General features: G+C 71.5%; 47 protein-coding genes and 2 pseudogenes (1 of these 49 running past the window's edge). 23 read left to right on the plus strand and 26 right to left on the minus strand.

Annotated features, from left to right (window positions below; genetic code table 11):
• Positions 1–92: 92 nt before the first annotated feature.
• The 3 genes from ACQPZG_RS07060 to ACQPZG_RS07070 form a co-directional block, all read right to left on the minus strand.
• Positions 93–596 carry a methylated-DNA--[protein]-cysteine S-methyltransferase gene (locus ACQPZG_RS07060; RefSeq protein WP_433544966.1) on the minus strand — a complete coding sequence of 168 codons (504 nt, stop codon included), beginning with the start codon at positions 594–596 and terminating at the stop codon, positions 93–95.
• Positions 597–609: 13 nt separating this feature from the next.
• On the minus strand, positions 610–2,079 hold the full coding sequence (locus ACQPZG_RS07065; RefSeq protein WP_433549292.1) for an AlkA N-terminal domain-containing protein: 1,470 nt from the start codon (positions 2,077–2,079) through the stop codon (positions 610–612).
• Positions 2,080–2,502: 423 nt separating this feature from the next.
• Positions 2,503–3,579, minus strand: coding sequence for a lipoate--protein ligase family protein (locus ACQPZG_RS07070; RefSeq protein ID WP_433544967.1), 1,077 nt, complete (start codon positions 3,577–3,579; stop codon positions 2,503–2,505).
• 146 nt (positions 3,580–3,725) lie between these two features.
• Between ACQPZG_RS07070 and ACQPZG_RS07075 the strand changes: the two genes are divergently transcribed.
• On the plus strand, positions 3,726–4,544 hold the full coding sequence (locus ACQPZG_RS07075; RefSeq protein WP_433544968.1) for an inositol monophosphatase family protein: 819 nt from the start codon (positions 3,726–3,728) through the stop codon (positions 4,542–4,544).
• A gap of 200 nt (positions 4,545–4,744) precedes the next feature.
• Here ACQPZG_RS07075 and ACQPZG_RS07080 read toward each other — a convergent pair.
• A pseudogene (locus ACQPZG_RS07080) lies at positions 4,745–4,858 on the minus strand (nucleotidyltransferase domain-containing protein); the annotation flags it as partial.
• Positions 4,859–4,972: 114 nt separating this feature from the next.
• On the opposite strand from ACQPZG_RS07080, the gene ACQPZG_RS07085 reads away from it, so the two are divergent.
• The gene (locus ACQPZG_RS07085; RefSeq protein ID WP_433544969.1) at positions 4,973–6,388 is read left to right on the plus strand and encodes a phytoene desaturase family protein; all 1,416 of its coding nucleotides are present in this window, start codon (positions 4,973–4,975) and stop codon (positions 6,386–6,388) included.
• Positions 6,389–6,490: 102 nt separating this feature from the next.
• Positions 6,491–6,988 carry an SRPBCC family protein gene (locus ACQPZG_RS07090; protein ID WP_433544970.1) on the plus strand — a complete coding sequence of 166 codons (498 nt, stop codon included), beginning with the start codon at positions 6,491–6,493 and terminating at the stop codon, positions 6,986–6,988.
• 28 nt (positions 6,989–7,016) lie between these two features.
• On the opposite strand, the gene ACQPZG_RS07095 is transcribed toward ACQPZG_RS07090, so the two are convergent.
• The 6 genes from ACQPZG_RS07095 to ACQPZG_RS07120 form a co-directional block, all read right to left on the minus strand.
• Entirely contained in the window at positions 7,017–8,018 is a 1,002-nt protein-coding gene (locus ACQPZG_RS07095) for a TIGR03842 family LLM class F420-dependent oxidoreductase (protein WP_433549293.1), read from the minus strand.
• Positions 8,019–8,155: 137 nt separating this feature from the next.
• Positions 8,156–9,547: a dihydropyrimidinase gene (hydA, locus tag ACQPZG_RS07100; RefSeq protein WP_433544971.1), complete on the minus strand. Its 1,392-nt coding sequence runs from the start codon at positions 9,545–9,547 to the stop codon at positions 8,156–8,158.
• 71 nt (positions 9,548–9,618) lie between these two features.
• A complete protein-coding gene (locus ACQPZG_RS07105) occupies positions 9,619–10,902 on the minus strand; it encodes an aspartate aminotransferase family protein (protein WP_433544972.1) in 1,284 nt (427 codons plus the stop codon).
• Positions 10,899–11,741 carry a nitrilase-related carbon-nitrogen hydrolase gene (locus tag ACQPZG_RS07110; protein WP_433544973.1) on the minus strand — a complete coding sequence of 281 codons (843 nt, stop codon included), beginning with the start codon at positions 11,739–11,741 and terminating at the stop codon, positions 10,899–10,901. Before ACQPZG_RS07110 ends, ACQPZG_RS07105 begins: the two co-directional genes overlap by 4 nt.
• Before the next feature lie 251 nt (positions 11,742–11,992).
• The gene (locus ACQPZG_RS07115) at positions 11,993–12,388 is read right to left on the minus strand and encodes a PPOX class F420-dependent oxidoreductase (RefSeq protein WP_433544974.1); all 396 of its coding nucleotides are present in this window, start codon (positions 12,386–12,388) and stop codon (positions 11,993–11,995) included.
• A 10-nt stretch (positions 12,389–12,398) separates the two neighbouring features.
• Positions 12,399–12,668 (minus strand): helix-turn-helix domain-containing protein, encoded by a 270-nt coding sequence (locus ACQPZG_RS07120; RefSeq protein ID WP_433544975.1) that lies wholly within the window; start codon positions 12,666–12,668, stop codon positions 12,399–12,401.
• Positions 12,669–12,709: 41 nt separating this feature from the next.
• Here ACQPZG_RS07120 and map point away from each other — a divergent pair, with 41 nt between their 5' ends.
• Positions 12,710–13,483: a type I methionyl aminopeptidase gene (gene map, locus ACQPZG_RS07125; protein WP_433544976.1), complete on the plus strand. Its 774-nt coding sequence runs from the start codon at positions 12,710–12,712 to the stop codon at positions 13,481–13,483.
• A gap of 323 nt (positions 13,484–13,806) precedes the next feature.
• On the opposite strand, the gene ggt is transcribed toward map, so the two are convergent.
• The 3 genes from ggt to ACQPZG_RS07140 form a co-directional block, all read right to left on the minus strand.
• Entirely contained in the window at positions 13,807–15,645 is a 1,839-nt protein-coding gene (gene ggt, locus ACQPZG_RS07130; protein WP_433544977.1) for a gamma-glutamyltransferase, read from the minus strand.
• 403 nt (positions 15,646–16,048) lie between these two features.
• Complete coding sequence (locus tag ACQPZG_RS07135) at positions 16,049–17,380, minus strand: cytochrome P450 (protein WP_433544978.1); 1,332 nt, start codon at positions 17,378–17,380, stop codon at positions 16,049–16,051.
• Complete coding sequence (locus ACQPZG_RS07140) at positions 17,380–18,156, minus strand: alpha/beta fold hydrolase (protein WP_433544979.1); 777 nt, start codon at positions 18,154–18,156, stop codon at positions 17,380–17,382. The genes ACQPZG_RS07135 and ACQPZG_RS07140 overlap by 1 nt, the downstream gene beginning before the upstream one ends.
• A gap of 389 nt (positions 18,157–18,545) precedes the next feature.
• On the opposite strand from ACQPZG_RS07140, the gene ACQPZG_RS07145 reads away from it, so the two are divergent.
• From ACQPZG_RS07145 to ACQPZG_RS07155, 3 genes are all read left to right on the plus strand, one after another.
• On the plus strand, positions 18,546–20,210 hold the full coding sequence (locus ACQPZG_RS07145; RefSeq protein WP_433544980.1) for a hypothetical protein: 1,665 nt from the start codon (positions 18,546–18,548) through the stop codon (positions 20,208–20,210).
• Between the two features lie 236 nt (positions 20,211–20,446).
• Positions 20,447–21,649 carry an Ig-like domain-containing protein gene (locus ACQPZG_RS07150; RefSeq protein ID WP_433544981.1) on the plus strand — a complete coding sequence of 401 codons (1,203 nt, stop codon included), beginning with the start codon at positions 20,447–20,449 and terminating at the stop codon, positions 21,647–21,649.
• A gap of 151 nt (positions 21,650–21,800) precedes the next feature.
• Entirely contained in the window at positions 21,801–23,423 is a 1,623-nt protein-coding gene (locus tag ACQPZG_RS07155) for a CocE/NonD family hydrolase (protein ID WP_433544982.1), read from the plus strand.
• Positions 23,424–24,261: 838 nt separating this feature from the next.
• On the opposite strand, the gene ACQPZG_RS07160 is transcribed toward ACQPZG_RS07155, so the two are convergent.
• The 6 genes from ACQPZG_RS07160 to ACQPZG_RS07185 all read right to left on the minus strand — a co-directional run bounded on the left by ACQPZG_RS07160 (position 24,262) and on the right by ACQPZG_RS07185 (position 29,806).
• Positions 24,262–24,696 (minus strand): DUF6278 family protein, encoded by a 435-nt coding sequence (locus ACQPZG_RS07160; protein ID WP_433544983.1) that lies wholly within the window; start codon positions 24,694–24,696, stop codon positions 24,262–24,264.
• Positions 24,697–24,797: 101 nt separating this feature from the next.
• Complete coding sequence (locus ACQPZG_RS07165; protein WP_433544984.1) at positions 24,798–25,577, minus strand: exodeoxyribonuclease III; 780 nt, start codon at positions 25,575–25,577, stop codon at positions 24,798–24,800.
• 68 nt (positions 25,578–25,645) lie between these two features.
• Complete coding sequence (locus ACQPZG_RS07170) at positions 25,646–26,302, minus strand: MBL fold metallo-hydrolase (RefSeq protein ID WP_433544985.1); 657 nt, start codon at positions 26,300–26,302, stop codon at positions 25,646–25,648.
• A gap of 13 nt (positions 26,303–26,315) precedes the next feature.
• Entirely contained in the window at positions 26,316–27,599 is a 1,284-nt protein-coding gene (locus ACQPZG_RS07175; RefSeq protein ID WP_433544986.1) for an alpha/beta fold hydrolase, read from the minus strand.
• Between the two features lie 363 nt (positions 27,600–27,962).
• On the minus strand, positions 27,963–28,619 hold the full coding sequence (locus ACQPZG_RS07180) for a response regulator (protein WP_433544987.1): 657 nt from the start codon (positions 28,617–28,619) through the stop codon (positions 27,963–27,965).
• Positions 28,616–29,806, minus strand: a complete 1,191-nt coding sequence (locus ACQPZG_RS07185; RefSeq protein WP_433544988.1) for a sensor histidine kinase — start codon at positions 29,804–29,806, stop codon at positions 28,616–28,618. Before ACQPZG_RS07185 ends, ACQPZG_RS07180 begins: the two co-directional genes overlap by 4 nt.
• Before the next feature lie 113 nt (positions 29,807–29,919).
• Between ACQPZG_RS07185 and ACQPZG_RS07190 the strand changes: the two genes are divergently transcribed.
• From ACQPZG_RS07190 to ACQPZG_RS07205, 4 genes and pseudogenes are all read left to right on the plus strand, one after another.
• Complete coding sequence (locus ACQPZG_RS07190) at positions 29,920–30,669, plus strand: ABC transporter ATP-binding protein (RefSeq protein ID WP_433544989.1); 750 nt, start codon at positions 29,920–29,922, stop codon at positions 30,667–30,669.
• Positions 30,666–31,454, plus strand: a complete 789-nt coding sequence (locus ACQPZG_RS07195; protein ID WP_433544990.1) for an ABC transporter permease — start codon at positions 30,666–30,668, stop codon at positions 31,452–31,454. The genes ACQPZG_RS07190 and ACQPZG_RS07195 overlap by 4 nt, the downstream gene beginning before the upstream one ends.
• Before the next feature lie 96 nt (positions 31,455–31,550).
• Positions 31,551–31,884 (plus strand): annotated as a pseudogene (locus ACQPZG_RS07200) (transposase); the annotation flags it as partial.
• Between the two features lie 172 nt (positions 31,885–32,056).
• Complete coding sequence (locus ACQPZG_RS07205) at positions 32,057–32,656, plus strand: flavodoxin family protein (protein WP_433544991.1); 600 nt, start codon at positions 32,057–32,059, stop codon at positions 32,654–32,656.
• Positions 32,657–32,907: 251 nt separating this feature from the next.
• On the opposite strand, the gene ACQPZG_RS07210 is transcribed toward ACQPZG_RS07205, so the two are convergent.
• Positions 32,908–33,357 (minus strand): SRPBCC family protein, encoded by a 450-nt coding sequence (locus ACQPZG_RS07210; protein WP_433549294.1) that lies wholly within the window; start codon positions 33,355–33,357, stop codon positions 32,908–32,910.
• Positions 33,358–33,681: 324 nt separating this feature from the next.
• Between ACQPZG_RS07210 and ACQPZG_RS07215 the strand changes: the two genes are divergently transcribed.
• The 3 genes from ACQPZG_RS07215 (at position 33,682) to ACQPZG_RS07225 (ending at position 35,488) form a co-directional block, all read left to right on the plus strand.
• On the plus strand, positions 33,682–34,386 hold the full coding sequence (locus tag ACQPZG_RS07215) for a HemK2/MTQ2 family protein methyltransferase (RefSeq protein WP_433549295.1): 705 nt from the start codon (positions 33,682–33,684) through the stop codon (positions 34,384–34,386).
• Positions 34,387–34,590: 204 nt separating this feature from the next.
• Positions 34,591–34,830, plus strand: a complete 240-nt coding sequence (locus ACQPZG_RS07220) for a DUF5133 domain-containing protein (RefSeq protein ID WP_433544992.1) — start codon at positions 34,591–34,593, stop codon at positions 34,828–34,830.
• Between the two features lie 94 nt (positions 34,831–34,924).
• On the plus strand, positions 34,925–35,488 hold the full coding sequence (locus tag ACQPZG_RS07225; RefSeq protein ID WP_433549296.1) for a DUF1360 domain-containing protein: 564 nt from the start codon (positions 34,925–34,927) through the stop codon (positions 35,486–35,488).
• A 58-nt stretch (positions 35,489–35,546) separates the two neighbouring features.
• Here ACQPZG_RS07225 and ACQPZG_RS07230 read toward each other — a convergent pair whose 3' ends face one another.
• The gene (locus ACQPZG_RS07230; RefSeq protein WP_433544993.1) at positions 35,547–36,254 is read right to left on the minus strand and encodes a phosphodiesterase; all 708 of its coding nucleotides are present in this window, start codon (positions 36,252–36,254) and stop codon (positions 35,547–35,549) included.
• Between the two features lie 340 nt (positions 36,255–36,594).
• On the opposite strand from ACQPZG_RS07230, the gene ACQPZG_RS07235 reads away from it, so the two are divergent.
• A complete protein-coding gene (locus ACQPZG_RS07235) occupies positions 36,595–37,791 on the plus strand; it encodes a PP2C family protein-serine/threonine phosphatase (protein WP_433544994.1) in 1,197 nt (398 codons plus the stop codon).
• Between the two features lie 47 nt (positions 37,792–37,838).
• Here the strand turns inward: ACQPZG_RS07235 and ACQPZG_RS07240 are convergent, their stop codons facing one another.
• Complete coding sequence (locus ACQPZG_RS07240; RefSeq protein ID WP_433544995.1) at positions 37,839–38,621, minus strand: aminotransferase class IV family protein; 783 nt, start codon at positions 38,619–38,621, stop codon at positions 37,839–37,841.
• Between the two features lie 163 nt (positions 38,622–38,784).
• On the opposite strand from ACQPZG_RS07240, the gene ACQPZG_RS07245 reads away from it, so the two are divergent.
• Positions 38,785–39,012 carry a hypothetical protein gene (locus ACQPZG_RS07245; RefSeq protein WP_433544996.1) on the plus strand — a complete coding sequence of 76 codons (228 nt, stop codon included), beginning with the start codon at positions 38,785–38,787 and terminating at the stop codon, positions 39,010–39,012.
• Positions 39,009–39,737, plus strand: a complete 729-nt coding sequence (locus tag ACQPZG_RS07250) for a 4'-phosphopantetheinyl transferase family protein (protein WP_433544997.1) — start codon at positions 39,009–39,011, stop codon at positions 39,735–39,737. The genes ACQPZG_RS07245 and ACQPZG_RS07250 overlap by 4 nt, the downstream gene beginning before the upstream one ends.
• On the opposite strand, the gene ACQPZG_RS07255 is transcribed toward ACQPZG_RS07250, so the two are convergent.
• The 4 genes from ACQPZG_RS07255 to ACQPZG_RS07270 form a co-directional block, all read right to left on the minus strand.
• A complete protein-coding gene (locus ACQPZG_RS07255; protein ID WP_433544998.1) occupies positions 39,730–40,422 on the minus strand; it encodes a LuxR C-terminal-related transcriptional regulator in 693 nt (230 codons plus the stop codon). The genes ACQPZG_RS07250 and ACQPZG_RS07255 overlap by 8 nt on opposite strands.
• A 364-nt stretch (positions 40,423–40,786) precedes the next feature.
• Entirely contained in the window at positions 40,787–43,705 is a 2,919-nt protein-coding gene (locus ACQPZG_RS07260) for a helix-turn-helix transcriptional regulator (protein WP_433544999.1), read from the minus strand.
• Positions 43,706–43,709: 4 nt separating this feature from the next.
• A complete protein-coding gene (locus ACQPZG_RS07265; RefSeq protein ID WP_433545000.1) occupies positions 43,710–46,451 on the minus strand; it encodes a helix-turn-helix transcriptional regulator in 2,742 nt (913 codons plus the stop codon).
• An 82-nt stretch (positions 46,452–46,533) separates the two neighbouring features.
• On the minus strand, positions 46,534–49,416 hold the full coding sequence (locus ACQPZG_RS07270; RefSeq protein WP_433545001.1) for an AAA family ATPase: 2,883 nt from the start codon (positions 49,414–49,416) through the stop codon (positions 46,534–46,536).
• A 309-nt stretch (positions 49,417–49,725) separates the two neighbouring features.
• Here ACQPZG_RS07270 and ACQPZG_RS07275 point away from each other — a divergent pair, with 309 nt between their 5' ends.
• The 6 genes from ACQPZG_RS07275 to pabB form a co-directional block, all read left to right on the plus strand.
• Positions 49,726–51,126 (plus strand): glycosyltransferase, encoded by a 1,401-nt coding sequence (locus ACQPZG_RS07275; RefSeq protein ID WP_433545002.1) that lies wholly within the window; start codon positions 49,726–49,728, stop codon positions 51,124–51,126.
• A 39-nt stretch (positions 51,127–51,165) separates the two neighbouring features.
• Positions 51,166–52,224: a DegT/DnrJ/EryC1/StrS family aminotransferase gene (locus ACQPZG_RS07280; protein WP_433545003.1), complete on the plus strand. Its 1,059-nt coding sequence runs from the start codon at positions 51,166–51,168 to the stop codon at positions 52,222–52,224.
• Between the two features lie 32 nt (positions 52,225–52,256).
• A complete protein-coding gene (locus ACQPZG_RS07285) occupies positions 52,257–53,438 on the plus strand; it encodes a cytochrome P450 (protein WP_433545004.1) in 1,182 nt (393 codons plus the stop codon).
• Between the two features lie 36 nt (positions 53,439–53,474).
• Positions 53,475–53,669 carry a ferredoxin gene (locus tag ACQPZG_RS07290; protein WP_433545005.1) on the plus strand — a complete coding sequence of 65 codons (195 nt, stop codon included), beginning with the start codon at positions 53,475–53,477 and terminating at the stop codon, positions 53,667–53,669.
• A gap of 61 nt (positions 53,670–53,730) precedes the next feature.
• Entirely contained in the window at positions 53,731–54,486 is a 756-nt protein-coding gene (locus tag ACQPZG_RS07295) for a thioesterase II family protein (protein ID WP_433545006.1), read from the plus strand.
• Positions 54,486–56,507, plus strand: the 5' portion of a protein-coding gene (gene pabB, locus ACQPZG_RS07300; RefSeq protein ID WP_433545007.1) for an aminodeoxychorismate synthase component I. The gene runs 48 nt beyond the window's last position; only the first 2,022 of its 2,070 coding nucleotides appear in the window; it begins with the start codon at positions 54,486–54,488; the stop codon falls past the right edge of the window. The genes ACQPZG_RS07295 and pabB overlap by 1 nt, the downstream gene beginning before the upstream one ends.

Consider the following 56,507-nt stretch of genomic DNA (forward strand, 5'->3'; position numbering starts at 1 on the left):
TGCCGGGCCGCCGTGCCGGACCCGCTGCCGAGCCGGAGGCGCCACCGTGCCGCCGTTTCGGGCCGCCGTGCCGGAGGCGCTGCCGGGCCGCGCTAGAAGAGGGCGGCTGCGGTGGGGACGCCGCTCTCGAAGGCGAGCAGTCGCTGCTTGCGGTCGAGGCCGCCGCCGTAGCCGGTGAGACTGCCGGTGGATCCGATGACGCGATGGCAGGGGACGATGATGCCGACCGGGTTCTTGCCGTTGGCGAGGCCGACGGCTCGCGAGGCCCCCGGCTTGCCCAGCACGTCGGCGAGTTGACCGTACGAGCGGGTCTCCCCGTAGGGAATGCGCTGGAGCTGCTCCCACACGCCGCGCTGGAACGGTGTGCCGTGCAGGCGCACGGGGACGGTGAACTCCCTCAGCTCCCCGGCGAAGTAGGCGTCGAGCTGCTCGATCACCTCGGGGAACGGCTCCGGGTCCGGAACGCCGAAGCTCTCTTCGACGGGACGGTGGCGCTGGCCGACCATGTAGAGGCCGGAGAGGACGCCGTCGGTGGCGACGAGGGTGAGCGGCCCGTACGGGCTGTCGACGACGGTGTGCTGCGTGACGGAGGACATGGGTACGACTCCCCTACTTCGGAAGGTGGTTGATGGGATGGGCATCGGTCGCCCACAGGTACTGGACGGCGTACGCCCGCCAGGGCCGCCAGGCGGCGGCACGCGCGGTGAGCGCGGCCGGAGTGTGCGGCAGCCCCAACCCCTGTGCGGCACGCCGGATCCCGAGGTCCGAGGGGAGGAAGGCATCCGGGTCGCCGAGGGCACGCATCGCGATCACCTCGGTGGTCCACGGGCCGAATCCGGGAAGCGCGAGGAGCTGGGCGCGGGCCCGCCCCCAGTCACTGTCGACGCTCAACCGTAGGGTCCCTTCCGTCAGTTGGGCGACCAGGGTGGTCAGCGTCGCGCGGCGACTGCGGGGCAGCGCGAGCGCTTCGGGGTCGAGTCCGGCGAGCGCCTCCGGGGTCGGGAAGAGGTGGGTGAGCCCGCCTTCCGCGTCGTCGACGACGGCTCCGTGGGCGGTGACGAGCCGGCCGGCGTGGGTGCGGGCGGCGGCCGTCGACACCTGCTGACCGAGCACCGCCCGTACGGCGAACTCGGCGGCGTCGGTGGTACGCGGAACCCGCCGTCCGGGTGCCTGAGCCACCAGGGGGGCGAGCAGCGGATCGGCTCGCAGCCGCTCGTCGACGGCGACCGGGTCGGCGTCCAGGTCGAGCAGCCAGCGGCAGCGGCTGATGGCGTGAGTCAGGTCCCGTAGGTCCGTGAGCGACAGGCGACAGGCGATGTGGTCGGGGCGTGGCGTCAGGGCCACGATGCCGTGCCCGTAGGGGAGTTGCAGGGTGCGCCGGTACGCGCCGTCGCGCCACTCCTCCACCCCGGGGACTGCGGTGGCCGCGAGGTGACCGAACAGGTTGTCCGGGTTGAGCGGGGCACGGAACGGCAGCCGCAGGGCGATCACTCCCGGCGCCTGTGCCCCGCTCCCGTTCCTTCCCCGCGCCCGCAGCTCGCCCGGCGGCAACCCGAAGACCTCCCGCACCGTCTCGTTGTACGTGCGCACCGAGGAGAAGCCGGCGGCGAACGCGATGTCCGCCATCGGCAGGGCGGTCGTCTCGATCAGCAGTCTGGCCGTCTGCGCCCGCTGGGCGCGGGCCAGTGCTAGCGGCCCGGCGCCCAGCTCGGCGCGCAGTTGCCGCTCGATCTGCCGGGTCGAGTACCCGAGCCGCGCCGCGAGGCCCTGGACTCCTTCGCGGTCGACGACCCCGTCACGGATGAGCCGCATGGCCCGCGCGACCGAGTCGGCACGGGCGTTCCACTCGGGGGAGCCGGGGCTGGTGTCGGGCCGGCAGCGCTTGCACGCCCGGAACCCGGCCTGCTGGCAGGCCGCGGCGCTCGGGTAGAAGGTCATGTTCTGCGGCTTGGGGGGTACGACGGGGCAGCTCGGCCGACAGTAGATCCGGGTGGTCGTCACCGCCGTGAAGACCCACCCGTCGAACCGCGCGTCCTTCGACTGCACGGCGCGGACGCAGCGTTCGGTGTCGTGGTGCATGGCACGCGTGGCCTGGTCGGCCGGAGTGGGTGACATGACCCCAGCATCCGCCATCCCCACCTCCGTCCGCTGGCGGAAATCCGACATCGACCTACGGCGACCAGGTGGCTGCCCGAGGACCATCCGACAGGAGGCGGTCAGCCGGGCGGGGCAGCGGTGCTGGGAACGGCGCTCCACCGGGGCGTCCCCGGCCGTCCTTCCGCCACCCACTCCCCCGGCCGTCCCGTCCCGCCCCGCTGCCGAGCGATCACCGGCCCCGTGCCCCGTCCCACTGCCGAGCGATCACCGCCACGTGCCCCGCCTGGCCTCGCCGAGCGATCACCGGCCCCCTGGCCTTGTCCCACCGGCAAGCGACCACCGGCCCCATGGCCCTGTCCCCGCGCCGACCGACCACCGGCCCCATGCCCCGCCCCACCGTCCCACCTACGGCACGCGCCCCGTCCACTCCCCTGTTCCGAACTTCTCCCGCGCCAGTTCCTCCGCCCGCGCCATCTCCGCCTCGGTCACGGAACCCTGCTCCAGCCCGTACCGCCCCCGGAAGGATCCGATCATCCGCTCGATGACGGCTTCCCGTGCCAGTCCCGTCTGCCGGCGCAGTGGATCGACTCGCTTCTTCGCGCTCTTCGTCCCCTTGTCGGAGAGCTTCTCCTTGCCGATCCGCAGCACGTCCGTCATCTTGTCGGCATCGATGTCGTACGCCATCGTCACGTGGTGCAGCACCGCTCCCCCGGCGTCGCTGACCATCCGCTTCTGCGCCGCCCCGGCGACCTTGCCGGCGTCGGTCGCGATGTCGTTGAGCGGTTGGTACCAGGCCTTGACGCCCATGTCGCCGAGCGCGCCCAGCACCCAGTCGTCGAGGTAGGCGTAGCTGTCGGCGAACGACAGGCCCTGCACCAACGCGGTCGGCACGGACAGCGAGTAGGTGATCGTGTTCCCCGGTTCGATGAACATCGCGCCGCCGCCGCTGATCCGCCGTACGACCTGGATTCCGTGCCGCTCCGCCCCCGCCGGGTCGACCTCGTTGCGCAGCGACTGGAAGCTGCCGATGACGACGGCCGGGGCGCCCCATTCCCAGACCCGCAGCGTCGGCGGGCGACGGCCGGCCGCCACCTCGGCGGTGAGGACCTCGTCGAGCGCCATGTGCAGGGCCGGGGACTGCGGTCCCTGGTGGACGAGCTGCCAGTCGTAGTCCGTCCAGTCGGTGGCGTGCGCCAGCGCCCGCCGCACGGCGACGGCGATTCCCTCCGCCGTCAGCCCGAACATCACCGTCCCCTCGGGCAGTGCCGCCTCGATCCGGGCGGCCAGTCCGGCGGCGTCGGTGTCGGCGGGCGCGCCCTCAAGGGCCCGGTTGATGGCGACGATCGCTTCGTCCGGCTCCAGGAAGAAGTCGCCGGCGACGCGCACGTTGCTCAGCACGCCGCCTTCCGGGCCGTCGCCGTCTGCCGTGTCGAGGTCCACGACGACGAGCTTGCCGCCGGGGACCTTGTATTCACCGTGCACCGTGTTCCGCCTCCATCAGCCCCGTAGGGGTGGTCGTGACCAGCGACAACGCTATCCCGACCCGGGACGTTCCTCACCTTCCGGACGGTCTGCCCACGGCGGACCACCCGGGCCGGTTGTCAGTGCGGCGTGCTTTGCTGGGAGGCATGATCGAGAACTCGCTTGTCGCCGCCGTCGAAGGGGCCGTCCGCAGGGCGGTGGCCGACGAGGTCATGCCCCGGTACCAACAGCTCGCCGCGCACGAGGTGGTGGAGAAGAGCGGCCCGTACGACCTGGTGACGGTCGCGGACCGGGGCGCGGAGGAGCATCTGACGGCTTCGCTCACCCGCCTGCTGCCGGGCTCGGTGGTGGTCGGGGAGGAGGCGGTGCACGCGGACCCGACGGCCTACGGGGCGATACGGGGCGCGGCCCCCGTGTGGATCGTCGATCCGGTCGACGGGACCCGTCAGTTCGTGCACGGGGAGCCGGGTTTCTGCACCCTGGTGGCGTTGGCCGTCGACGGTCGGGTGCAGGCCTCGTGGACGTACGCGCCGGCGCTGGCCGAGATGGCCGTGGCGGTACGGGGCCGGGGCGCCACGCTGAACGGCGTGCCCCTCAGGTCGGGCTCCCCCGCACCCGGCAGTGCGCTGCGCGTGGCCACGTCGCACCCTGACTACACGACCGAGGACCAGAAGAAGGCGTTGCGGGCGCTGGAGACGGAGGGCGTGCTTCCCCGGCCGTGCGGGTCGGCGGGCCTGGAGTACCTGGCCGTGGCCCGGGGTGAGCTGGAAGCGGTCGCGTTCTCCTGGGAGCTGGCGTGGGACCACGCGGCGGGGCTGCTCCTGGTGGAGGAGGCGGGCGGCACGGACCGTACCCGTACGGGCGAGCGCTACCGGATCGCGGGCGGCAACACGCTTCCGTTCACCGCGGCACGGGACGAGCCGACGGCGGAACGGGTGCGGGCGCTGCTGGCAGCGGAGGGCTGAGCGGCCGGGGTCGCCGGGGTCGCCGGGGTCGCCGGGTCAGGCTCCCCCGTACCTCTCGCACCAGTTCCTCCGCAGCACGTACCGCCTCCGGGTCGAGTCCGTGCAGGGCCGGCCCACCCGCTGGGTGAAGTCGGGCGGGGCGCAGGCCAGGCGGGCGGCTGCCGCCAGGGCGCCCTTCTCGTTGAGGCACCACGTGCGTCGCGGTAGTACAGGCCCAGGTCCCAGTCCGAGTCCGGACGGTGCGTGCCGCGTACGCGACTGCCGCCGAGGACCACGGCGCGTACGCCGGCGACGGTCGGCAGACGTTCGGCCATGGTGCGGATCGTGGGATGCACGGTGCGCGACCCCACCCCCGTCCGCCCCGCCGGTGCACGGGAATACCCTGGTGCTCCGACTGGTGAGCGCGTGAGGAGCCCGAGGTGTCGCCGATGCTGGATGCAGTGGTCGTGGGGGCGGGGCCCAACGGTCTGACTGCCGCCGTCGAGCTGGCCCGCCGCGGTCTTTCCGTGGAGGTCTTCGAGGCGAAGGACACCGTGGGCGGCGGCGCCCGCACCGAGGAGCTGACGCTGCCCGGCTTCCGGCACGACCCGTGCGCGGCGGTGCACCCGCTGGGCATCGGCTCCCCCGCCTTCCGGAACCTGCCGCTGGAGCGGTACGGGCTGGAGTGGCTGCACCCCGAGCTGCCGATGGCGCACCCGTGGGACGACGGCACGGCGGTGGTGCTGTCCCGTTCCGTGGCGGAGACCGCCGCCTCCCTCGGCGTACGGGACGCCGGTGCGTACCGGCGACTCGTCGCCCCGTATCTCGGCAGGTGGGACAGCCTGTCCCAGGACTTCATGTCGTTGCCGCTGACCGCGCTGCCTCGCCACCCGGTGACGCTGGGCCGGTTCGGGCTGACTGGGCTGCCGCCGTCGACCTGGCTGATGCGGCGGTTCCGCGACGAGAAGGCCAAGGCGATGATCGCGGGCCTGGTCGCGCACGTGATCGCGCCGCTGAACGGGCTCGCGACGGGCGCGGTCGGCCTGCTGTTCGCGCTCGCCGCGCACGCGAACGGCTGGCCGGCGCCGCGCGGCGGCTCCCAGGCGATCCCCGACGCGCTCACCGCGTACCTGCGCGACCTGGGCGGAGTCGTCCACACTGGTTTCGAGGTGAGGCGTCTCGACGACCTGCCGCCGGCGCGCGCCTACATCTTCGACACCTCGCCGACCGCGCTCGCCCGGATCGCGGATCTCGGCAACGTGTATGAGAACTACCGGTACGGCGCGGGCGTATTCAAGATCGACTACGCGTTGGACGGGCCGGTGCCGTGGACCGCCGAGGAGGCCCGCAGGGCGGGAACGGTGCAGGTCGGCCCGACGAGGGGCGAGATCGACACGGCCCTGCGGCAGGCGTCGCGGCAGGGCAGGGCTCCCGAGGCCCCGTTCCTGATCACCGCCCAGCCGAGCCTGGCCGACCCCTCCCGCGCGCCCGAGGGCAAGCACGTCTTCTGGGCGTACGGGCACGTCCCGCACAACTGGCAGGGCGATCTCACGGACGCGATCGAACGCCAGCTCGAACGATTCGCTCCCGGTTTCCGCGACCGCGTCCTCGCCCGCGCCACGGCGGGCCCGCGCGAACTCGTCGCCCGCAACGCCAACTACGTGGGCGGCGACATCGCCTGCGGCGCGTTCACCGGCCTCCAGGTCCTCTTCCGCCCGAAGCTGTCACTCTTCCCGTACCACACCTCGCGCCCGGCGGTCTTCCTCTGCTCGTCGGCCACTCCGCCGGGCCCCGGGGTCCACGGAATGTCGGGGCACAACGCCGCGAAGGCGGTCTGGCGCACGCTGCGCGCCACGGACGGCTGAGCCCCCTTCCCCGCTGCGGGGACCCTGCCCCAGGTCCCCGGCGCGGGGCGCCCGGCCCCCGTTCGCCGTGCCGATCCCCCGGCGCCACCCCACAATGACCACATGGACGACCTGGACCGCGCCACCGCCTTCGACTACGTCACCTACCTCAGGGCCACCCCCGACCGGATCTGGGAGGCGCTGACCGACCCGGCGTCCACCGCCCGCTACTGGGGCATGACGTTCGAGTCGGACTGGCGGGCCGGTTCGCCGATGGTCTGGCAGGGGATGGGGCTGGGCGGGAACGACCCGGAGCAGGTGGTTCTCGCCGCCGAGCCGGGGCGCAGACTCTCCTACACCTGGCACACCTTCACCCCCGAGTTCGCCGAGGCCACGGGCATGCCCCCGGAGCTGCACGCCGATCTGGCGGCGGAGTCCCGCTCGAAGGTGACGTTCGACATCGAACCGGCCGGGCCGACGCTGACCCGTCTGGTCACCGTCCACGACGGCTTCGACGAGGGCAGCACCGTCCTGTCGATGATCCGTGACGGCTGGCCCGCCCTGCTCTCCAGCCTCAAGACCTACCTGGAGACGGGCGACCCCCTGCCCGACCCGCAGTAGCCCGTCGGGGCGTGCGGTGCGCTCGTCCTCAGGCGGTCAGCGCCGGGATGATCGACGCCCCGTACGCGTCGATGGTCGCCTCCCGCGCGTCGTGCATGTCGTAGAGGGCGAACTGGTCGACGCCCAGGGCCCGTAGCGCCCGCAGCTTCTCGACGTGCGCCTCCACGGGCCCCAGCAGGCAGAAGCGGTCCACGATGTCGTCCGGCACGAAGGCGGTGTCCGGGTTGTCGGTCCGCCCGTGGTGCGCGTAGTCGTATCCCTGACGCTGTTCGATGTACGACGTCAGCTCCGCCGGCACGAAGCCGCTGTCCGCCCCGTACTTGCTGACCAGGTCGGCCACGTGGTTGCCGACCATCCCACCGAACCACCGGCACTGGTCGCGGGCGTGCGCCAGGTCGTCGCCCACGTAGGCCGGAGCGGCGACGCAGATCTTCACCTCGGCCGGGTCCCGCCCGGCGTCGGACGCGGCGTCGCGCACCGCCCGGATCATCCATTCCGTGAGGAAGGGGTCGGCGAGCTGGAGGATGAACCCGTCCGCCTTCGCCCCGGCGAGGGCCAGCGCCCTGGGCCCGTACGCGGCCATCCACACCGGGAGCCGGCCGTCCCGCACCCACGGGATCCGCACGGACTGCCCGTCGACCTTCGCCTCGCGCCCCTCTCCGAGGTCGCGGATGACGTCCATGGCTTCGCCGAGCCGGGCCAGGGTGTTCGGCCTGCGGCCGGCGACGCGCATCGCGGAGTCCCCGCGGCCGATGCCGCAGACGGTGCGGTTGCCGTACATGTCGTTGAGGGTCGCGAAGGTGGAGGCGGTGACCTCCCAGGTCCTGGTGCCCGGGTTGGTCACCATGGGGCCGACGATCATCCGGTCGGTGTGCTCCAGGATGCGGCTGTAGATGACGAACGGCTCCTGCCACAGGACGGCGGAGTCGAAGGTCCAGCCGTAGCGGAACCCGTTGCGTTCGGCGCGGCGCATCAGGCCGACGACCTCGGAGGCGGGCGGGTCGGTCTGCAGGACGAGTCCGAAGTCCATCGGCGCACTGGGCATGAGGGGTGTACCTCCTGGTTCAGGTACTTCGGGGGCTGGTTCAGGTACTTCGGGGGCGAACTGGTGGTGATCCGGTGGGTGGCGAGGCGGTGGCTTCTCTTCGGGGCCGCGGCGGGGCCCGCTCAGCGCGCGTACTGCGAGGTGGACCGGGCGAGATACCCCCCGTGCCCGGGACGGCCCTTGAACTCTCCCTGGCCGATGACCACTTCGCCCCGTGACAGGACCGTCTCCACCCGCCCCGTGATCCGTCGCCCCTCGTAGGCCGAGTAGTCGACAGCCATGTGGTGCGTGGCCGCGGAGATCGTCTGCTCGGCCGCCGGGTCGTAGATGACCACGTCCGCGTCCGCGCCCGGTGCGATCGTTCCCTTCCGTCCGTACAGGCCGAACATCCTCGCCGGGGTCGCGCACGCGATCTCGATCCAGCGGCGGCGGGTGAGGTGGCCGTCGACGACGGCCTGGTGGAGGAGGTCCATGCGGTTCTCCACGCCCGGGAGTCCGTTGGGGATCTTGGAGAAGTCGCCGCGGCCCCTCTCCTTCTGCCCGGTGAAGCAGAAGGGGCAGTGGTCGGTGGAGACCACCTGGAGGTCGTCGGTGCGCAGGCCCCGCCAGAGGGCGGCCTGGTGTTCCTTGGGGCGCAAGGGGGTGGAGCACACGTACTTCGCTCCCTCGAAGTCCGGCTCGGCGAGGTTGTCGGTGGACAGGAAGAGGTACTGGGGGCAGGTCTCGCCGAAGACCGGGAGCCCTTCCGTACGGGCGCGGGAGATCTCCGCCAGTGCTTCCCGCGCCGACACGTGAACGACGTACACCGGCGCGCCCGCCACCTGGGCCAGCTTGATGACGCGGTGCGTGGCCTCGGCCTCCAGCAGGGCCTTGCGTACCTCGCCGTGGTAGCGGGGGTCGGTCTCGCCGCGGGCCAGGGCCTGTTCGACGAGGACGTCGATGGCGAGGCCGTTCTCCGCGTGCATCATGATCAGCCCGCCGTTGCCGGCGGCCCGCTGCATCGCGCGCAGGATCTTCCCGTCGTCGCTGTAGAAGACGCCGGGGTAGGCCGTGAAGAGTTTGAACGAGGAGATTCCCTCGGCGACCAGACCGTCCATCTCCTTCAGCGACGACTCGTTGACGTCGGAGAGGATCATGTGGAAGCCGTAGTCGATCGCGCACTTGCCGTCGGCTTTCGCGTGCCAGGCGTCCAGGCCGGCGCGCAGGCTCTGGCCCGGGGACTGGATCGCGAAGTCGATGATCGTCGTCGTGCCGCCCCAGGCGGCGGCGCGAGTGCCGGACTCGAAGGTGTCGGCGGCGAAGGTACCGCCGAAGGGCATCTCCATGTGAGTGTGCGCGTCGACGCCGCCGGGGATCACGTACTTCCCGGTGGCGTCGACGACGCGGTCCGCGGTCCAGTTCTGGGTTCCCGGGGTGGCCAGCGCGGCGATGCGGCTGCCTTCGATCAGTACGTCGGCGTGGACTTCTTCGGCGGCCGTGATGACGAGGCCGCCGGCGATCAGAGTGCGGGTCATGCTTCGCACCTCCTCGGGAACGGGGCAGAGCGGGAAGGGGGCAGGGGGGCACGCGGGCGGGAGGAGGCGAACTACACGCTGTGCAGGGCGGCTTCGAGGATCGTGGCGCCCTCCTCCGCCTCCGCCACTGTCAGCGACATGGGCGGCGCGATGCGCAGGACGCTCGTGTTGTGGCCGCCGCCCTTGCCGAGGAGGAGGCCGCCGCCTCGGGCCGCTTCCTGGACGGCGGTGGCTGCTTCGGGCCACGCCTCGTCGGTGCCCGGCCGGGTGATCTCGATGCCCAGCATCAGGCCCCGTCCGCGTACCTCCCGTACGCAGGGGGTGGTGGCGCCGAGGGCGCGCAGGCGTTCCAGGAGGAGGCCGCCGACGCGGCGGGCGTTGCCCTGGAGGTCGTGTTCGAGGAGGTACGAGAGGTTGGCGAGGCTCGCGGCCATGGTGACAGGGGAGCCGCCGAAGGTGGAGATGGAGCCGGAGTCCAGGCAGTTCATGACCTCGGAGCGGGCGACGACGCCACCGACGGACATCCCGTTGCCGATGCCCTTGGCGAAGGTGAGGATGTCGGGCGGGCCGTTCTCGGCATGGGCCTGCCAGCCCCAGAAGTGGTCACCGGTGCGGCCCCAGCCGGTCTGCACCTCGTCGGAGATCCAGAGGATGCCGTGGCGGGAGAGGACTTCGCGGAAGGCTGCGTAGAGGCCGTCCGGTGGGGAGGTGAAGCCGCCCACACCCTGCACGGGTTCGGCGATGAGGGCCGCCACCTGGCCCCGGGTCTGACCGAGGAGGTCTTCGAGGTCGGCGACACACGCAGCCACGAACTCGGCGTCGGTGAGGTGGGCGAAGGGGCCGCGGTGGCGGACTCCTCCGTGCACGTAGAGGGTCTGGAGCGGCGAGAGGCTGGTCGGGGACCAGTTGCGGTTGCCGGTGAGCGAGACGGTGGCGAAGGAACGGCCGTGGTAGCTGTTGCGCATCGCGAGGATCTGGTGGGAGCGGCGGTACGCCGTTGCCAGCAGCAGCGCGGTGTCGTTGGCCTCGGTGCCCGAGGTGGTGAAGAAGACGCGGGCGTCGGGGATTCCGGAGAGGTGGGCGACCCGTTCCGCCAGGTCGATCATGGGGCGGTTGAGGTACAGCGTCGAGGAGTGGATCAGGCGGCCGGCCTGCTCGGCGACCGCCTTGCTGACCTCCGGGAGGGCGTGCGCGGTCATCGTGGTGAGGATGCCGCCGAAGAAGTCGAGGTACCTGCGGCCCTCGGAGTCGAAGACGTGGCGGCCTTCGCCGTGGGTGAGTTCGAGGGGCTGCTGGTAGTACAGCGCGAGCCACTCGGGCAGGACGGCCTGGTGGCGGGAGTGCAGGTCGGTCACGGCTGAACCAGTCCTTCGTACGCGTCGGGGCGGCGGTCGCGGTAGAACGCCCACTGCTGGCGCACTTCCTCGATGAGGTCGAAGTCGAGGTCGCGTACGACGAGCTCTTCCTTGGTGTCGCTCGCGGTGTCCCCCACGAACTTGCCGCGCGGGTCGACGAAGTAGCTGGTGCCGTAGAAGTCGTTGTCGCCGTACTCCTCCTGCCCGACGCGGTTGATCGCGGCGACGAAGTACTCGTTGGCGACGGCCGCGGCAGGTTGCTCCAGCTGCCACAGGTGGGAGGAGAGGCTGCGTGAGGTGGCGGAGGGGTTGAAGACGATCTGTGCGCCGCCGAGACCCAACTGCCGCCACCCTTCGGGGAAGTGGCGGTCGTAGCAGATGTAGACGCCCACCTTGCCGACGGCCGTGTCGAAGACCGGCCACCCCGCGTTGCCCGGTTTGAAGTAGTACTTCTCCCAGAATCCCCTGACTTGCGGGATGTGGTGTTTGCGGTACATGCCGAGGTAGCTGCCGTCGGCGTCGATGACGGCGGCGGTGTTGTAGTAGAAGCCGGACTGCTCGCGCTCGAAGACCGGGACCACGATCACCATGCCGGTCTCGCGCGCGAGGTCCTGCATGCGGCGGGTGGTGGGGCCGTCCGGCACCGGCTCGGCCCAGCGGTAGTGCTCGGCCTCCTGCACCTGGCAGAAGTAGGGGGCGTTGAAGACCTCCTGGAAACCGATGATCTTCGCGCCCTGCCGGGCGGCCTCACGGGCGTGTTCCTCGTGCTTGGCGATCATGGATTCGGTGTCGCCCGTCCAGGTGGCCTGGACGAGGGCGGCGCGTACGACGTTGGCCATGGCTCGTCTCCGTATCGAACCGGACGTCCCGCCCTTCCGACGGAACGTCAGAGACCTTCTACACCCGTAGAGTTGGGACGCTTCGGGACGCTGATCGAACGAACGTAAGCCTCGGCGGGGAGCGGGGCAAGACCGTCGCCGCCAACCCGCCGAGTGGATCACCTTTCACACCCGCAGGAGTGAAGGGCGGGGTTTACACCTCGATCGCGAACTCGATCACGAACGGCTCGCCCACCGGCCGTCGCACTCGCTCAGGTGCTCGAAATTTCGATCTTGATGCCGACGTGCGGTCGCCGGCCGCGGCGCACCAGGGTGGCGGGCAGGTCGGTGAGCCAGAACTGCCAGGTGTACTTCCGGGCGAGCAGCTTTCTGACGAACCGCAGCCCGTCCTGGTCGAGCACGGTGGCCCGGCCCTCCACGGTCGGCGCACCCTTCCTGAGGCCGCCCCGGGCGTCGCAGGGGGTGACGGTGACACGGCCGTCACGGCGGATCCGCTTGACCTTCCAGGACTCCGAGTTGGTCCACACGTAAAGGACGCCGCTCTCGCCGGCGACCCAGACGGGAGTGGCGACGGGCGTGCCGTCTTTCCGGAAGGTCGTGAGGCTGATGTAGCGGGTACGGGCCAGGGCCGACGTCAGGTCATCCATGCCCTGGACCCTACGCGGCCTCCTCGACCGGCAGCAGTGCGCAGCGCTGGAGGAGCTCGTCGAGGGAGAGGCCGAGGGTGGCCGCGAGGGCGGCGACCGTGAAGAACGCGGGGGTTGGCGCGCGCCCCGTCTCGATCTTCCGCAGCGTCTCGGCGGAGAGGCCGGAGCAGGCGGCCACGTCGAGCATCGAGCGACCGGTGGAGGCGCGGGCTTCACGGAGCAGCCGGCCGAGGCGTTCGCCGCGTGCGCGCTCTTCGGGGGTGAGGGAGGTACGGACCATGGCGTTATTCTAATACCTGCACGACCGGTATAGTAATTGGCATGGTGGAGATCAAGACGGATGCGTCCGTGGACGCGATGCGTGAGGCCGGCCGCGTGGTGGCCCAGGCACTGAAGGCGGTACAGGATGCGGCGTCGGTCGGGGTGACGCTGCGCGAACTGGACGGAGTGGCGAGGAAGGTACTGCGCGAAGCGGGGGCCGGTTCCCCCTTCCTGGACTACCACCCGGACTGGGCCCCGGTGCCCTTTCCGGGGGTCATCTGCGCCTCGGTCAACGACGCGATCGTGCACGGCGTGCCGGACGGTTACCGGTTGCGCGACGGCGACCTGCTGAGCATCGACTGCGGCGCGAGCCTCGGAGGCTGGGTGGGCGACTCGGCGGTCAGCTTCACGGTGGGCCAGGCGCGACAGGAGGACGTGCGCCTCATCGAGACGGCGCGTGAGGCGCTGGACGCGGGGATCGCGGCGGCCGTGGTCGGCAACCGCGTCGGCGACATCGCCCACGCGGTCGGCACGGTGTGCCGACGGGCGGGTTACGGCATCCCGCAGGACTTCGGCGGCCACGGCGTGGGACGCACGATGCACGAGGGGCCGGACGTGCCGAACGAGGGACGCCCCGGGCGGGGCATGAAGCTGCGGCACGGAATGGTGATCGCGATCGAGCCGATGCTGATCGGGGGCGGCGGGGACGACTACCGCCACTCGCCGGACGGCTGGACCCTGCGGACGACCGACGGCAGCCGTGCGGCGCATGCGGAGCACACGGTGGCGATCGTGGCGGGGGGCGCGGCGGCGCGGGTGTTGACGGCGCTTTAGGTGGGGTCGGCAGCCGGGGCGGCGCGTGCGGGTGGTGGGTGCGAGACGCGTAGGTGGGGTGGGCGGGGCGTACGTGGGGTGGGGGGACGCGGGGTGGGCGGGGCGTACGTGGGTGGAGGGACGCGGGGTGGGGGGTGTGCACCGCCCGGTGGGGGCAGCCCCCCTTGCCCGCCTTCCCTCAAGTACTCGGCTTCGCTCGTGCAGGGAGGCACCCCCGCGCCCCCGGGGACGGCCCCGCCGCCCAAGGGGGCTGCGGGGGCGGCGGGGTACGGAACGACGGAGGCGGCGGGGTACCGGGCTGCGAGGGCTGCGGAAGGCCGAGGCTAGTGGGGGGTGGGGTGGGTGACCATGGCTGAGCCTCCGCCGCGGCGGACCTTCTCCGCCGCGGCGAGCCAACGGCCGTCCGGCAGCCGCTGTACGCCCGTCGCCGCCCCGATCTCCGGGTTCGCCTTGAAGACGTGTCCGAGCGCTTCCAGTTCGGCCCGCACCGGACTGTTCCACAGGCCCGGCTCCAGCTCCGTCGTGGCGGAGTTGCGCTGGCTCGCCCTGGGTGCCGCGATCGCGTCGACGAGCGGCAGACCCCGGTCCAGGTGCCCGATCAGCGACTGGAGCACTGTCGTGATGATCGTCGCGCCGCCCGGCGAACCGAGTGCCAGCACCGGCCGGTCGTGCCGGTCGAGCACGATCGTCGGCGAGATCGAGGACCGCGGTCGCTTGCCCGGCCCCGGCAGGTTCGGGTCGTGCACCGCAGGGTTCGCCGGGGTGAAGGAGAAGTCGGTCAGCTCGTTGTTGAGCAGGAAGCCACGGCCCGGGACGGTGATGCCGCTGCCGCCCGTCGACTCGATCGTCAGCGTGTAGGCGACGACGTTGCCCCACTTGTCGGAGGCCGTCAGGTGGGTCGTGTTCTCGCCCTCGTACGTCGTCGGGGCGGCCTGTCCCGAACTCCGGCAGGTGCGCGACGGGTTGCGGGGGTCGCCCGGCGGCAAGGGACTCACCAGTACCGCGTCGTCCTTGATCAGGCACTCACGGGAGTCCGCGAACCGCTGCGACAGCAAACCCTTCGTCGGGACGTCCTCGAAGGCCGGATCCCCGACCCAGCGCCCGCGGTCCGCGAACGCGATCCTGCTCGCCTCGATGAAACGGTGCAGGTACTTGGCCTGCGACGCCCTGGAGAGGTTCGTCCGTTCGAGGATGTTCAGCGCTTCGCCCACACTCGTGCCGCCCGACGAGGAGGGGCTCATGCCGTACACGTCGAGCCCCCGGTAGGACACCTTGGTCGGCTTTCGCCGCTCGGTCTCGTACGCCCGCAGGTCCCGCTCCGTCAGGTCGCCGGAGCGCACCACCCGGGTCGCCTTCGGGTCGACGGGGGGCTTGCGCACGGTACGGACGATGTCGCGGGCGAGGTCGCCCCGGTACAGCGCGCCGACGCCGTGCCGGCCCAGTTTCTCGTACGTGCGGGCCAGGTCGGGGTTCTTGAACGTGGAGCCCACCACGGGCAGTCGGCCGCCCGGCAGGAAGAGCTTCGAGGAGTCCGGGAAGTCCCGGAAACGGGCCTCGTTGCCTTCGGTCTGCGCACGGAAGGTGGCGTCGACGGTGAATCCGTCGCGGGCGAGGCGCTCGGCGGGCTTGAGGAGGGTGCGGAGCGGCTTCGTGCCCCAGGCGTCCAGCGCCGCTTCCCATGTGGCGGGCGTGCCCGGGGTGCCGACGCCTCGGCCGCTGGTCATGGCCTCGGCGAACGGGATGGGCGTACCGTTCTCGACGAAGAGGTCCTTGGTCGCGCTGCGCGGGGCGGTCTCGCGGCCGTCGATGGTGTGCACCTTGCGGGACTTGGCGTCGTAGTGGACGAAGTAGCCGCCCCCGCCGATGCCCGCCGAGTACGGTTCCGTGACGCCGAGCGCGGCGGCCGTGGCCACCGCCGCGTCGACCGCGTTGCCGCCGGCCCGCAGGACCGCGATGCCCGCCGCAGAGGCGTCGGCGTCGACGCTGGCGACAGCGCCTCCGTAGCCGACCGCGACCGGGACCTTGACCGGCGGGGCGCCGGAGGAGCCCGTGCTCGACGGGCTCGCGCTGCCCGGCGGGGCCGCTGCTCCCACCGTGACGACTGCCGCTGTCGCGGCCAGCAGGGACAGTGCCCGTACGGCGGGCCGGGTGGGTCGACGCATGCGTACCTCCTGGCGAAAGGCGTCCGCGCAGCGTAGCCGCACCGCCCTCGCCCCGCCAGGGACCCCGGGTGCGTCTGCCGCCTCGGCCTGCACACCACACGACTGCCACGTCCGTGGCACCGGTCGCACGACGGTCGCGTCCATGGTGCCGGGCCACACGACTGCCATGTCCGTGGTGGCGGGCCGCACAACGGCCGCGTCCGTGGCATCGGGCCGCCCCCGACCCCATACGCGCGCATCGCACTGCTGCCCCGCGTGGGGCCCGCGGGCACCGGTGAACCCGTGCGTCGCCGTCGGCCACCGGCCTGCGTGTCCGTCACGTCACCTAGGGTCTGGGCGCGCTCGGTGACACCGGCTTGCGCGCAGCGCGTTTCGCTGGTTCGGTGTCGCGGCCCCGACCACATCAACCGACGGACAGTTCCAGCGACTTGAGGCCGTTGATGAAATGCGAGACGAGGCGGCGCGGTGGGGCCGCCAGTCGGTAGGGACGGGGCATCACGCGTAGCGCCTCCTCGTGCAGGACCCGCAGTTGCAGGCGGGCGAAGTGCGCACCGAGGCAGACGTGCGGGCCGTCCCCGAAGGACACGTGCGGGTTGGGGTCCCGCTCCAGGTCGAGGTGGTGCGGGTCGGCGAAGACGCGCTCGTCGTGGTTGGCGGAGGCGTGGAAGACCACGATCTTCTCCCCCGCACGCAGCCGCTGTCCCGCCAGTTCGGTGTCCACGGCCACGGTGCGGCGGAAGCTGAGAACGGGCGGGTGCCTGCGCAGCAGCTCCTCGACCGCCCTCCGCACGTTCCGTGGGACGAGCCGCTGTTGAGCTTCCGGGTCGCGAGCCAGCTCCAGGAATCCGCCGGGCGCCGCACTTCGTACCGTGTCGTTTCCCGCGACGGTCAGCAGGAAGAAGAACATCTCCCACTCGGGTCCGTCGAGCCGGGTGTCGTCATCCGCGGCGTGGGCGAGCACCGTCATGACGTCGTCGCTCGGATGCCTGCGCTTGTACGCCGCCAACTCCCGGGCGTAGGAGAACATGTCGCCCAGCATGGCGGGTGAGCGCGGATTGACGGGGCGCCCGTCGGGCCCGCGTACCACCGCGGCCTGCTCGTCCGGGTCCTGATAGGCGATGACGCGCTCCGTCCACGCCAGGAGGAGGGCGCGGTCGCTCTTCGGCACGCCGAGCAGGTCGGCCAGGTTGAGGAGGGCGTAGTCGTCGGTGACGGAGGCGACCAGGTCCAGGACTCCGTCGCCGTTCTGTCGCGCGTCCTGGACCGCCGTTTCGAGGAGGCCGCGGGCGCGGGCGCGAACCCTTTCCTCGAAGCGTTCGGTGCGGCCGGGCGTGAAGGCCCTACCGACGAGCCGCCTCAACCCGCCGTGTTCTGGCGGGTCCTGATTGAGCATCATGCGCCGGATGAACGGCAGGTCCTGCGGGTCCGGGTCGCGGATCTGGGTGGCGCCGAGCCGGGACGAGAAGGTGCGGGCGTCCTTGAGGACCCGTACGACGTCGGCGTGCCGGGTGACGGCCCAGAATCCCGGGCCGGCGGGCCAGCCCAGCACCTCGTACTCGTCCTGCCAGGCGACGGGCTGCGTGTCGCGGAGCTGCCGGTAGGCCGCGTGCGGGATGCCCCGGGCGTACAGGCGCGGGTCGAACACGTCCGGGACCTCGAAGACGTCCGGGACCGAGGGCGGCTCCCCGTGCGACGCGGCCCCCTCCCCGACCCGCACTTCGCGGGCTTCCCGCATCACTTCGAGCCGTCCGCCCGCAGGAAGTCCTCGACGGTGCGCAGAAGGTGGAGCGGCGTCTCGTCCATGGCGTAGTGGCCCGCACCGGGAAGCTCCACCAGTTCGGCGCGCGGGTACCAGCGCATCCAGGTCTGCCGCATCACGTCGGCGCTCAGTGCCGGGTCGAGCGCGCCGACCACGGCGAGGGCCGCGCGCTCGCAGCCCTCGACCTCGGCATGGAAGTCCTCCCCCGCCCAGGAGTCCAGCCAGGCGCGGAGCGCCTTGGGGTCGCTGCGGTCCACGGACTGCTGCACCATCCGGTCGAGCCAGGCACGCGGGCGCACCCCGCCGGTGGTGTCGTCGATGATGGCGCGCCGGTTCTCCGGGTGCTCCGCCGCTCCGGCGAACAGCTCCCACGCGTCGGCGGGGAGGGGCATCCCGCTCGCCGGTACGGGTGACACGCCCACCAGCCGACGCACGCGCTGCGGCGCGGCGGCGAGGACGCGCTGGGCGACCGACGCGCCCATGGAGTGCCCGACCAGCGAGAAGCGGTCCCAGCCGTGGCGGTCGGCGAGGGCGAGGAGGTCGGCGGCTCCCTCGGCGGTCGTGTACGTGCCGGGAACCTCCTTGGCCTCGCCGTATCCGCGCAGGTCGACGAAGGCGTACCGGAAGTTCACCAGGTCCAGGTCCGGGAGGACGGCGTTGTAGGCCGCACGGTCGGCCAGCCAGCCGTGTACGGCGATCACCGGGTGGGGGCCCTCGCCGACGAGGGAGTGAGGCAGCACGAAAGCGTCCACGGAGGCTCCGAATCCACGTGGTCTGCGCGCCAGCGGTGTGTGACGCCGTTCCTTACGGTGGACTGCCGCCGGGTCCCGTACAAGACCGCCCGCACGAGAGCCCGGGGGGCATCGAGGGTGCGCACAGGGCTGCCGGGTCCGCACCGGGCGCACGGGCCCAAGGGGCCGCTCGGGAACCGTCGGGGGGCTCCCGTGGCGCGGGCCGGCGCGCCGGCACCGGTCGGCATTCCGCGCAGAGCGGGCGAACCGCGCAGCTGGGGCCTTCGTTGTCACAACGAGTAGCCCTTCAAGGTTCACCCACCGCCCGCGACGGGAAAGGGGGCTAGTGGGCGCGGGGGTGCGTCGCCGCGTGTCAAGGCTCAAGTCGGTCGATATCAGGAGGCGGCATCATGACCACAGCGGCGACGAGTTCGCAGCTCGCGAACTTGATCCGGGCGAACATCAAGCCTCGAACCGAACGTTTCGCCTTGCGCGAGCAGGCCGGTATCGCGCGTTTGGGCACGTTTGCCGGAGGTTCACAACCGGGGGCCGTCGAGATATCGGGACGGGCTGCCCTGGCCGCGACTCCGCGGGAGTTTCCCGCGCCCGACGGCCCGGGAAGGGCACGTCTGGAAGCGCTGGAGCAGTCGTTGGCTCTCGTACAGGAAGCCTTCCCCCTCATGGAGACCGATGTCCGGCTGTGCCGCCTGCTGGCCGGGATGCTCGAAGGCGCCTGGCTGGAGCGCGCTCGGGCCCACCCGGGAACCCCGGCCACGCCGCCGGGCGATGCGTGCGACTGCGCCCTCTGCGGGCAGCTCCCCTCACCGCCGCAGCGTCACCTCTCCGACTATTCCTGGCGCAGGAGCAACGGCCGTCCGCTCGCCGTGAAGACCTGGCCCTTCCGGCAGGAGCTCGACAGCGTCCTCATGGGCGGCTGGGTCTGGAACAGGTCGCTCCAGGACGCCGATACGGGCCGTGACCTCAGGTTCCGGTACGAGGACGACTTCCCCTCCTTCCTTGAGTACAAGCGTTCCGCGAGCGCGGTGGACATCACGGGCACCGCTCTGCGCATCCAGAAGAGCCTGGCCGAGAACTTCAGCTTCAACGGCGCCCGAGCCCTGATCAGCGGCCTGTTCATCGCACACAAGCGCTCGGTGGACGAGTACTGGATCGGGCGGCACCGCGAGGGCGCGGTCACGCTTCCGCAGTCCACGCCGCTGGATCTCACCACGTACGCCATGCTCCAGATGCTGGACTGCGAGTGGTGGCACGTGGCGCCCGACGAGGAACTGTGGCTCGAGGAGAACCTCGCCGTCCTCGCCCTGTCCCGCGTGGTGGACGACATGGTGGACGCCAGGGCGGACGCCGTCACCGGAGAGATCAACAACCTCTGGCTGGCCGCCATGCCCACCCATGACAAGGCGGTACTGGCCGCCTGCGTCCTCGCCCAGATCAAGTACATCTGCATGCCGGAGTCCCGGGGGGTCCTCTACAACAGCACCCTGGTGGCCAATACGGCCGCCTGGATGGGCCTGGCCGGCCGGCACGCCGTGTGGTTCGACGGCATACCCTCGGGACTGGCCCCGACCGACGACTGCCTGCTGTGCGGCCTTGAGCCCAACTCGTGTGCGGGACTGCTGACTTCGGGCGTCACCCTGCGCATGGGCTGCCGGCCTCGGGTGGACACGCTCGGGCCGGCCGCCGCCGTGCTCTCGGAGCGCTGCCGCACCGCGCACCCCCAGGCGTGGCGGCTGTTCCACCAGGAGCTCTCCGTCTTCGAGGCACTGCACGGGGAATGGCACGGCGACGTGGAGCCGTGCTGGGAGATCCTGCGGCGCACGTACGTGGCGGCCGTGGTGTCCGCCGAAGCGCACCGGGCCGGTGCGCGCGACATCCAGGCGGACTCCGCGCCGCTCGGCACGTCGCTGTTCCACGTCCTGAACGTCGGCACGCCCGGCTGGCAGGAGAACACCGTGCTGCTCAACTACATGTTCGGCTGTGCGCACCCGCACTTCTTCTGGGCCGCCCAGCGCTTCGCCCCGACGGCCATGGGAGGGGACTGGGTCGACGGCTGAGGCCGGGCAGCGTGCCGGGCGAAACCTGAGAAGCGGCCCGCGCGACGGCGAGCCACGCCACCCGGTCGGCCGCAAGGGGCCGTAGGGACCGACGTCCAGGGACCTTGGTCCTCACCCCTTGCGGCACTTCTCACAATGTGCCTCCGGTGTTTGGCGCAACCGTCCCGTTCCGGATTACCTCCTCCACAGAGAGACAGACAGGACACACGCCACGCGCCCCTCCGGAGGTTTTCCCGTTGACTGACACCCGCCGTCCGCACCCCCGACTCCGCTCGGCCGCCCTCACGAGCACGGCTGTGCTCGCCGCAGCCGCGCTGACCGCCTGCGGCGGCGGCTCGGGGGCGGGCTCCGGTGCCGCGAAGGCCGCCGAGACACCGCGGACCAAGGTAGCCGTGAACCTCTCCGGCGAGCAGGCCAAGGCGGGTGAGCCGGTCAAGGTCTCCTTGACCGAGGGCGACAAGCTGGACGGCGTCACCGTCACGGACGCCAAGGGCGGCACGCTGACCGGCCAGATATCCACCGACGGCAAGTCCTGGACCTCGGCCCGCACGACGTCGCCGGGAACCCGGTACACGGTCGAGGCGAAGGCGGCCGGCGCCACCGCCACGAAGGCGGAGTTCGGCACGGCGGTCGCGGACAAGGTCAACAAGGTGACCCTGGCACCCGGCAGGAACACCACCGTCGGCATCGCCCATCCCCTGTCGATCGTCTTCGACAACCCGGTGAAGAACCGGGCCGAGGTCGAGAAGCGCCTCAAGGTCACCACGTCGAACGACACCGAGGGCTCCTGGGGCTGGATGATGGACTACTCCGGCAAGGACCGCGTCGACTGGCGGCCGAAGGAGTACTGGAAGTCGGGCACCAAGGTCTCCCTGAAGGCCGACCTGAACGGTGTGGACTCCGGGAAGGGCGGCGGCTGGTTCGTCCGCGACTACAGGACGAACTTCACCATCGGGAAGAACCAGGTCGTCAAGATCGACCTGGACGGCCACCGGCTCAAGCTGGTCCGCGACGGACAGCAGGTCGAGGACGTGGCGATGTCGGCGGGCACTCCCGGCGGCAAGAAGGCGTCCTGGCGCGGGAAGACCGTCCTCATGTCGAAGGAGGGCACCATCAACATGCGCTCCGAGACGGTGGGCCTGACCGGCAGCGACAGCTACGACAAGATGGTCGACTACTCGATGCGCCTGACCTGGTCGGGCATGTACGCCCACGCCGCCCCGTGGAACAAGGCCTACTTCGGCAACACCAACCGCAGCTCCGGCTGCATCGGCATGAGCACCTCCGACGCCAGGTCCGTGTACGACCAGGTCCAGGTCGGCGACCCGTTCGAGGTGACCGGCTCGGCGGCCAAGGGCACTCAGGCGCTGAACAACGGCTACGGAAACTGGAACGTCTCGTGGGCGGACTGGCAGACCAGGAGCGCGCTCAAGGGCTGATCGCCCCGGCGGGCGGGCGGGCCGCGGCATCCCCCCCACGCTCCCCGCCCGCCAATCGTTACCCTCGTGTGACTCACCGGCCAGTTACCCCAGGTAAGTCTCCCCGGTTACCGTCAGGTCACTTTGCACCAGGCGCACCGAGGAGCGACACATGGGACACCCGCGTACGACCCCCACCGCAAGGACCCTGCGCACCACCGCCGTCGGCACACTCTCCGCCACCCTGCTCGCCGGAGCCGTCGGCGTCGCCGCCCCCGCCCAGGCCCTCCCCGATGCCACGCGGGCCGCAACGGACGCCCGGTCTGCCGCGGCGAGCGGGGTGCGCTTCCACGACATCCCCGGCTCCGGCGGCATCACCCTCAAGGGCAACGTCTTCACCCCCGCCGGCACCGACGGCTCCCGTACGTACCCGGTGATCGTCCTGCCCACCAGTTGGGCGATGCCCCAGATCGAGTACGTCGCCCAGGCGAAGAAGCTCGCCGACTCCGGCTACGTGGTGGTGAGTTACACCTCGCGCGGCTTCTGGCTCTCCGGCGGGGAGATCGAGGTCGCGGGCCCGGAGGACATCGCCGACGCGTCCGCCGTCATCGACTGGGCCCTGACCCACACCCCCGCCGACAGAGACAGGGTCGGCATGGCGGGCGTCAGTTACGGCGCCGGCATCAGCCTCCTGGCCGCCGGACACGACAAGCGCATCAAGGCCGTCGCCGCCCTCAGCGGCTGGGCGAACCTCATCGACTCGATCTACGGCGGCCGCACCCAGCATTCCCAGGCAGGTCTGCTGCTCGGCACCGCGGGAGCGCTCACCGGCCGCCCCAGCGCCGAGCTCCAGCAGACCCTCAAGGACTTCCTCGGCTCCAACCTGGCCAAGGAACAGGACATGATCGCCTGGGGCAAGAAGCGCTCCCCGGAGACGTATCTGCCGCAGATCAACCGCAACGGCGCCGCCATCATGCTCGGCAACGCCTGGGGCGACACCCTGTTCTCCCCCAACCAGTACGCGCGGTTCTACGAGAGGCTGACGGGGCCCAAGCGCCTCGAATTCCGGCCGGGCGACCACGCCACCGCCGAGGCGACCGGACTGCTCGGCCTGCCCAACGACACATGGACCAGCACCCACCGCTGGTTCGACCACCACCTCAAGGGAGTCGACAACGGCATCGACCGCGAACAGCCCGTCCAGCTCAAGTCCCGCACCCGCAGCGGCTACGAGGGCTACCCGGACTGGAAGTCGGTCGGCGCGAACCAGCGGAAGTTCGCCCTCGACGGCACCCGGACGATCCGCGCCAACGTCGACTCCGGCGCCAACGGCGGCCTGGTCCTGCTCTCCAACCTGCTCGACCAGTTCGTGAAGCTGCCGCCGATGGCGTCGATTCCGCTGCTTCCCCGGTCGTACGCGTCGGTCTGGCAGTCACCGCGGTACACGAGCACCCAGGAGGTCCGCGGCACCGCGAAGTTCCACACCACGCTCACCAGCAACAAGGAGAGCGGCACCCTCGTCGCGTACCTGTACGACGTGGGGCCGCTCGGCCTCGGCAAGCTGGTCAGCAATGCGCCGTTCACCTTCCACGGGCAGCCGGCCGGCAAGCCGTTCCCTGTGGACCTGGAACTGAACTCCACGGCCTACGACGTCCCGGCCGGCCACCGGCTCGCGCTGGTGGTCGACACCGTCGACCCGCTCTACATCGAGCACAACCCGTCCGGCGCGCAGCTGACCTTCTCGTCTCCCGCGGCCGACCCGAGTTACGTGTCGGTACCGCTTCGGAACAAGTGATCCCCGGCTGCTGCCGGACAGACGTCGTGCTCTCTCCAGTGGGGCGTCTTCTGTTGAGCCACCGCCTGCCCGGCAGCAGCGTCCCCGCCTCGACCGGACCGATGTCCACGGCCTCCGTCCTGGGTCGGCGACGCCGCCGCCCGGCCGCGCAGTTGGCGGACCAGGAGAGCAGCATGCCCTCCCGACGCAGACCGGCGACATCACCAGCACCACGGGGATGAACGGCACATCGTAGTCGAGAGGGGACGCGATGAGCTTTCCGGCGTGGAGAAACCCGCACAGGTGGTCGGACATCCCCGTGAGGTGTCCCTCCGCTCGACCGCCGGCCGCCCGGTGGTGGCGGGCGGCATCGCCCGAACTGCCCGCGGCACCAGGACGTACGTCATGACCTGTGCCTTGCGCATGCCCGGCGCGCGCCGCCACCCGCCGGACGCGGTCCACGGAGTTCACCGTGGAACGGAACACCTCCGTCGGCGCCGAGCCGCGGCAGGGGGCGGGTCCGGGCCACCAGCGCGGACAGCGGCTGGACCCTGAGCGCCACGAGGACGAAGGCTGCCCTCCCTGCCGCGGGCGACGGCGAAAGACGCGAGCACCGCCGTGACGAGACCCTGAAGGACGTGCAGGTCTCCGAAGCACCTGTTGACGTTCCGGAGCTCGATCAACGGATCGACGGCCATACGCTGCCCCACCCACTCTCAGCTGTGTCGAGGTCAGCGCAAACTATCCACCCGGAAAAGGGACTTCACACCCGACACGCACAAGTGGGGTAAGGAAGACATAAGCCCTATTTACGCGGTTGACGCGCGGCGTTGACGAACCGGGCGCCCGACGTGGCGCGTCAGAGCTCGGACGCCTCCGCGTACACCTGGGAGAGTTCGGGGGCGCCGGTGGCCGCCCAGTCGAGACCCGCGCCGACCACGTCGACCTCCCGGCCGGAGGCCAGCATCACGACGGGCTGCCCGCTCGGCCACAGGTGCCAGGACGCGCCGGGTACGGTGCGCACGATGACGGTGCCGAGATAGAGACCGGCGTCGTTGCCGAACCAGGGCAGCTCTTCCGGATCGTCGCGCCAACGCGGCGGGAGCTGGTCGAGGGCCTCCAGGGAGGCGGGCGTGTCGTCCAGTTCGAGACCGTGGTGGGCGGCTCGGACACGCAGCAGCTCGCATTCGGCGAGGAGTTCGGCGATGCCTTCCTGATCGGCGCCGTCGGAGGTGTCCAACGCCGTGGCATGCGCCGGACCGAGGCGCTTGCGCCAGGTGTCCAAGAAATTCATACCGCTCAGGTTCGCACCCGGATGGGTGCGCGGACCACAGGCGCGCGGATGTTGACGCTCCCGGGGGCCCCGCTGGGAAGCCCCCGGGAACGCCACGCGCCTCAGAGGTCGAGGTCCACCACGACCGGGGCGTGGTCGGACGCGCCCTTGCCCTTGCGCTCGTCACGGTCCACGTAGGCATCGCTCACGGCTCCCGTGAACGGCTTGTTCCCGTAGACCAGGTCGATCCGCATCCCCTTGTTCTTGGGGAATCCCAGCTCGCGGTAGTCCCAGAACGTGAACGGGTGGTCGTACTTGAGGGGGCGCGGCATCACGTCGCTCAGGCCCGTCTCGCGCAGGGCGGCCAGGGCCGCGCGCTCGGCGGGAGTGACGTGCGTGGCGCCCTCGAACAGTGCCGGGTTCCAGACGTCGTCGTCGGTCGGGGCGACGTTGAAATCACCCAGAACGGCGAACGGCCGTGTCCCCGCCGCGTCTTCGGCGACGGCGGCCTTCAGCGCCTCGAACCAGGCCAGCTTGTACGTGTAGTGGTCGTGCGCGACCTCGCGGCCGTTGGGCACGTACACCGACCAGAGGCGCAGCGGCCCGCAGGTGGCGGAGACGGCGCGGGGCTCCTGCACCCCGCCGTACTCGGGGCCGCCGGGCAGTCCGATGACGACGTCCTCCAGGCCGACCCTGGAGAGCAGCGCCACGCCGTTCCACCGGCCGTCGGCGTTGACCGCGGACTCGTAGCCGAGCTCGCGCAGCTGGGCGGCGGGGAACTGTTCGGCGGTCGACTTGGTCTCCTGGATGCACAGCACGTCCGTGCCGGTGCTCTCCAGCCAGGCGAGCAGCCGTGGCAGTCGGGCGGTGATCGAGTTGACGTTCCAGGTGGCGATGCGCATGTCCTCAACCTACTCTTCGGGTCCGACAGTGGGGGTGCGTGGCGGCTTCCGCCCGGCGTCCGGGCCGGTCAGAGCCGTGCGGACTCCCCCGGTGCCAGTCGGTGGTGCTCCGCGCCTCCCAGGGCACCGATCTGGCCGTCGTAGATGGGTCGGGCGAGGTCGGTGAGCAGGGCGTCGTGGATGTCGTACGCGCGCAGCGGCTCGACCTCGCGGACGTAGTCGATGACCTCGGAGATCTTGCTCCAGGGGGCCATCACGGGCAGCAGCAGGGTCTCGACGGGATGCTCGGGGACGGTGAGCGCGTCGCCGGGGTGGAAGACCGAGCCCTCCACCAGGAAGCCGACGTTGGTGATCCGGGGGATGTCCGGGTGGATCACGGCGTGCAGTTCGCCGTGCACCTGGACGTCGCATCCGGCGGCGCTGAAGGTGTCACCGTGGCCGACGGTGTGAACGCGGCCGGGGAACGCGGCGGAGAGCTTCTCGGCGACGCTGCGCAGCGTCCAGATCTCGGTCGCCGCGTTGGCCTCCAACGCGGTGCGCAGGTGCTTCTCGCTGAAGTGGTCGGGGTGCTCGTGCGTGATCAGGATCGCGTCCGCGCCCACTGCGGCGTCGGCCTCGCTGAAGCCGCCGGGGTCGACGACGAGGGTGCGCCCGTCCCGTTCCAGGCGGACGCAGGCGTGGGACTTCTTGGTGAGGACGAGGCGGTGCGGGTTGTCGCTGCTCATGGCTTCCATCCTGCTACGGCTGTGGGGTGGTCTCCTGTCGGACCACTTCGCGGGCGGTCTCGAAGGCCGCGTGGGCCGCCGGCACACCGCAGTACACGGCCGTCTGGAGCAGCACCTCGCGGATCTCGGCGGGAGTGAGCCCGTTGCGCAGGGCGGCGCGGAAGTGCGCGGCCAGGGCCTCCTGGCGGCCCTGGGCGACGAGGGCGGTGAGGGCGATGACGCTGCGCATGCGGCGGTCGAGACCCTCCCGGGTCCAGACCTCGCCCCAGGCGTAGCGGGTGAGGAGCTCCTGGAAGTCCCCGGTCAGCTCGTCGGCACCGGCCAGCGCCTCGTCGACGTAGGCCTCGCCCATGACCTCGCGCCGTACCTTCAGCCCTTCGTCGTACGGGTCCCGGCGCGCGCCGTCGGCGGGCGCCGGCACCGCCTCGGGCTGCGGCACCGGAACAGCTGCCTCGGGGGCGGGCGCGGGGGGCTGGGCGAGCGGCGGGACCGGTGTCAGCAGGGTGGTGCCGGTGTCCTGCCACGCGCCGGTGAAGTGCCGCACCAGCAGGTCGGTGACCGCGGCCGGCTGCTCGACCGGTGCCAGATGGGAGGCTCCGGGCACGAGCGCCAGACGGGCGTCAGGGATGCCGGCCACCAGGGTGCGGGCGTCGGCGGGCCCGGTGACCTGGTCCTCCGCGCCGACCACGACGAGGGTCTCGGCGGCGATCCGCCCGAGTTCGGGGCGCACGTCGAAGGCCGCCAGCGCCTCGCAGGCGGCGATGTAGCAGCCCGGGTCGGTGGTCCGCACCATCTGCACCGCCCACTCCACTATCGCGGGCTGCGCGGCGGCGAACGTCTGGGTGAACCAGCGTCCCGGGGCGGAGGCTGCCATCGGGTCCATGCCGTTCGTACGGACGACGACGCCGCGCTGGCGGAACTCGTCGGCGGTGCCGAACCGGGGCGAGGACGCGATGAGGGCCAGTGCGGCCACCCGGTGCGGATGGCGCAGAGCCAGCTCGGTGCCTATCGCCCCGCCGAGGGAGCAGCCCGCGTACCCGAAGCGCTGGACGCCCAGCTCGTCGAGGACGCCGAGCAGCCGGCCGGTCAGCTCCGCGACGGAAGCGGCGGGCTCGGCGGGCGCCCCGCCGTGTCCGGGCAGGTCGTACCGGAAGACCCGCCAGGTGCGGGAGAGCTCGGGAACCTGCCGGTCCCACATGTGCCATGTTGTCGAGAGGGAAGGGCCCAGAATCAGGACTGGAGCGTCTTCGGGCCCGTCAAAGCGGTACTGGAGGGTCTTCGTATGCGTCTCACTCACGCGACCACGCTCCCACGTCTCACATTTCTCTCACGACAGGGGTCGGGAGACCGGTCGGACCATGCCGGGTGTCCCCCGCCGAACGAAGATCTTCCACGTCCGGCTTCACGTACCGACGCTGCGTGGTCCTGACGTCGGTGTGCCCCGCTCATCGGGAAGAAGAGCCGCTTCCCGGCGAGCGCCTTCGTGTCCTTTTCCACCACCGCCTTGCTCCCCTCCCACGTGCGGGTAGGGGCCACGGGATTCATGCCTCGACATCGTCCGCAGTGAGCTCCTGGAGCCGGACATGTGCCCCGGCCTGCCCCGGACACGGTCCAGGGTCGCCCTGTAGGCGGAGATCGTGGTCTCCTCCAGCTCTCCCGCCTACCCGAGGATTCCTTCACGAATGGCTCGCAGTACGGCGTTCGTGCGGTCACGGGCTCCGAGCTTGACCAGGATGGAGGAGATGTAGTTCTTCACCGTGCCCTCGGCCAGGCGCACCAGTTCGGCGATCTGGCTGTTGGAGTAGCCTTCGGCCACCAGCCGCAGTACCTCGATCTCACGGCCCGTGAGGTCTTCGACGACGACCCCCGCGGCACCGCTGGGCTGTGCTCCGGACCGGATGTACCGCACCAGGCGATCGGTGATGGAGGGTCCGATGAAGGTACCGCCGGAGGCCAGCGACGCGACGGCCCGGGAGAGCTGGTCGACCGTGACGTCCTTGAGGAGATAGCCCTTGGCCCCGGCGCGCATGGCGTCGAAAGCCAGGGCGTCGTCGTCGAAGGTGGTCAGCACCAGGACGGGGATCTCGATCCCCTGCTCGTCCTGCTTCTTGAGAAACCAGAGCCCGTCATGGACCGGCATCTGGAGGTCGAGCAGGACGACGTCCGGGCTGTGGGAACGGCACGCTTGAAGTGCCTCGGCGCCGTCGCATGCCTCACCGATCACTTCGATGCCGGCAAGCTCCAGCAGGGTGCGGATGCCTTGGCGGACCAGGGTCTGGTCGTCGACCACCAGTACGCGCGGAGCGGTGTCTGTCACTTCCGCAGTCGCCGATCATGTGTCGTCGGCAGCCGGGCCTCCACAGTGAACTGTGGTGCGGTGCGGACGGTCAGGTGTCCACCGAGCGGCTTCAGGCGCTCTTGCAGCCCGGTGAGGCCGTTCCCCATGGTGATGCTGCGTGGCGTCGTGCCGTCGTTGATGCCGCTCAGGGTCAGCGTTCCGTCCTGCGACTGCACCGTGAGCGCCAGTTCGGCGGCCCCGGCACGCTTGATGGTGTTGGTGATGATCTCTTGGGCCACTCGTACCAGGACCGCCGATTTCTCTTCGTCGGCTTCCACCTCGGCGTGGACCTCCACGTGGATCTCCAGGCTGGGCACGGCGCGGGCCAGTCGTTCCAGGTCCTGTTGCAGGTCGGCCTGGCTGGGCACCCGCAGCTCCCCGACCGTGCTGCGCACGTCGGAGAGCACGTCCTTGGCCATGCCCCTGGCCCGCCGGAGATGTTCCAGGACGGCAGGGCCTTCGCCGTGCTGGGCGGCCTCCCTCTCCAGGCGGTGCTGGGCAGCCGTGAGCTCCAGGCTGAGCACGGTGAGCTGGTGGCCGAGCGAATCGTGGAGCTCCCGGGAGATGCGCAGCCGCTCGGAGGCGGCGGCGGACTCCTCCAACAGCACTCCTGCCGCTTCCAGTTCCAGATTCTTCTGCTCCATTTCGGCCCGGAGCAGGGCTTCTCGCGACATCGCGTAGGCGGTGGAGACCACGGCCAGGTGAACTATGAGGTAGAAGACCGCGGACGCGATCGTCCTGATGAGACCCGCGCCGGCGGCCCACGCGTAGGCAGAGGTCACCAGGCAGTTCAGCAGCACCACACAGAGAACCCACCCCATCGGAATCAGGTAGGTGCCCATGGCGGCGATCACGATCAGCAAGGTCACGACCATGCTGCCGCTGGAGGACACGGTCATCAGCAGCACCCATGAGGTGAGCACCGCGCAGCCGTAGAACAGCAGTTGGCCGGTGCGGCCGGGCAACCGGCTGACCGACAGGTTCGTGGCGACGAACCACACCGCCAGAATGGCGGACCATGTCCAGGCCGGCATCGCGAGTTCGTATATGGCCAGGGTGAGCACGCCGATGACCAGACTGAGCCCCACGATCGCGTGCCGAGCGAAGTCGTCGGCGCGGCGTCCGTCCTTGTGGCCGACGGCCACCGTGACCGGGGTGTGGATCATAGCGATCGAGCGTACCCGAGCACGGGGACGGCCCACAGGTGCCGAAAGTCATGGTCGAGGTCATGACCGTCGGCACCTGCGGGAGGCGGACCAGGCTCACCAGACTGATCCGCATGAGCGGTGAAACCATGCCTCTGGCCATTGATGCGCAGCATCTGGTCAAGCGGTACAAGGACAAGACGGCAGTCGACGACATCAGCCTGCAGGTGCCTGTGGGGGAGACTTTCGGTGTGCTGGGCACCAACGGGGCCGGCAAGACCACGACCGTGGAGATGATTGCCGGGCTGCGCCGGCCCACGAAGGGCAGTGTGCGGATCCTGGGCCTGGATCCCTTCAGCAACGGGGCCGAAGTGCGTCAGGTGCTCGGCGTCCAGTTGCAGGAGGCCAACCTGCACGACGCCCTGACCGCTCGTGAGCTGGTGGATCTCTACCGCAGCTTCTATCCCAACCCCCTGGCTGCCGACCGGGCCCTCGCCATGGTGGAGTTGCAGGACAAGGCCAGGACCAGGTTCAGCAGGCTCTCCGGAGGACAGAAGCAGCGGCTCTCCATCGCCCTGGCGCTGATCGGTCGGCCCCAGGTGATCATCCTCGACGAGCTCACCACCGGGCTGGATCCGAAGGCGCGACGCCGGGTGTGGTCGACCATCGAGTCGTTGAGGGATCAGACGGTGATTCTGATCAGCCACGCCATGGACGAGGTGGAACGGCTCTGCGACCGGGTGTTGATCATCGACGCCGGACGCGTCATCGCTCGTGGCAGCCCGGCGGAACTCAAAGCACAGGCCTCGGCCCACTCCTTGGAAGATGCCTTCGTGCAGCTGACCGGCAAGGCGCTTCTGGACGAGGAGGAAGAGTACCGATGACCGCCACCACCACGTCCCCTGCTGTCCACACCCGTCGGCCGGGGCTCCGGGCTTGGCTTCGGATGATGCAGGCCGAGGCGAGGATGATCACCCGGGACCCCGCGAACGTCATCATTCCGCTGGCTGTCCCTGTGCTGCTCCTGGTGATGAACGGGCTCTCGCTGAAGAACCCCGGAGAAGAGGTCCGGCCCGGAGTCACCGTTCTGGACTTTCACACGGTCCCCGTGGTCCTGTCCCTGGTGGTGACCATCATCGCGGTGATCAACTTCCCCGGCTACCTGGCCACCTACCGCAAGACCAAGGTGCTGCGCCGCCTGGCGGTCACCCCGGCGTCTCCCGCGATGGTGCTGGTGGCTCAGATGGCGGTCACCTTCCTCCAGATGCTCTTCGGCATCGCCCTCGCCCTCGGGATCGCGCTCCAGTTCTTCGATGCCGCCCTGCCCAGTGAGGTGCTGGTGGCCGTACTGGTCCTGCTCGCCCTGTGTCTGGCCATGTACTCCGTGGGAATGATCGTGGCATCGGTGGCTCCCACACCCAACGCGGCAGTCGCCATCGGCCTGGTCGGCTTCTTCGGCATGGCTTCACTCGGCGGCATGTTCGGCCGCATGGAGAACCTGCCCGAGCGGCTGGCCGAGATCGGTTCCTGGCTCCCCTTCGGCGCCGCCGTCGACGCCTTCCAGGCCGCATGGGTGGGCGAGACCGTGGCGTGGCAGAACTGGGCCGGCCTCGGAGTCACCACGGTCCTCGGCGTCGCTGTGGCTTCCGCACTTTTCCGCTGGGAATGATCGCGGCGACGTCGCTGACCGGACGCCGCCGACCACGGGCCCGGCCTACTCCCTGAGCTGTTCCCGTCCGATGTGAGCGTCGCTTCGCTGTGGGGCATGGACGTGGTGGAACGGCTGGTGCCGGACGAGTTGTGGGAATTGTTCATACGGGTGGTGCCGTCGGCGCCGACGCAGCCGCAGGGGCGGTGGCCGACGGCGGTACGGCGACCGGGATGTGCACCTGGCGGCAGTTGCCACCGGTGTTCGGGCCGTCCGGACCGACCGCGCACCGCCGCTTCACCGAGTGGTCCCGGGCCCGGGTGTGGACCAAGCTGCACCGACTTGTCCGGGACGATCTCGGCTCCCACCGCGAGCTGGACCGGACGCGGTGCGCGATCGACTCGGTGCCCATGCGGGCGCTGAAGGGCGGGAGCTGACAGGGCCGAATCCGTACTCCCCGGCCTCGGATGTTCGTGACGGCTCGTCAGCCCTGCCGACGGGCCGTCTCGGTGTGTCGGCGCACGTGCGCCGGGCGGGCGGCGGGGCATGTTTGCGGAGTGGGCGGCGTGTGGAAGGCGTGGAATCCACCACCCCGAGCCCTCAGGGGCCAGAAGGAGCACGACATGCGTGTGCTGTCCCTCGTCTGCACGTTGAGTCCCTCCCCCCAGCACTCCAGCAGCCAGCTCCTTGCCGAACAGGTGGGCGCGGAGTTCGAGAGACTGGGGGCCGAGGTGGAGACCGTACGCGTCGTCGACCACGAGGTACGACCCGGTGTCGGCCTCGACATGGGCGACGGCGACGCCTGGCCCGCCCTGCGCGAGAAAGTGATGGCCGCCGACATCCTGCTGCTCGCCACCCCCATCTGGCTCGGCCACCCTTCCAGCGTCTGCCAACGGGTGCTGGAGCGTCTGGACGCCGAACTCTCCGAAACGGATTCGGCGGGCCGTCTGCTGACGTACGGCAAGGTCGCCGCCGTGGCAGTGGTCGGCAACGAGGACGGCGCGCACAAGGTCAGCGCCGACCTCTTCCAGGGCCTCAACGACGTCGGCTTCTCCCTGGCGCCCGGCGCGGTGACCTACTGGGTGGGCGAAGCCCAGCAGGGCACCGACTACCAGGACCTCGACGAAACGCCGGAGGCCGTGGCCTCCACCACGCACACCCTCGCCGTGAACACCCACCACCTGGCCGAACAGCTCCGCCGGGCGCCCTATCCGGGTTCCTGACGCGGCTCAGCCGCTCCCCCACGGCTGACACCGCTGGTGGTGCCCCGTCCGCAACCGACACCGGAACCTGACCGCACACCGTTCGGGTGGTCACCCGATCGGCTCAAGGAGAACGAGTCGGCGCGTACGGACCCGGCCGGTGGCCCCGGGCAGGACACAGCCCCCGCACGACGCGTGCGGGGGCTGCCAGGCGTTCCGCGGCGGGGGCGTAGCCGGTTCTCCGGGGTCACCGAGGCGGACGCGGCCGGAGGTCAGACCTGGCCGCGCCAGGCACCCGTCTCGTGGCCGCGCTCCTCGATGAACGTCTTGAACCGCTTCAGATCACCCGTGATCTGCCGCTTGACGACGCCGAGCTTGTCGCCGACGTTCTCCGCCAGACCCTCGGGGTCGTAGTCGAGCTGCAGCATCACCTTGGTCCGCTTCTCGTCCAGGCGGTGGAAGGTGACGACGCCGGCCTGCTTGACCTCGTCGCCGAGCGCCTTCCACGCGACGCGTTCGTCGGGGATCTGCTCGGTGATCTCCGCGTCGAACTCCCGGCTCACGCCACCGATCTTGGTGACCCAGTGCGTCAACGTGTCGGTGCGCTGCTCGATGCGCTCCACGCCGTCCATGAACTGAGGGAACGACTCGAACTGCGTCCACTGGTCGTAGACGGTACGCACCGGCACGTCGACCTCGACGGACTCCTCGACCTTCGACACAGCCACTCCACCTTCCTCGTCCTCTTCGGCCCGGCAGGGGCGCCGGACCGGATGCGGAGGGTTTTGTTCTCCTCCGCTGCGATGCTGTTGCCCGCTTGCTTCCCGTTCATGAACCCACAGGTGCATAAAGTCCACAACCGGCGAAATCGGCTCGCCGAGCGGGTGGAAGTGCGGCGTGTGGGAGAGGAGGGAAAGGGCAACCGTACGGGGACCACGCGGGCCGGGGCAGCTGGACGGCCCGCTGTCGAGTGGTGGCCCGCCGGGGAGAGACGGAGTCTGGTGTGGTGACTCGCCCTCACGGGGAGCCACGTGAGCACGCACCGCATGCGCTACGGAGGACCTGTGACGACCGTCTACGCCCCGCACTCCTGGCCGGACTTCGGCAGAGTCGTCCGGCTGCCGGGCGTGTACGCCCCGCAGGCCGACAGCCGCCTCCTCGCCGAAGCCCTCGGCCGCGAGGACGTCACCGGCCGGGACGTCCTGGATCTGTGCTCGGGCAGTGGTGTGCTGGCCGCCCATGCCGCCCGGCTCGGCGCCCGGGTGAGCGCGGTCGACATCTCCCGTCGTGCCGTGCTGACCGTCCGCCTCAACGCCCTGCTCGCCCGGCAGCGGGTCTCCGTTCACCGTGGTGACCTGACGAGCGCCCTGCCCGGCCGGACGTTCGACCTCATCGTCAGCAATCCGCCCTACGTTCCCGCCCCCCACGCGGCGCTGCCCGGCCGGGGGCGGGCCCGTGCGTGGGACGCCGGCGTGGACGGCCGGGCTCTCCTGGACCGCATCTGCCGCCTCGCGCCCGGGGCCCTGCGCCCCGGTGGGACGCTCCTGCTGGTCCACTCGGCGACGAGCGGGGCCGAGACGACCGTGCGGCGTCTGACGGAGGGCGGGATGCGCGCCGGTGTCAGTGACCGCGTACGCATCCCCCTCGGCCCCGTCATGCGGGGGCGCCTGGACTGGCTGCGCGAGCGGGGGCTGCTCGCCGCCGGCCAGGACACGGAGGAACTGGTGATCGTTCGTGCTGTCAAGCGCTGACCGGCTCCGCCGCACCACCACCGGCGGCAAGGGGCCGTTGCCGGTCGAACGAACTGCCCGGACCCATGCCTCCCCTGCCGACGTCCGGTCCCCTCCGCTGCTCCGCACGGCTCCACCCTTCCGACGGGCGACAGTTGCCGTCACGGCGCTCCGGCCCCTCCCCTCCCCCGCCCTCGTGGGTGTACCGACGAAAGGCCGAGCGTCATGCTGATACCCCGCCCGGACATCCTGCGAGACCTCCTGTCCCGCTATGCGACAGCCCGGCTGGCCTACGCGGAGCACCCGAGCGCGCACACCCTGCTCGCTCTGGAGAACGTCTCCTACACGCTGTGCGTCACGACGGCCGCGACAACCGTCCCGCAGGCCCTCCGCACGGCAGACGCACTGCTGGCACGGGCGAACCCGGCTTGCGCACACCAGGATCCGTCGCCACTCGCGAGATGACGTGGCCGGGCCCCGGCTCGCGAGGCCCGTGCCGCCCGACTGCTGCAACCAGGGCGGCCGTCCCGCCCGCACATGAGGACAGATCGTGAACGTCATGCAACCGGAGGCCGCCGTGGATCGTCGGACACACGAGAAGAACAGCCCTCTGCACAGGGTCCGGAACGCCTTCCGCCGTACGAGCAGGGACTACTCGCCGCAGGAGGACCGCCACCTCGGCGGGCACCTCGGGGCCGTCGTCGCGTTCGGCGCGTACACGGCCGCCTGGGGCGCGGCGGTCGCCGCGCGGAGGACGAAGCTGCCGGAACGCCCGCACCCGCAGGACCTTTTGCTGACCGCGACCGCCGTGTTCCGTCTGGGACGGCTGCTCAGCAAGGGGTCCGTCACGAGTCCGCTGCGCGCGCCGTTCACCCGCTACGAGTCGGCGACAGGACCTGCCGAGGTGAGCGAGAGCCCTCGCGGGGGCGGCGTCAGGTCGACCGTGGGAGAGCTGGCCACCTGTCCCTTCTGTCTGAGTGTCTGGCTGACGACGACCTTCGCCGGAGCGCAGCTGCTGTGGCCCCGTGCCACACGCACCGTGACGGGCGCCCTGACCACCTTGGCGGTGGCCGACGCCCTGCAACTGGGCTACGACTGCCTGCAGCAGAAGAACACCGAGTGAGACGTACGCACGGCCCCGGCCGCGCGGTCGTGCTCTGGCCCCTCCAGGTACGGGTCGGTCAGGCGGGCGGCGCTGCGCGCCTGCCCTCTCGTGAACCCGCGTACGCGGCCACGCGCAGGGACTCCAGGCGCTGGACGGGACGAAAGCCCGGCAGGGAGGCGGCGTACGGGTCGAACGCCACTTCGTCCGGCCCGGACCGGAAGGGCTCGGCACCTTTCTGGAGAACCAGGCGTCCCCAGGGCAGCCAGGCCGATGCCTTCCCGACGCAGAGCACGAACTCCGCGGGACGGCGTGTCAGGGCCGCTCCCACCGCTGCCGGGTCCACGGGAACGCGTGGCGTTCCGGGGACGGGGAACGCGGCCACCACTCCTCGGTTTCCGCCCACCTCGTAGGGCAGGAGGGTGGTGTACGGGCCGCGCGTGGCGGACGTGCGCGGAAACGGCAGGTGGCGGGTCCACCGGCCACGACCGCTGCTCGTGAGGAGCAGTTCCAGACAGCGGCCGGGGCCGTCGGCGTCCTCCACCCGCAGCGCGAGCCCCAGGGCGTCGGGCAACGGACGCGGCAGCCCGGCAGCCAACGACCAGCGGGCCGTCACCGGGTAGGAGCCCGGAGCGTCCAGCCACGGCACCTGCCAGGACGTCTCGTGCCCGGGTACGACCAGGCGCCCCGTGACGATCACCCCCGCGGGGTGCAGGGCCCGCCGGTTCCCCCGGCTTCGGGCGGCGGCCCGCGCCGCGCGGAAGGCGAGGCGGTCGAGGATGTTCATCCAGCTGTCCGTTCTGTGGCGGAGGGCGTCGGCACGCTGTCGCGCGCGTCAGGGCATCGCGTACCCCGTCGTACCGTTCTGCGGCGCAGGGCGTCGGCACCGTGTCGCGCGCGTCATGGGATCGCCTACCCCGGTGGCACCGGCCCATCTCTCCGCCATCCGTGGGGGTGACGGAGGCGTGGTCGCCGACGGGCGCGGCCCGGACCGTCCGCGCCGGCAGCGCAGGTCGGGCCCCTGGCCGGCGGACGCCCGGTGGGTGGGGGCGGCACTCCCGGTGCGTGCGGTGGTTGTTTTCGTCGCCGCGAGCGGGAACAAGAGTCTCCAACCTAAGGAGACTGACGTGGCACGTGATCGGATGGGACTGGCCGAGGTGCTGGCGGCGGCGGAGGATGCCGCGCCGGTGGATTCCTTGGATGTCGTCGCGCGCAATCTGCGCGACCGGTTCGGTGCGCGATACGTGTCGTTCCTGTTCCTCGACGTCGTCGGCCGGCGCCTGCTGCGGGTCAACGAGACGTCGGGCGCCGTGCAGGAGCACCGTGCCGAGCAGGTCCCGCTGCTCGGCAGCGGCGACTACGACGAGGTCCTGCGGGCGCAGAAGCTGGTGCGGGCCCCGGTGAACGGGCACGGGCAGCGGGTGCTCGCACCCGTCACCAACCGCGGTGACACCATCGGCGTCCTGGAACTGTTCCTCGCACAGGTCACCCCGGACGTGCTGGAGCAGGTGCAGGAAGCCGCGCACGCGCTGGCGTACATCCTGGTCACCGACCGCCGCTTCACCGACCTCTACCACTGGGGCAACCGCACCACCACGGTCAGCCTGGCCGCGGAGATCCAACGCCAGCTGCTGCCCTCCGCCCCCTCCTGCGAGGGCGACCAGTTCGCCCTCGCCGCGGCGCTGGTCCCCGCCTCGGACATCGCGGGCGACACCTACGACTACAGCCTCGACAACGACACCCTGCATCTCTCCGTCACCGACGCCATGGGCCACGACGTCAACGCCTCCCTCATGGCGACCCTCCTGGTCAACGCCTCCCGAGGCGCCCGCCGTGCCGGAGTCGACCTCGCCGAACAGGCCCGCCAGACCCACCAGGCCCTCCTCGACCACGGGCGACGCACCTTCGCCACCGGTCAGCTGTTGCGCGTCTCCCTCGACGGCTCCGGCGCCCAGCTCGTCAACGCCGGCCACCCCTGTCCACTGCTGCTGCGCGAGGGCGAGGTGACCGCACTCCAGTTGGCGGTGAACCTGCCCTTCGGCGTGCTCGGCCAGGGCCGCTACGAAGTGCAACACCTCGACCTGCGCCCCGGTGACCGCCTCGTGCTGCACACCGACGGCATGCAGGAACGCGAGGCGGAGGCGGTCGACCTGCCCGCCCTCCTCCGCAAGACCGCCGCCGAGCACCCGCGCGAGGTGGTGCGCACCCTGGTCGCCGCGGTCTCCGACGCCTACAACGGCCCGCCCAGAGACGACGCCACCGTCCTGTGCCTGGACTGGCACGGTCCCCGGACCACGCCCCCGCCGCGCTCTTCGCACCCCTGAACCGAACCGGGGCGGGGCTCCGCCTCCGCGGAGCCTGCCGTGTGCGCCTACGGCTTCTCGCCGGGGACGGCCAGGTAACTCTCGCCGAGCAGCCGCAGCACCGGGTGCTCGGTGCGCAGTTCGCGTGCGTCGATCGCGGCCAGCGGACGCACGCCGATGCTCGTGTTCGTGGCGAACGCCGCCACCGAGTCCTTCGCGACGGACGGCGTGATGTCGACGATCCGGTGCTCGGCGTGCTGCTGGAGCAACGCCATGGTCACGCCGGGCAGCACCGGGGCACGCGGCCAGAGCACGGTCCCGGCGGCGTCGACGAAGCCCACGTTCCAGGTGCTGCCCTCGCTGACGCACCCGTCGCGGCCGACGAACAACGCGTCGTCGAATCCGGCGCTCTGCGCGACGCGGCGGGCGTGCAGGGAGCCGAAGAGTCCCACGTGCTTGACCTGGGGGAGATCGCGTTCGTACGGCACGCTCATCACCCGCAGCGGGTCCACGGGAAACGCGCCGGCACCGCGCACGGACACCAGGATGTGCGGCTGCCCGGCGTCCACCGGACGCATCAGGTCGACCTGGGGGTCGTACACGGTGACGCGTACGGTGCACGGTCCGTCGCGTCCCTCGACGCCCTGCCGCACGTAGTCCCGCACGCGCCCGCGATCCAGTTCGGCGCCCCACACGATCCTGCAGTCCCGCACCAGGCGTTCCAGGTGGAGGGAGAGGCCGCGGATCCCGCCGTCGGCGTCGACGCGCATGGACGTGAAGTGGCCCAGGTTGATGAAGGCCAGCGGGAGCAAGTCTGCGGCGGTGACGGGTTTTCCGTTGAGTGTGACCATGCCGCTCAGCATGTCAGGACGTCGATTGCGCACGGTCCAGGCGCTGTTGCCGACGCGGTCGCGCACGGCGAACTCACGTGTACACGTCCGGGGCGTCCCTACGAGTTTCACTAGCCCGGCGTCCGTAGCCTCGAAAGCCTGGTGACGGGTGAGGGGTGAAATCATGACGTCCAACGTGGGAACGGGCGTGTCCGGGCTGCTGGCGTGGGTCGGCGACCTGCATTCGCTGAACTCCGTTCTGGCCTGGGAGCCCTCTTCCGATGCCGTGGCTGGGTCTCCTGCCGGGGCCGGGCCGATGAGCGACCACGCGCAGTGGTCCGCCGCTCTGACCGGCTTCTGGCCGCGGCTCGATCGTGCGGTGTCCGTTCCGACCAAGACAGGTTCTGCATGATCGAGCGCATTCTCCCCGGGTCCGTCATCGGCGTCGAAGCGTTCGGTGATCCACCCGAGGCTTTGCTGCATCCGCTGGAGGCCCTGGTGGTACGGCAGGCGACCGACGCCCGCCGGCGGGAGTTCGCCACCGGGCGGTGGTGCGCGAAGCAGGCGCTGACGGGACTTCGTGTCCCCGAGGCGCCGTTGCTGCCCGGCCGCCACCACGCCCCCTGTTGGCCGGCGGACGTCGTCGGGAGCATCACGCACTGCGTCGGGTACCGGGCGGCCGCCGTGGCGCGCAGCTCGGACGTGCGCATGCTCGGCGTCGACGCGGAGCCCCATGCGCCTCTGCCCGCAGGGGTGTTGGAGAGCATCGCGCTTCCCGAGGAGCAGGCGATGGTGTGGGAGCTGCACTCCGTCGCGCCGGGTGTGCACTGGGACCGACTGCTCTTCAGCCTCAAGGAGACCGTGTACAAGGCGTGGTACCCCGCGACCTCCCGCCGACTGGAGTTCGAGGACGCGCGCATCTCCATCGACGCACCGGCCTCGACGTATTCCGCCCGGGTCCTCGTGCCCTCGCCGTTGCGGCAGTCCGGGCGGCCGCTCGACCGGCTGGACGGCCGTTGGCTGGTCAGCGACGGCCTTCTGGTGGCCGCGCTCGCGGTGCCCGCGGAGGACGCGGCCAGGGCGGCCGGGCCGTGCGGCACCGGCTGCTCCCAGCACGCCCCCGCGGCGACTACTTGACGAAGTCCTCGACCACCTTGGGAGGCCAGACACCCACCTTCAGTACGCCCATGGAATAGGCGCGCGACACCAGCGCCGCCCGGTTGGGCACCCGCAGCTTACGGAAGAGGCAGGTCACGTGGTATTCGACGCCCTGACGGCTGAGATACAGGCGCGCGGCGAGCGGCACGGTCGAGACGCCCGCTGCTATCCCTTCGAGTATGCGGGCGTCGACCTCGCTGATGATCTTCTTGCGGCTGGGCATCACGTCGGCGTCCACGGGTTCTTCGTCGGAGGCCATCGTCACCCAGATCGCGGACACGTCCGGCGTGCTGCTGCGCACGGCGCAGGCCGAGAGTGAGGCCGTGAAGGCCTGGCCGTCGGATCCGACGGCCAGCATCTCGCTGGTGAAGCGGTCACGTCTGCCCTCGGTGAGCCCGGCGAACTTGCGCAGCAGCGGCTGCTGCGCGCTGGGGTGCACCAGATCGGCGAACGGGCGCCCGCAGGGCTGCGCCGAGTCGCCACCGAACCGTCCGAAGAACTCCTGATTCGCCTGTTGCACCGTCAGACTGCGGTCGAGACAGACCAGGGGCAGCCCCGGACGGCCGAGCAGCGGTCCCCCCTCGGCCGGACCCACCGTGTCGACGGCCGGGTCCTGCGCCATGGTCTGCGCCACCTCTGTCTGCGCGAGTACGGAAGTCGCCATGGAATATCTCTTCCTTTCATGGCGTGAGATGTGCCGGAAAGACTAAGTGAATTCCCCCTGAGTCCATGCGGTCTCGACTTCGGGGAGACCCGCCAGAACTGAACTCTGCTGTGAAGACTATGTAGTTGCCTTTGTGCGGGTCAACGCTGGAGGGCTTTGCCGGATCAACACTGTGGTTCTCGCGCCCGGGGGTTCGGTACGGCTTCCGCACTTCGGTGGTTCGGTACGGTGCGGTCTCATTCCACCGCAGGTCAGCGGGGCTGTGGGGTACCGAAGGAGCCCTTGCGTCCGTACGGTACGGCCACCGAATCGAGTGCGGCGGACACCGCACCATGCACGCCGTACCGAAGTCGCACCTCTTCACTTAAGGACGTGTGGAAATCGTGCCGGCGCCCGCCATGAGGGCCACCAGTTGGCGACGCCCTGAAATCCCCAGTTTTCTGTAGGAGTTCGTCAGATGTTTCTCCACCACCCGGGAACCGACGCCGAGTTCCGTGGCGATTGCCTGGTTGGTCAGGCCGCCGCCGGCCAGTGCCGCCACTCGCGACTCGGTGGGGGTGAGAGACGGTGCGGGGCGCGCGCCGGTCGGGGCCGCCGGGTCGGGCCGGTCGCGCTCGGGTTTCCAGGGCACTCCGCAGGCCATGGCCAGTGCCGCCGACTCGCACTGCAGGTCCCGCGCCTCGGCTCCTGTGCGCACCGCACGGGACAGCGCCCGCAGGGCCTTGGCCAGTTCCAGCTCGTTTGCCGATCCGCGCAGCACGTGCACGGCGTCCCGCAGCAGGGCCGTTCCCTCGCTGTCGCCCCGAAGGGCGCCGCGAATCCGTTGCGCGCGCCCGATCGCGAGCGGGGCGCCCAGGATCCGGGCCTGGGCGTACTCCTCCTCGGCGAGCGCGCGGGCCGATTCCAGGTCGCCGCGGCGCTGCATGAGCCGTATCGCGCGGGGGCGCCAGGGGAACAGCACGGGGTTGCGCCAGCCCACCGCCTCCAGTTGACGCCCGCAGTCGAGCACGGTGTCCAGCGCCTTCCCCAACTCCCCGCGGCGCGCGTCCGCCTGAGCCTCCGTCAGTCGCAACAGCGAGGCGGCGAGCAGATCTCCCGTTGCCCTTCTGCTGCCGGCTCCGGCCCTCACCCGCTCGCCGAGCGCGGTGTCCCCGGTCTCCAGGGCTACGGCGGCCAGCACCGCGACGGCGCTCACCGCGCTGTCGCCGTGCCGTCCCCCTTCGGCGTGTTCGAAGGCCGTCTCCGCGTGCTCGCGGGCGTGTGCCAGCCGGCCCCGGGCCAGAAAGACCGTGGCGAGTTCGATCCGGGCGAGCGGGTCCTTCCCTCCGTCGCCCCCGCGCTGGTGGCGCTCGCGGGCCGCCAGCCAGTCGGCCAGTGCCTCGACCCGATCGGCTCCGGTGCACACCATCGTCAGCAGCGGCAGCACGGGCGGCGCACCCGGCCCGGTGGCCGGGACCCGCTCCAGGATCCGCCCGGCCAGCCGAGCGCCCTGGTCAGCCGGCAGCCGGCCGCTGAGCATGGCCGCGTGCAGGAGTACGGCGAGCAGCTCGCGCTCGGCGCCGGAGCCGATGGCGGGCTCCTCCGGCCGCTCGCGCAGTCGGCGTACCGCCACCGCGAGTTCGGCGGGATCCTGCCGGGCGCTGTAGCGCAGTCGGGCCTCCAGCCGCAGGGCCAGCTCGCGTGCCGAGTCCGCCAGCCGGTCCGGGGAACCGAGATCCGCGGCGGCCTCCCGGAGGATCTCCACCCCGGCGGGGCCGGCTGTGGAGAGGAAGTCGGGCGAAATGCGCAGGGCGGCCGCGGCGCGGTCGTGCGGCGTGTCCAGCAGGGCCACCGCCTGGGCGATGTGGCGCTCGCAGGCGGCACGGTCGTAGGCGTTCTCCGCCGTTGCCAGGTCGATCAGCAGTCGCGCGCGCTGCGCGCCCTGCTCGGGGCTGTCGAGCAGGGTCCGTCGCAGGAAGCGGGCCGCCTCCCGCGGGGCGCCCCGCCCGAGCGCCGCGTCCGCCGCACTGCGCAGTACCGCGGCGGACCAGTCGTCGCCCGGCGTGCCGGCGGCCATGAGCTGCGCGGCGACCTCCTCGACGGAGTGTCCCGTTTCGTGCAGGAGCACGGCCGCCCGGCCGTGCCAACTGCCGCGTTCGGACATGGACATGGCGGCCTCGGCCGCGTCACGCACCACCGGGTGGACGAATCCCGCGCCGCCTTCGGCCGCGAGCAGGCCGAGTCGGTGGAGAACGCCCAGCGCCTCGGTCTCATCGATCCCGTCGAGGCCGGCCAGCCGCCCGGCGAGCCCGGGAGCCGCCTGTTCGCCGAGGACCGCCATCGCGGCGGTCAGGTCGCGGACCGACGCGGTCTGTGCGCGCAGGCAGTCGGCGAGCCGTTCGCGGAGAGCTGCGGGGCACAGTGCCGTGACGGCCGGGGCGTGCGTGGCGCTGGGCCGTGCTCCGGCGGCGTCCAGGGCCGGCAGCAGGGAACGCAGGAACACCGGGTTGCCCCCCGATGCCCGGTGGCAGGCCCGTACGAACTCCTCCTCGCCGCTCTCGCCGAACTGCTCGCGCACCAGTTGCCCGGTGGCGGCGAACGACAGCGGAGCCAGCCGCGTCACCCGCGTGGCGGCGTCGGTCACCGCGCACACCAGCGGGTGGCGGGCGCGCAGGTCGCCGTCCCGCAGGGTGCAGACGAGGACGGCCCGCACGGCGTGCAAGCGCCCCGCGAGGTGGGACAGGAACTCCAGCGACCGGGCGTCGGCCCACTGGACGTCGTCCACGAGGATCAGCAGGGGCCGTTCGCGGCCGAGCCTGCTCAGCAGCGCGCACAGGTCGGCCAGGATCGTCTCGCAAGTCGCCGACGGGTCGTCCAGGGAAGCAGGCAGCAGCTCTTCGGCTCGGGGGCCTTCACCGGGCAGGAATGCGGCCGGGTGCGCGGCCGGGAGGTCGGGCTCGTCCAGGGCGTCGTGCCGGTAGGGGCCACCGGGCTGGTACGGAGCACCGGGCCCGTCCGGTGCACCCGGCTGGTACGGAGCGCCGGGCCCGTACGAGGGGTCGAGGGACAGGCTGTCGAAGAGCTGGTGCAGCACGCCGAAGGCGAAGTCCTGTTCCACGACTGCCGCGTGGGCGCGCATGACGCGCACGTTCTGGACGTCGAGGCGTCTGGGGAGTTCCCGCAGCCAGCTGGATCTGCCGATTCCCAGGGGCCCGGCGAACAGCAGAAGCGACGATCTTCCCCCGGCGGCTGCGTGCAGGGCGTCCTGTACCGACACCGTCTCGGCTGTCCGTTCGAGCAGCATGGGCTCATCGTCCTTCCGTGCCGCGCACGAGTACGCGGAGTTCTTCCCGGCCGCCGATCCGCAGGGTGCGGTAGACCCGGCTCAGCCGGAGCTCCACGGCACGCCGTGACAGGGACAGCAGTTCAGCGATCTGGGTGTTGCTGTGCCCGTGCGCGGCGAGCGTCGCCGTCCGGGCGTCCGCCGGTGACAGTTCGGCCCAGTCCGCGGGCCGGGAGGTTCCGGGTTCCTGCCCGGACGAGAGCTCCGCGCCGAGCAGCCGGGCGGTACGTGCCATCGGGCCCCTCGGGTGGATGACGGAGAGCGCCCGCAGTTCGGTCACGGCCGCGGCAGCAGCCTGCCGGCTTCCGTCCGCCGTGAGTTCGGCGGCGGCGAGATCGGCGAGCGCGCGCTGATAGGCGGGGCCCGCCGGGCCGCGGCCCAGCAGGCCCGCGGCGTAGCGGGCGCGGGCCGGTCCGTCGTGGGCGGCCGCCGGTCCGGCGTTCAGCTCCGCCCATCCGACCGGGCCGGGCGCCCCCCACGCGCGAGCCAGCCGCAGCTCCTCCGCGGCCAGCCGGTGTGCCTCGGCTTGCTGCCCGGTGGTGCGCAGGACCCTTGCCGCGGTCGAACGCCAGGGCAGCAGCGCGGGGTTGACGTGGTTGCGGTGCAAGACCAGCCGGCCGCATTCGCGCAGCAGGTGCACGGCCTCGGCGGGGTCCTCGGCGGCGGCGACCATGGCCCGTGCGAAGAGGAGGTGCGGCCAGTGCACGCTGTGGCGGGCGTCGTCGCCGACCGGCTCGGCGGCGAGGGCCGCGGCCCGTGCGGTGTCCCCGCGTTCCAGGTCGACGACGATGCGTACGGCTCGTAGCTGGACCGTCACCGCGGGGGGCGTGCTGGGCCGTGGCAGCGCGCGTTCGGCGGCGTCGATGTCCTGTTCGGCCGCGGCGAGCAGGCCCCGGCGCAGGTTGAGGTCGGCGCGCGCGGCGAGGACCCGGGGGGCCGCGATGCGTCGTGCGTCGGCCCGTATGCCGGTGAGCAGGGCGCTCAGTCCGGCGTCGGCCTCCTCGTGGTCGCCCGTCAGGCACAGTGCCTCGCACGCCGCGAGACGGGGCAGGACCAGGACGTCGCGCGCCGGTCGGGCGAGGGCGGTTCGGGCCAGGTCCTGCACGGTGGTCAGGCCCTCGCCGGCCAGGGCGAGCTGCCAGGCGCGGGGCCCGGCCTGGACGGGGCAGGCCGGTCGGGCAGGCAGCGGTGGCATCCGGGGGACGATGCGTTCGGCGTGTTCCCGGTCGGCCGGGTCGGCCGCCCAGAACAGGGCGACGAGGGCTTGCTGCTCCTCCGTCCCGGCGGCCGGGCGGGCCTCGGCGGCGGCCCGGCGCATCCCGTCGGTGTCCCCCGCCGCGAGCCCCAGGTCCAGCGCGTGCAACCGTACGGCGGCACGGGGGCCCTCGCGGGTCCGGGCGAGCTCGCCGATCCGGCGGATGCCCGCCTGGGGCGCGGTGAGAAGTTCGGCGGCGGCCAGGTCGAGCGTCGTACGCGAGTGCGGCTCCTCGTCGAGCGGTTCGCGCAGGGCGCGGGCCAGGAGGGCCGCCGCGCGGGCGTGGTCGCCCGCGCGCCGGGCCGCGTCGCTGCTGCGGTGCAGCACCGGGGCGGCCCAGGGGGCGCCCAGGGGGCGTGCGTGCAGGAGGAGTTGTCCCACTTCCTGGTCGGTGGCCCCGGCTCGGCGGGCGAGGCGGGCGGCGGCGGCGTGCAGGTCGGCCCGTTCCGCCGTCGCCATCTCGGCCAGGACGCGCAGTCCTGCCTCGGCGCCGACGCGGGGACACGCCTCGGCCGTTCGGACGAAGCCGGTGGCGTCCAGGGCCGCGCGCAGCCGGGCTTCCGCGAGGTGGCCGAGTCCGGCGAGGGCGCAGACGGCCGGGAAGTCGAGGACCTGTCCTGTCACGGCGAGGACGCGCAGCGCGGCGACGGTTTCGGGGGGCAGGCCACGCAGTACCCGTCCGATGTGGTCGTCCAGCACCACCCTGGCGAGCGAGGCGAGTTCGGCGGTACGGGAAGCGATCGGGAGATGCCCTCGGCGGGCGAACTGGCGCAGGGCGGCGTGGAGTACGGCCGGTGTCTCCGCGGATGCGCGCAGGGCGGCGGCGGTGAACTCCGGTTCGCCGTCGGCACCGCAGACGGTGCGCACGGTGCGTGCGGCGTCCGCGAGGGACGGCGGTGGCAGTGCGAGTTCGTGGGCTCCGTCCGGGTCGGGGGAGCCGGAGGTCAGACAGCGCCAGCCGCGTCCGCGTACGCAGGTGTCGCTGCCACTGGCCAGTACGGCCAGCGGGGTGGTGGCGGAGCGGCGTATCAGGGCGAGCAGGTAGTGCAGGGAGTCGGGGTCGGCCCATTGGGCGTCCTGCAGGACCAGGAGCAGGGGCTGTCGGCGGGCCGCGCGCAGCAGCGGAACCGGTCCGTGGTGGAGGCTCACCCCGAGGCCGGTGAGCAGTTGGGCGGCCACGCTGTGGCGCGTCCCGGACTCGGACGCGACCGCTCGCGCGCTCAGCACCCGCAGCCCCCGGGACCGGGCGAGCCGCGCGGCCCAGCGGGCCAGGGCGTTCTGCCCGTGGCCGGGGCGTCCGGTGAGGGTGATGACGCAGGGGTGTCCGTCGGCGAGACCGTCGAGCAGGAGACTCAGGGTGTCCTGCTCGCGGTGGTGGTGCGATAACCGGACGTCGGCGGGCAGTGGTGGGGTGGCGGGGGCCCCGGGGACCGGGAGGGCCGTGGGTGGCATGGGGGTGACCGGGCTCCGGTGTCGGTGGTGGGTGGGCATGCTGTCGGCCTGTCGGGGGCGGGTGCGTGCGGGGCCGCCGGGCTCAGCCGCCCGATGCGCGGGCACGGGCGGCGGGGGCGCGGAGGGTGGTGGCCAGGGCCGCCCGGCGCTGGACGCCCAACTTGCGGTAGGCGCTCGTGAGGTGGGTCTCGACGGTGCGCAGCGTGACGCACAGCGACTGGGCGGCTTCCCGGTTGCTGGCGCCGTTCAGGACCAGTTCCACGACCCTGCGTTCGGCTCCGGTGAGCAGGTCCTCCCGCGAGCCGGTGAGTTCCGGCATGCGCCCGCCCGCCGTGATGAGCAGCCGCCGCGCGCCGAGCGCGAGGGGCAGCGCCCCGCAGGTGAGGGCGAGGTCGACGGCGGAGCGCAGGTGCGGTCGGGCCTTCGCGCGGTCTCCCCGGGTCAGCAGGCGGCGGCCGAGCGCGAAGGAGGCTCGGGCCTGGACGGCACGGGCGGGCGAGGCGGCCAGGGTGTCGACGGCCTCGCCGAGCAGGTCGAGGCCCTCCTTTCCCGGCGTGATGACGCCCCGGGCGAGGGCGGCCGTGCCCAGGGCCTGCGCGGTGCCCCAGCGCCGGGCGAGTTCGCTGCCGTACTCGGCGTGGCCGCGGGCGTCCTGCGGGCGGTCGAGGGCGGCGAGGGTCCAGCACGCCTCGGCCCACCAGGGGGCGAACACGGGGTTGGCGAGGCCCGCTTCGCGCTGGGCACGGCCGCAGGCGAGCAGGAGGTGCAGTGCTCCTTCGCGGTCGCCCAGGGCACGGCGGACGCGGGCGCGGACCATCAGGTGGAGGTGCTGTTCCACCACGGGTCCGGTCGTCGGCTGCGGTTCGATACCGGTGAGGAGGTCCTCGGCGCCGGTGGCCTCGCCGCTGTCGCTGAGGGCCGCCGCGAGCACCAGTCGGGGCAGCAGAAGGCGCTGCGGGGCCCCGTCGGCTGCGGCGAGCTGCGGGGCCTCGTCGGCTGCGGCGAGGGCCGCGCGCGCGTCGTCCTTCGCCTCGGTGATCGCGCCGGTGCCGTGCAGTACGAGGGCGCGGGCCGACAGGGCGAGGGCGTCGGCCCAGCGGGTTCGCGGTTCGCCGGTGGGGGCCAGGGCGTCGTTCAGGACCGTGAGGGCTTCGTCGCTCTCACCGGCGAGGGCGAGGACCGTGCAGGAGGTGAGCACCGGCCAGGAGGCCCGGGAGCCGGCGGCCTCCACCGCCCGGCGGGCGTGGGTGGTCGCGGTGGCGCGTTCGGTGTCGTAGAGCGTGGCGACCAGCGCGCTGACGGCTTCCGCGTCGGCTTCCGCGTCCGCCGGGCGCGGGGCGGGCGGGCGGTCCGGCCCGGGTGGGCCCGGGGTGTTCCCGCGTTCGGCCGCACCTGTCAGGAGCAGAGCCGATTCGAGGGCCAGGGCGGGTTCCTGGAGGCCGGTGGCGGCGCGCAGCTCGGCCAGTACCTGTGTGGGGGCGCGGCCGTGGGGGACGCTCTGCCCGGCTGCCAGGCAGGTGGTGGTGTACCGCAGGGCCGCGGCGGCGCGCGTGCGGAGGTCCGGTGCCCGGTCGAGGGCGTCGTGCAGCAGGTCGAGGGCCGCGCCCGGGTCGGTGCGGGCCACGAGGCCCGCCAGTCGGATCCGGAGCTCGTGATCCTCGGGCGTGGCTTCGAGCACACGGCGCAGGTAGCACACGGCGTCGGTGGGGGCGCCGCGGTCCTCGGCGGTGGCGGCGGCGTCGGTGAGCAGCGAGAGCATCCAGGGCTCGGGGGGTACGGATGTCGCCAGCAGGTGTGCCGCTATGTCTTCGGCCGGGCGGCCGGCGTCGCTGAGCAGCAGGGCCGCCCGCGCGCGGAGCCCTGCGAGGGCTGCGGCGTCGAGTGGTTCGAGGATCGCGGTGCGTACGTCGTCACTGGTGAAGACGTTGCGGCCCGGCGCCAGGACCTCCGCGTCGCGCAGCACGCAGAGCGCGTCCTCGACCTGGACGACGGAGACGCCGGCCAGCGCGGCAACGTTGTCGAGCAGCTCCTCGCCGAGGATCGCCAGCGCCGTGGCAACGGGCTCCACCCAGCCGGGACTTCTCCCGAAGAGCGTGCGGACCGACCGTGCGACCAGTCGGGCGCCCAGTGCGGTGACGTGCCGGGCGCCGTCGAGGTCGGGCCGGACCCCGGCGCTGCGCAGTTCCGCCAGGAGCCGGACCGCGCTGCCCGGATTGCCGCCGGAGACGTCGGCGACCCGGGCCGCGAACGACGGTTCGACGGGACGGCCGAAGGCATGGCGGGTCAGTTCGCCGACGGCGTCCGGGCTGAGCGGAGTCAGGTGCACGGTGGTGCACGAGGGGTGGGAGGCGAACCTGGCCCACGGCGTGCTGTCGGCGGTGGAGGCATCGGTGCTGCGGGCCAGGATCAGCAGCAGCGGCAGCCCGTCGGCCCTGCGCAACAGGAAGTCGAGCCAGCGCAGGGTGTACGCGTCGCACAGGTGGGCGTCGTCCAGTACGAGGGCGAGGGGGTGGAGCGCGGTCAGCTGGGCGGTGAGGCCGAACAGCCCCTGGAGCACCGGGTAGTCGGCGTCGGAGGCGAAGGGCGGCCGGTCCGTTCCGGGCATCAGTGCGGGCAGCGCCCTGCGGGCGGTGCCGCGCAGCAGCGGGTGGCCCGGTGCGCTCTCCCCCACCAGGCCGAGCGGCCGCAGGAGGGCCCGCACGCCTTCGTACGGGACGGTGCCGGTCTCGGCGGCGCACGTGGCACGCAGCGCCTTCATGCCCCGTGGTCCGTGCGCTTCTCCGTCGTCGCGTGGGAGGAACGCGTTGACGAGGCTGGTCTTCCCGATACCGGGCGGCCCGGTCAGGACCACGATTCCGGAGTGGCCGGCGCGGGCCGCCGCGGCTCGCGCGGAGAGCACACCGATTTCTCCGGCGCGGCCGAATACGGCTCCGCTCCAGCCTGACGGGCCCGATTGGTCAGACAAAGACGCCCCCTACATGGAACGGAAAGGGCCGAACCCCCATCGGGCCCAATTTCCGCAGGAATCCGAACGATCATCCTGTGGCAGCGTACCGGAGTCAACAGGTCCGGCCCGCACGGCTTCCAGCCAAGAACACGAAAGAAAACGCCGCCTTGACGGAACCGAACGGCCCGCAGAACAATCCGCCCCCGGTGCGCGCCAGGCCCGGCACACGGGTGCCCCGGCCGGATGAGTCTAAGGATTTCCCGGTAGGGCCCGTGAGATCAAGTGGGGGTGCAGCAAACCCCACCGGACGATGCCCCCAGGAGCGCGATGAGCCCGAACGAGAACACCGCGCAGCGGCCCGTCCTCTTCGTCAGCCTGCCGGAAAGCGGGCTGGTGAACCCGCTCCTCGTCCTCGCGGCCGAGCTCGCGCGGCGGGGCGTGCCCGACCTCTGGTTCGCGACCGACGAGCCCCGCCGGGCGGATGTGGAGCGCCTGGCGGCAACCGGTGCGGGGGTCGAATTCGCGTCATTGGGTGAGGTCTTCTCCGAGCTCTCGGCCGTCAGCTGGCCGGACGACGTGTACCGCGAGGTGACGCAGGCGTCGCGCTTCAAGGCGCACCGGGCGGTGGTCCGCCAGTCGTACCGCCCCGATCTCCAGGCCGAGAAGTTCAGACGGCTGAGTTCCTTGGTCGAGAAGATCGAGCCGGCCCTCATGGTGATCGACTGCGTCGCGTCCTTCGGTATCGACGTGGCACTCGCCCACGACATTCCCTATGTGCTCAGCGTTCCCTTCCTGCCGACCAACGTTCTCACCTCTCTCAACCCTTTCGGACCGTCCGGAACCCCCCGCGATTTCCCCGTTCCGCATTCCGGGCTGCCCTATCCGATGACGTTCCCCCAGCGCGTGCGCAATGAACTGTTCAAATACCGCACCCTGGGCATGTTCTTCCATCCGGCCATGGGAAAGGTGCTGTCCGAAGACGCCCGCATTCGCAAGGAACTCGGGCTGCCGAAGCCCAATCCGATGACGAGGGTCGACCGGGCCGAGCTGGTCCTGTGCAATTCGGTGGCAGAACTGGACTACCCGTTCACCGTGCCGGACCGGATGGAACTGGTCGGTGCGATGGTGCCACCGCTGCCGGAGGCTCCGCGCGGCGAGGACGACGGGGGGCTCGCCGACTGGCTGGACGCCCAGTCCTCGGTGGTCTACATGGGCTTCGGAACGATCACCCGGCTCACCCGGGAGCACGTCGCCTCGTTGGTCGAGGTGGCCCGCCGCCTGGAGGGCCGTCATCAGGTCCTGTGGCGCCTGCCCTCCGAGCAGCAGCATCTGCTGGCGGACGCCGGCAGCCTGCCCGCCAACCTGCGGATCGAGAGCTGGCTGCCCTCTCAACTCGACGTCCTCGCACACCCGAACGTCCGGCTGTTCTTCACCCACGGCGGCGGCAACGGCTTCAACGAGGGCATGTACTTCGGCAAGCCGATGGTGGTGCGACCGCTCTGGGTCGACTGCTACGACCAGGCGGTACGCGGGCAGGACCTGGGCCTGAGTCTGACCCTGGACCGGCCCCGGGACGTCGACCCCGACGACATCGTCGACAAGCTGACGCGGGTCCTCGGCGAACCGGGTTTCCGCGAACGCGCCGAACGGATCGGCGGGCTCCAGCAAGCGGCGGGCGGGCGCCGCAGAGCGGCCGACCTGCTCCTGCGGTTGCCTGCTCTGATCTGAACCGCTCCCCCTGCCCCGTCCACTCCGACCGAGGACGACATGTCCATCAAGTACCCCGTTTCCCGGCCCAGCCTCAAGGGCCGGGAACTCGCCTACGTCACCGAGACGATCACCGACGGCTGGATATCCTCCCAAGGGCCGTATGTACGGCGCTTCGAGGAGGCATTCGCCGACTACTCCGGAATCGCACACGGCGTCGCCTGTTCCTCCGGAACGACCGCCCTGACCCTGGCACTGCGCGCGCTCGGCATCGGCCCCGGTGACGAAGTGATCGTTCCGGAATTCACCATGGTCGCCTCGGCATGGGCGGTGAGCCACACCGGCGCGACGCCGGTGTTCGTCGATTGCGCCGACGATCTCAACATCGACCCGGCGAAAATCGAGGAGAAGATCACTCCCCGGACCAAGGCCGTCATGCCCGTCCACGTCTACGGCCGACGGTGCGCCATGGACGCGATCATGAATATCGCCCACGACTACAACCTGCGCGTGGTCGAGGATTCCGCCGAGGCGCACGGCATCCCTCCGGTCGGTGACGTCGCCTGTTACTCGCTCTTCGCGAACAAGATCATCACGTCGGGCGAAGGCGGCATCTGCCTCACCAACGATTCCCGGCTGGCCGAACAGATGGCCCACCTGCGCGCGATGGCGTTCACCGAGGACCACAGCTTCCTGCACAAGAAGCTGGCCTACAACTTCCGCATGACCGCCATGCAGGGCGCCGTGGCGCTCGCCCAGGTGGAACAGCTCGACGAGTTCCTCGCCCTGCGCCGCGAGATCGAACGCCGTTACGACGAGGGCCTGAAGGGCATTCCCGGCATCACGCTGATGCCGCCGCGCGACGTCCTGTGGATGTACGACCTGCGGGCCGAGCGCCGCGACGAGCTGCGGTCCTTCCTGGCCGCCGAGGGCGTCGAGACGCGGGTGTTCTTCAAGCCGATGAGCCGGCAGCCCGGCTACCACGACCCCGTCTGGCCGTACCTGAACGCCAGTCGTTTCAGCGAAGACGGGCTCTATCTGCCCACGTACACCGAACTGACCGCCGCGGACCAGGAATACGTGACCGGGAAGGTCCGCGCCTTCTACGCCGCGGCCTGAACCCGCGCACCGACCGACGGAGACCGAAGGCCATGACCGGCACCGCCGAACCGAAACTCGTCCCCTTCCCGCTACGGGTACCGGGCGAACCCTTCCCCCCGCCCCGCTACGAGGAGTACCGCCGCCGCGACGGGCTGGTGCCGACCCAGCTGCCCAACGGCAGCCGGGTCTGGCTGGTGACCCGGCACGCGGAGGTGCGGGCCGTACTGACCAGCAAGAAGATCAGTGCCAATCCCGACCGCGAGGGCTTCCCGCACATCAGCGACACCATGGGCGTGCCGCGCCAGGAGCAGATCCCCGGCTGGTTCGTCGGACTCGACTCGCCCGAGCACGACCGGTTCCGCAAGGCCCTGATCCCGGAGTTCACCGTGCGCCGGGTGCGCGCGATGCGCCCGGCGATCGAACGCACCGTGGACGACCTGATCGACACGATGCTCGCCGCGGGCGACTCGGCCGACCTGGTGGCGGACTTCGCCCTGCCGGTGCCCTCCCTGGTGATCTCCACCCTGCTCGGCATCCCGCCCGTCGACCGCGACTTCTTCGAATCGCGCACCCGCACGCTGGTCTCCATCCGCACCTCCACCGAACAGCAGCGCGACACCGCCGCCAAGGAACTGCTGCGCTACATCAACCGGCTCGTGGGCATCAAGGCGCAGTGGCCCGGCGACGACCTGATCAGCAGGCTCCTGGCCACCGGCAGCATCAGCGCCCAGGAGATGACCGGGGTGCTGATGCTGCTGCTCATCGCGGGCCACGAGACCACCGCGAACAACATCGCCCTCGGGGTGCTGACCCTGCTGCAGAATCCGCAGTGGATCGGGGACCAGCGGGTGGTCGAGGAGACGCTGCGCTTCCACTCGGTCGCCGACCTGGTGTCCCTGCGCGTCGCCGTCGAGGACGTCGAGATCGGCGGCCACCTGATCCGGGCCGGCGAGGGCGTCATCCCGCTGGCCGCGGCCGCCAACCACGACGAGTCCGCGTTCGCCTGCCCGCACGCCTTCGACCCCACCCGCACCGAGCGCCACCACGTGGCCTTCGGCTACGGCGTGCACCAGTGCCTCGGACAGAACCTCGTCCGGACCGAGATGGAGATCGTCTACCGGCGGCTCTTCGAGCGCATTCCGGCCCTGGAGCTCGCGGTGCCCGTGGAGGAACTCCCGCTGAAGTACGACGGCGTGCTGTACGGGCTGCACGAACTGCCCGTCCGCTGGTAGCCGTTGCCCACCGTCCACCCTCCCGAAAGAGAACCGATGCGTATCACCGTGGACGCCGACCGCTGCGTCGGCGCAGGACAGTGCGTGCTGTCCGCACCCGAGGTGTTCGACCAGGACGAGGACGGGCTGGTGCTCGTCCTCGACCCCCGCCCGGCCTCCGGGGAACACGACACGGTGCAGCAGGCGGGCGACCTGTGCCCCGCCCACGCCATCACCGTCCACGAGGACTGACTCCGCCGGGCGGCTGCGCAGCCGCCCGGCCCCCCACCGCCGTTCCAGAAAGGACCGCACCTTGAACAGCACGGACCACTCCTCGGCCCTGTGGCTGCGCCGCTTCCACCCGGCCCCGGACCGCCCCGTCCGGCTGGTCTGCTTCCCGCACGCCGGCGGATCCGCCAGTTTCTTCCACCCGGTGTCGGTGCGGTTCTCCCCCGCCGTCGACGTCATCGCCCTCCAGTACCCCGGCCGTCAGGACCGCCGTCACGAACCCTGCGCCCCGGACCTCGCCACCCTCGCCGACCGCATCGTCGACGAGCTGCTGCCCCTGGACGAGAAGCCCACCGTGTTCTTCGGGCACAGCATGGGCGCCGTACTCGCCTTCGAGACGGCCTGGCGACTGGAGCAGAAGGGCGCGCACGCCCCGAAGTCGGTGATCGCTTCCGGACGCCGCGGCCCGTCCACCACGCGCACCGAGACGGTGCACCGCCGCGACGACAACGGCATCATCGAAGAACTGAGGCTCCTCAACGGCACCAACCCCGACCTCCTCGGCGACGAGGAGATCCTGCGGATGGCGCTGCCCGCGATCCGCGGGGACTACGAGGCCATCGAGAAGTACGAGTGCCCGCCCGACCGCACGCTCCGCTGCCCGATCACCGTGCTCACCGGCGACGCCGACCCGCGCACCTCGTCGGACGAGGCCCTGGCCTGGCAGGTGCACACCGAAGGCGGCTTCCGCATGGAGGTGTACCCCGGCGGTCACTTCTACCTCACCGACCACATCCGGGCCGTGGGTGACGAGATGGCACGCGAACTCGGGATCCTGTGATGCGCACCCTCCTCGTCGACAACTACGACTCGTTCACCTACAACCTGTTCCACTACCTCGCCGAGGTCAACGGCCGGGAACCCGAGGTGATCCGCAACGACGACCCCTCCTGGCGCGAGGGGCTGCTCGACGCGTTCGACAACGTGGTGCTGTCGCCGGGGCCCGGCACCCCGCACCAGCCGGCCGACTTCGGTCTGTGCGCGCGGATCGCCGAGGAGGGCCGGCTCCCGGTGCTCGGCGTGTGCCTCGGCCACCAGGGCCTGGCACTCGCCCACGGCGGCGACGTCGGCCCGGCTCCGGAACCCCGCCACGGGCGGACCTCGTGGGTCCGCCACGACGGCACCGGTCTGTTCGAGGGCATCCCCGACCCGCTGGAGGTGGTCCGGTACCACTCACTGGCCGTCACCGCGCTCCCGCCCGCCCTGGAGGCCATCGCCCACAGCGCCGACGACGGGGTGGTGATGGCGCTGCGCCACCGCACCCTGCCGCTGTGGGGCGTGCAGTTCCACCCCGAGTCGATCGGCACGGACAGCGGACACCACCTGCTGGCCAACTTCCGCGACCTGACGTCCGCGCACGGCCGGCGCGGCCGGCCCGGACGGCACCCGGCGCGCGTGGCGCAGCCGGCCCCCGCGTCCCCTCCCCGGGCCGCTCCGGTCCGCAGACTGCGGGTCCTGGCCGAGCAGCTCGACACGCGCTGGGACGCCGAACCGGTCTTCGACCGGCTCTTCCGCACCGGTGACCACCCCTTCTGGCTGGACAGCAGCCGCCCGGACGCCTCCCTCGGCCGGATCTCCGTCATGGGCGACGCCTCGGGGCCGCTGGCCCGCACCGTCACCGCCGACGTGTCCGAGGGAACCGTCACCGTCACCGCGAACGGGCGCACGCACAGCGTGCGGAGCCCCTTCTTCGACTGGCTGGAACAGGACCTCGCCGCACTGCGTACCGACGTCCCGGAGCTGCCCTTCGAGTTCGCGCTGGGCTGGGTGGGCTGTCTGGGCTACGAACTGAAGGCGGAGTGCGGCGGAGAGAACGCCCACCGCTCGCCCGACCCGGACGCCGCACTGGTCTTCGCGGACCGGGCCGTCGTGCTCGACCACCGCACCGACACCACGTACGTTCTCGCGCTCGCCGAGGACGGCGACGAGGCCGCCGCCCGCGCCTGGCTGCGCAGCACCACGGCCGCCCTCGCACGGCTCGCCGGGCAACCGCCCGCCCCCTGCCCGCCGCCCCCGGGCCTGACCGGAGCGGACCTGCGCCCGCGTCACGACCGGGACGCCTACCTCAAGCTCATCGACGTCTGCCACGAGGAGATACGGGCCGGCGAGACGTACGAGGTCTGCCTGACCAACATGATCGAGGCGCGGACCGCTCTCGACCCCTGGCACGCCTACCGCCACCTGCGCCGGGCGAGTCCGGCTCCGTTCGCCGCCTTCCTCGACTTCGGCCCGCTGGCGGTACTGAGCACCTCGCCCGAACGGTTCCTGCGCATCGACCGGCGCGGCACCATGGAGTCCAAGCCCATCAAGGGCACCCGGCCGCGGCACTCCGATCCGTCCGAGGACGCCCTGCTGATCGCCGACCTCGCGCGGTGCGAGAAGGACCGCGCCGAGAACCTGATGATCGTCGACCTGGTCCGGCACGATCTCAGCCGGTGCGCCGAGATCGGCAGCGTCGTCGCCGATCCGGTCTTCCAGGTGGAGTCCTACGCCACCGTGCACCAGCTCGTCAGCACGGTACGGGCCCAACTGCGCACCGGCACCAGTGCGGTGGCGGGCGTCCGCGCGGCGTTCCCCGGCGGGTCCATGACGGGCGCGCCGAAGATCCGCACCATGCAGATCATCGACCGGCTCGAAGGCGGCCCGCGCGGCATCTACTCGGGTGCGATCGGCTACTTCTCGCTGACCGGTGCGGCCGATCTCAGCATCGTCATCCGCACGGTGCTGCTGGGCGGCGGCACCCTGCGCTACGGAGTAGGCGGCGCGGTGATCGCCCTGTCGGACGCGGCGGCCGAGTACGAG

The organism is Streptomyces sp. CA-294286 (genome assembly GCF_050947155.1).
In the GTDB taxonomy this organism is placed as follows: domain Bacteria; phylum Actinomycetota; class Actinomycetes; order Streptomycetales; family Streptomycetaceae; genus Streptomyces.

What these genes read in the sequence shown, in the direction of transcription:
- ACQPZG_RS07060 (WP_433544966.1), bottom strand. Translation starts at nt 596, where the DNA reads ATGTCCTCCGTCACGCAGCACACCGTCGTCGACAGCCCGTACGGGCCG.
- ACQPZG_RS07065 (WP_433549292.1), bottom strand. Translation starts at nt 2,079, where the DNA reads ATGCACCACGACACCGAACGCTGCGTCCGCGCCGTGCAGTCGAAGGAC.
- ACQPZG_RS07075 (WP_433544968.1), top strand. Translation starts at nt 3,726, where the DNA reads ATGATCGAGAACTCGCTTGTCGCCGCCGTCGAAGGGGCCGTCCGCAGG.
- ACQPZG_RS07085 (WP_433544969.1), top strand. Translation starts at nt 4,973, where the DNA reads ATGCTGGATGCAGTGGTCGTGGGGGCGGGGCCCAACGGTCTGACTGCC.
- ACQPZG_RS07090 (WP_433544970.1), top strand. Translation starts at nt 6,491, where the DNA reads ATGGACGACCTGGACCGCGCCACCGCCTTCGACTACGTCACCTACCTC.
- ACQPZG_RS07095 (WP_433549293.1), bottom strand. Translation starts at nt 8,018, where the DNA reads ATGGACTTCGGACTCGTCCTGCAGACCGACCCGCCCGCCTCCGAGGTC.
- hydA (WP_433544971.1), bottom strand. Translation starts at nt 9,547, where the DNA reads ATGACCCGCACTCTGATCGCCGGCGGCCTCGTCATCACGGCCGCCGAA.
- ACQPZG_RS07110 (WP_433544973.1), bottom strand. Translation starts at nt 11,741, where the DNA reads ATGGCCAACGTCGTACGCGCCGCCCTCGTCCAGGCCACCTGGACGGGC.
- ACQPZG_RS07115 (WP_433544974.1), bottom strand. Translation starts at nt 12,388, where the DNA reads ATGGATGACCTGACGTCGGCCCTGGCCCGTACCCGCTACATCAGCCTC.
- ACQPZG_RS07120 (WP_433544975.1), bottom strand. Translation starts at nt 12,668, where the DNA reads ATGGTCCGTACCTCCCTCACCCCCGAAGAGCGCGCACGCGGCGAACGC.
- map (WP_433544976.1), top strand. Translation starts at nt 12,710, where the DNA reads ATGGTGGAGATCAAGACGGATGCGTCCGTGGACGCGATGCGTGAGGCC.
- ggt (WP_433544977.1), bottom strand. Translation starts at nt 15,645, where the DNA reads ATGCGTCGACCCACCCGGCCCGCCGTACGGGCACTGTCCCTGCTGGCC.
- ACQPZG_RS07135 (WP_433544978.1), bottom strand. Translation starts at nt 17,380, where the DNA reads ATGCGGGAAGCCCGCGAAGTGCGGGTCGGGGAGGGGGCCGCGTCGCAC.
- ACQPZG_RS07145 (WP_433544980.1), top strand. Translation starts at nt 18,546, where the DNA reads ATGACCACAGCGGCGACGAGTTCGCAGCTCGCGAACTTGATCCGGGCG.
- ACQPZG_RS07155 (WP_433544982.1), top strand. Translation starts at nt 21,801, where the DNA reads ATGGGACACCCGCGTACGACCCCCACCGCAAGGACCCTGCGCACCACC.
- ACQPZG_RS07160 (WP_433544983.1), bottom strand. Translation starts at nt 24,696, where the DNA reads ATGAATTTCTTGGACACCTGGCGCAAGCGCCTCGGTCCGGCGCATGCC.
- ACQPZG_RS07165 (WP_433544984.1), bottom strand. Translation starts at nt 25,577, where the DNA reads ATGCGCATCGCCACCTGGAACGTCAACTCGATCACCGCCCGACTGCCA.
- ACQPZG_RS07170 (WP_433544985.1), bottom strand. Translation starts at nt 26,302, where the DNA reads ATGAGCAGCGACAACCCGCACCGCCTCGTCCTCACCAAGAAGTCCCAC.
- ACQPZG_RS07185 (WP_433544988.1), bottom strand. Translation starts at nt 29,806, where the DNA reads ATGATCCACACCCCGGTCACGGTGGCCGTCGGCCACAAGGACGGACGC.
- ACQPZG_RS07190 (WP_433544989.1), top strand. Translation starts at nt 29,920, where the DNA reads ATGAGCGGTGAAACCATGCCTCTGGCCATTGATGCGCAGCATCTGGTC.
- ACQPZG_RS07195 (WP_433544990.1), top strand. Translation starts at nt 30,666, where the DNA reads ATGACCGCCACCACCACGTCCCCTGCTGTCCACACCCGTCGGCCGGGG.
- ACQPZG_RS07205 (WP_433544991.1), top strand. Translation starts at nt 32,057, where the DNA reads ATGCGTGTGCTGTCCCTCGTCTGCACGTTGAGTCCCTCCCCCCAGCAC.
- ACQPZG_RS07215 (WP_433549295.1), top strand. Translation starts at nt 33,682, where the DNA reads ATGCGCTACGGAGGACCTGTGACGACCGTCTACGCCCCGCACTCCTGG.
- ACQPZG_RS07220 (WP_433544992.1), top strand. Translation starts at nt 34,591, where the DNA reads ATGCTGATACCCCGCCCGGACATCCTGCGAGACCTCCTGTCCCGCTAT.
- ACQPZG_RS07225 (WP_433549296.1), top strand. Translation starts at nt 34,925, where the DNA reads ATGCAACCGGAGGCCGCCGTGGATCGTCGGACACACGAGAAGAACAGC.
- ACQPZG_RS07230 (WP_433544993.1), bottom strand. Translation starts at nt 36,254, where the DNA reads ATGAACATCCTCGACCGCCTCGCCTTCCGCGCGGCGCGGGCCGCCGCC.
- ACQPZG_RS07240 (WP_433544995.1), bottom strand. Translation starts at nt 38,621, where the DNA reads ATGGTCACACTCAACGGAAAACCCGTCACCGCCGCAGACTTGCTCCCG.
- ACQPZG_RS07245 (WP_433544996.1), top strand. Translation starts at nt 38,785, where the DNA reads ATGACGTCCAACGTGGGAACGGGCGTGTCCGGGCTGCTGGCGTGGGTC.
- ACQPZG_RS07250 (WP_433544997.1), top strand. Translation starts at nt 39,009, where the DNA reads ATGATCGAGCGCATTCTCCCCGGGTCCGTCATCGGCGTCGAAGCGTTC.
- ACQPZG_RS07255 (WP_433544998.1), bottom strand. Translation starts at nt 40,422, where the DNA reads ATGGCGACTTCCGTACTCGCGCAGACAGAGGTGGCGCAGACCATGGCG.
- ACQPZG_RS07260 (WP_433544999.1), bottom strand. Translation starts at nt 43,705, where the DNA reads ATGCTGCTCGAACGGACAGCCGAGACGGTGTCGGTACAGGACGCCCTG.
- ACQPZG_RS07265 (WP_433545000.1), bottom strand. Translation starts at nt 46,451, where the DNA reads ATGCCACCCACGGCCCTCCCGGTCCCCGGGGCCCCCGCCACCCCACCA.
- ACQPZG_RS07275 (WP_433545002.1), top strand. Translation starts at nt 49,726, where the DNA reads ATGAGCCCGAACGAGAACACCGCGCAGCGGCCCGTCCTCTTCGTCAGC.
- ACQPZG_RS07280 (WP_433545003.1), top strand. Translation starts at nt 51,166, where the DNA reads ATGTCCATCAAGTACCCCGTTTCCCGGCCCAGCCTCAAGGGCCGGGAA.
- ACQPZG_RS07285 (WP_433545004.1), top strand. Translation starts at nt 52,257, where the DNA reads ATGACCGGCACCGCCGAACCGAAACTCGTCCCCTTCCCGCTACGGGTA.
- ACQPZG_RS07290 (WP_433545005.1), top strand. Translation starts at nt 53,475, where the DNA reads ATGCGTATCACCGTGGACGCCGACCGCTGCGTCGGCGCAGGACAGTGC.